The organism is Pseudomonas sp. H3_A02 (genome assembly GCF_054671965.1).
In genome coordinates, this window is the sequence record NZ_CP162807.1 from 6,494,096 (window position 1) to 6,551,211 (window position 57,116).

A 57,116-nucleotide genomic window follows, 5' to 3' on the forward strand; every position below is an offset into this window, starting at 1 on the left:
GAAGGCTATGAACTTCCGGAAGCCGGCCGTGCCGAAATCAGTGTTCGAAATGCCGACGGTATGCAGATCAGCAGCAGCGGCGGCCAGGGCTCCAACATGGCGCCAAGGGGGCCACTCCAGCAGCCTTGGCAGTATCGCTTCCAGATCAGTGCCGAGACGGCGTCCGTAGGCGAGAAACTCTCGGTAAAGGCGCAAATGTACCGAGGCGATACCGCTCTTTTCCTTGATACCGAACAGACTTTCACCTGGGACGGCGGCGATCAACACGTTGACATCCCCCTGAGCCTGGCGCCAGCATCGCTGGCTGAAACTGTTCAAGCCCCCGCGTTCGATTCCTGAGCCGCGACGTTACGCAGCGATGCTTGAACACAAACCCGCTAAATGCTCATTGACGCCCGCGTTGGCTGGCGTCAATGAGCCAGGTACTTTCCCATGAAAAAACTCGCTCTGCTTGCATCCATGGCCTTACTGGCCGCTTGCCAATCGGCAACCCCACCCTCCGCGTCCCTCGACGGCGAAGTCTTCTACCTGCAACGCATCGCCCTGCCGCCCAACGCCACCTTGAGCGTGAGCCTGCAGGACGTTTCCATGGCCGACGCCCCTGCGGTAGTGCTCGATGAGCAGAGCGGCCCGGTCAAAGGCCAGGTCCCGCTGCCGTTCCACCTCAGTTATGATCCCGCCCAGGTCAAGCCCGGCCATCGTTATGCCGTGAGCGCCCGCATCGAAGTGGACGGCCAGCTGATGTTCATCACCACTGAACAGCACGCCGTGCAACTCGATGGCAAGGATCCGCAGCCGTTGAAGATCCGCGTCAACGCCGCACGCTGATTCTGTTTTCCACTTTTTTCAAGGACGCCATCATGCTCCGCTCTACCCTCCGTTTCACCGGCCTGTGCGCGGGCCTGTTGATCTGCGCCAATGCCATGGCCCTGTCCCTGGGCGACCTGTCGCAACAAGATGCCACCGGTGGCCTCAAGGACGCCTTGACCCAAGGTGCGCAGGTGGCGGTCAAGCAACTGGGTACACCCGGCGGCTTCAGCAACAACCCGGAGGTGAAGATCGAGCTGCCAGGCAAGCTGGGCAAAGTCGCCAGCAAGATGAAGGCCTTCGGCATGGGTGAGCAGGTCGATCAGCTGGAAACCAGCATGAACCAGGCTGCTGAAGCCGCCGTGGTCCAGGCCCAGCCGATTCTGGTCAATGCCGTGAAGAACATGAGCGTGAGCGATGCCAAGGGCATCCTCAGCGGCGGCAACGACTCGGCCACTCAATACCTGAACAAGAGCAGCCGCGAGCAGATCCGCGCCAAGTTTCTGCCCATCGTCAAGCAAGCCACCGACAAGGTCGGCCTGGCCCAGAAATACAATGCCTTCGCCGGCCAGGCCGCGACGTTCGGCGTGCTGGACGCCAAGAGCGCCAACATCGAAAACTACGTGACCGAGCAGGCGCTGGACGGGTTGTTCGAGATGATCGGCAAGCAGGAAGCCACCATTCGCCAGAACCCGGCGGCTGCGGCGACCAGTTTGGCGAAGAAGGTTTTCGGTACCCTCTGATCCGGGGTTTTCAATCCAGTATCTTGATTGACTGTCACGCCCCCTTCGCGAGCAAGCCCGCTCCCACATTTAACCGCGTTCCTCCATGGAAATACGGTCGAATGTGGGAGCGGGCTTGCTCGCGAAGGCGGCGGCACATTAAACAATCAGCCTGCGGTTATCAGGTTTTCTTGACCCTGAACCACGCCGCATACAACGCCGGCAGGAACAACAGCGTCAACGCCGTAGCCACGATCAAGCCGCCCATGATCGCCACAGCCATAGGGCCAAAGAACAAGCTGCGCGACAGCGGGATCATCGCCAGCACCGCAGCCAATGCGGTGAGCACAATCGGGCGGAAGCGCCGAACCGTGGCTTCGATGATCGCCTGCCAAGGCGCCAGCCCGGCCTTGATGTCCTGTTCGATCTGGTCCACCAGGATCACCGAGTTGCGCATGATCATCCCCGACAGCGCGATGGTACCGAGCATGGCGACAAAACCGAACGGCTGACGGAATACCAGCAGGAACAGCGTGACGCCGATCAACCCCAGGGGCGCGGTGAGGAACACCATGGCCGTGCGGGAGAAACTGCGCAGTTGCAGCATCAGCAACGTCAGCACCACCACGATGAACAACGGCACGCCGGCATTCACCGATTTCTGGCCGCGGGCCGAATCCTCCACCGTACCGCCCACTTCCAGCAGGTAACCGTCCGGCAGTTCGGCACGAATCGGCTCCAGGGTCGGGAAAATCTGCTGCACCAGGGTCGCCGGCTGTTCCTTGCCGTAGATATCGGCCCGTACGGTCACGCTCGGCAGACGGTTGCGGTGCCAGATCACGCCCTCTTCGAAGCCGTACTCCAAGGTCGCGATCTGCGACAGGGCCACGCTCTTGCCGTTGTCGGTCGGCACCGCCAGGCTCGGCAGCAACGACAGCTCGGTGCGCTCATGCACCGTACCGCGCAGCAGGATTTCGATCAGTTCGTTGTCCTCCCGGTACTGGCTGACGCTGGAGCCGGTGAGAGAGCTGCGCAGGAAACTCGCCAGGTGGGTGGTGCTGACGCCCAAGGCCCGGGCGCGGTCCTGGTCGACGTTCAGGTACACCACCTTGCTCGGCTCTTCCCAGTCCAGATGCACATTGACCACGTAGGGGTTTTCGCGAACTTTCGTCGCCACTTTCCGCGCCAGGGCCCGGACTTCTTCGATGTGCTCACCCGTGACGCGGAACTGCACCGGGTAGCCGACCGGCGGGCCGTTTTCCAGGCGAGTGACCCTCGAGCGCAAGGTCGGGAATTGTTCGTTCAGGGTCGCGATCAACCAACTGCGCAAAGGCTCACGGTCTTCGATGGTCTTGGCCAGCACCACGAACTGGGCGAAGCTGGAGGCCGGCAGTTGTTGGTCCAGCGGCAGGTAGAAGCGCGGTGAACCGGTGCCGACGTAGGCCACATAGTTGTCGATGCCGGCATGGTCCTTGAGCAGCGCTTCCAGGCGCTTGACCTGCTCGGCGGTGTTGCTCAGGGAGGCGCCTTCCTGCAGTTTCAGGTCGACCATCAGCTCCAGCCGCCCCGATGCCGGGAAGAACTGCTGCGGCACGAACCGGAACAACACCACAGAGCCGACGAACAACAGCACGGTCAGCAGGATGACGGTTTTGCGCCGACGCACGCACCACTCCACCATCCGCCGGACACGCTGGTAAAACGGCGTGCCGTAAGGGTCGGTCTGGCCGTCAGTCGTGCCATGTTTGGCCGCATGAATTTTCGCCAGGTCCGGCAGGAGCTTTTCCCCCAGATACGGCACGAACACCACGGCGGCCACCCAGGAGGCGACCAGCGCCAGGGTCACGACCTGGAAAATCGAGCGGGTGTATTCGCCGGTGCCCGATTGCGCGGTGGCGATTGGCAGGAAGCCCGCCGCCGTAATCAACGTACCGGTGAGCATCGGGAATGCGGTGCTGGTCCAGGCGAAACTGGCGGCCTTGATCCGGTCATAGCCCTGCTCCATCTTGATCGCCATCATCTCCACCGCGATGATCGCGTCGTCCACCAGCAGCCCCAGGGCCAATACCAGCGCGCCGAGGGAAATCTTGTGCAGGCCGATCCCCAGGTAATACATGGCGGCGAACGTCATCGCCAGCACCAATGGGATCGCCAGGGCCACCACCATCCCGGTGCGCAACCCCAGGGAGAAAAAGCTCACCAGCAGCACGATCGTCAGCGCTTCCACCAGCACCTGGACGAACTCACCGACCCCGGTCTTCACCGCTGCCGGCTGGTCCGACACCTTGTGCAATTGCATGCCGGCCGGCAGGGTGTTCTGGATACGAGCAAAGTCGACCTCAAGGGCCTTGCCCAGAACCAGGATATCCCCGCCTTGCTTCATCGCCACGGCCAGACCGATGGCATCCTCGCCCATGAAGCGCATACGTGGCGCCGGCGGGTCGTTGAAACCACGGCGCACGTCCGCCAGGTCGCTGATACGGAACGTACGATCACCGACCCGGATCGGGAAACTGCGGATCTCTTCCACGGTCTGGAAATTCCCCGAAACCCGTAGCTGCAATCGCTCGCTGCCGGTTTCGAAGAAGCCTGCGGTGGAGACCGTGTTTTGCTCTTCAAGGGCCTGCTGGACAGCCGCCAAGGGCAGGCCAAGGGTCGCCAGCTTCACGTTTGACAGTTCGATCCAGATTTTCTCGTCCTGCAAACCGATCAGTTCGACCTTGCCCACGTCCTTGACCCGCTGCAGCTGGATCTGGATGCGATCGGCGTAGTCCTTGAGCACGGCGTAGTCGAACCCTTCGCCGGTCAGCGCGTAGATATTGCCGAAGGTGGTCCCGAATTCATCGTTGAAGAACGGGCCCTGTACATCCGGCGGCAAGGTGTGGCGGATATCGCCGATCTTCTTGCGCAGTTGGTACCACAGCTCGGGAATCTGTGCCGAATGCATGGAGTCGCGCGCCGCGAAAGTCACTTGGGATTCCCCCGGGCGGGAGAACGAAACGATCTTTTCGTAATCGCCGGTTTCCATCAGCTTCTTTTCGATACGCTCGGTGACTTGGCGCGACACTTCCTCGGCCGTCGCCCCCGGCCACACTGTGCGAATGACCATGGCCTTGAAGGTGAATGGCGGGTCTTCGCTCTGGCCAAGCTTGGTGTAGGAAAGCGCACCGACGATGGCCAGCAATAGCATCAGGAACAGTACGATCTGGCGGTTACGCAGCGCCCATTCGGAAAGATTGAAACCCATCGCGGATTACTCCTTGGCCGTCAGATTGACCATACGGTTGGAGCGATCCACCGGCCGTACCTGCTGGCCGTCGAGGAGCACATGCACGCCGGCCGCCACCACCCAGTCATCGGGGCTGAGGCCTTCGAGCACCGGCACGTTTTTTTCGCCGAAGGCGCCGACTCGCACCGGGACTTTTTTCACGGTGTTGTTGGCGTTGACCACCCAGACATAGGTGGCGCCATTTTCAGCCGTCAGGGCCGACAAGGGCACCGACAGCGGCACCGTGTCGGCAGTCTGGATAAACACCCGCGCGCTTTGGCCCAGCTCCGCCGGAACGCTGCCGGCCGTGAAGGCCACGCGAGCAGCAAAGGTACGGGACTTGGGATCGGCAGCGGGCGACAGTTCGCGGATACGCCCGCTGAAACGCTGGTCGGGCTGGCTCCACAGTTCGACCGAGACCGGCTGGCCGATCTTGAACCGGCCAAAACCTTGCTCCGGCAGGCTGATCAGTACTTCACGCTCGCCGTCGGTGGCCAGGGTGAAGACGGTTTGCCCAGCCGAAACTACCTGCCCGACTTCCACCGAACGCCGGGCCACCACGCCATCCTGGGGCGCACGCAGCACCGAATAGCTGGCCTGGTTGTTGGCGACATCGAACTCGGCCTTGATCTGCTTGAGCCGTGCGGTGCCGGAGCGATAAAGGTTTTCGGCGTTGTCGAACTGGGAGCGGCTGACCATCTGCCGCTCCATCAAGGTTTTGTAGCGATCACGTTCGGCACGAACCAGGTTCAGGTTGGCCTCGGCGGCGGCGACCTGGGCACGGGTCGCTTCCAGTTGCAGGCGCACATCTTCGGGATCGAGCTCGGCCAGCGGCTGATTGGCCTTGACCCGCTGGCCCTCTTCCACCAACCGTCGGCTCACTTTGCCGCCAATGCGAAAGGCCAGGTCGGGCTCGAAACGGGCCCGCACTTCGCCAGGGTAACTGTCCATCGCCTGGGCCGAAGGCTCGGGCTTGACCACCATGGCGGGGCGCACGGCGACGGCCGCCGGCTCGTCATGACCGCACGCAGACAATAAAAAAGCCAGGGCGACTGGCATGGCGAGGGGCAGGGCATAGCGGAACATGGCGAGTGACCTTTCGCTAATGGTGCTTGGAATAATTATACTGGCGAGTATGTTATTAATAGCAAACTCACCAGTCCAGTATTAAAGCGAAGAAATGTCGAACAATCCTTCATCCACCAGCGGCCCTGGTCGCCCTAAGGACCTGGCCAAGCGCCAGGCCATTCTGGACGCGGCGAAACGTCTGTTCCTGAGCATGGGGTATGCCAATACCAGCATGGACGCCGTCGCCACCGAGGCGGGGGTTTCGAAGCTGACGGTCTACAGCCATTTCAACGACAAGGAGACGCTGTTTTCCGCTGCCGTGATGGCCAAATGTGAAGAACAGGTACCGTCGCTATTTTACGAATGGCCCGACGGCGTTCCGATCGAGCAGGTGCTGCTGAACATTGCCCGCGGGTTCAACCAACTGATCAACAGCGATGAATCGTTGAACCTGCATCGGCTGATCATGGCCTTGGGCAGCCAAGACCCGAAGCTGTCGACGATTTTCTACGAAGCTGGTCCGCTGCGGATGCTCTCAGGTATGGAGCGGCTGCTGACCAAGGTCAACCAGAACGGCGCCCTGAGCATCGACAAACCGCGCAATGCCGCCGAGCACTTTTTCTGCCTGATCAAGGGCGCGGCGAATTTCCGGTTGTTGACTGGCTGCGGCGCGGCCCCGGAACCCGAAGCCGCCGAGGCTCATGTGCAGGAAGTGGTGGGGTTGTTCATGCGGGCTTATCGGCCTTAGGCCAGCCACAGTTTTTTCTGACTGAGGTGGGCCTGTGGGAGCAAAGCTTGCTCGCGATGGCGGCGCTGCGATCTCTCAGAACACCGCGTCATCGTTCGTCGCGAGCAAGCTTTGCTCCCACAGATCATTCTTCTCCGACAAAACACCTTTTCCCACAGATCAGGGCTTGAGCGCTTTCTTCGGGTAGATGTCGTAGCGACTGGATTTGCCATCGAGCCCATGGCTCGGCTTCGGCCCTTCGATGCACGGTGCCTTGCGCGGACGCTTGACCACCACCCGATGCGTCGCCAGGGCCAGGGCCGCGGCGAGCAGTGCCGGAGCGTCCGGGTCATCGCCCACCAGGGGCCGGAACAGACGCATCTCCTTCTTCACCAGGGCGGTTTTCTCACGATGAGGGAACATCGGGTCGAGGTAGATCACCTGGGGCGGTTCGCCTTCCCAGTTGCGCATCACCTCGATGGAGTTGCCCTTGAGCAAACGCATGCGCGCTACGATCGGCGCCACCTCGAAGTCCTCTGCCCCACGGGCCAGGCCATCTTCCAGCAAGGCGCCAATCAGCGGCTGGCGCTCGATCAGGCTCATGTCGCAGCCCAGGCTGGCCAGCACAAAGGCATCCTTGCCCAACCCGGCCGTGGCATCCAGCACCCGCGGACGCACGCCTTGGGCAACGCCGACTGCCTTGGCGATCATCTGGCCACTGCCGCCGCCGTACAAGCGCCGATGAGCCGCGCCACCTTCGACGAAGTCCACGCGCACCGGCCCTGGCGCATCCGGGCCCAACTGCTGCAATTGCAACCCCTGCTCGCCGACCTGCAAGGCAAACTCGCCCTCGTCCACTTGCAAAGGCAGGCCAAGCCGCTCGGCCCAGTGCTCGGCCTGCGGTTGGAAGGCCGGGGCCAGGGCCTCGACATGGATACGGCAGGCCGCAGGTTGCTCACTCATGGAAACATGCTCAAAAAATTAAGGATCGGCAAAAACGGCCGATAACAACGGTGAACGGCATTTTGCCAGAGCTGAGCGTCGACCGAGAAAAATGTCAGACATTCAATCCACATCGATAGGCGTTATCTCCCCTTACGGCGATTACAGCCTGCGTAACACCCAAGCGCTGAGCGGCGTCAGTCACCTGTGGCAGGATTTTTTTGCCCGGGCCCTGGCCGATCAACTGGGTGATAACGCACCGGCGCCTGGCAGCTACCAGCCAGTGCCGCTCGATGAGGCCGTTGAACCGACCCTCGGCGCCGAGCTGCTGGCGCACATCGTCAGCCAGCGCACCTGCGAAGTAACCGAAACACCGGTCAAGCCGCCTGAGCCGCTGTTCCTGCCCATCGCCGAATTCGAACTCGACCTGCTGGACAAGCCCTTCCCGCCGTTCCCAGCGGAAGAGATTGCCGCCCAGCAAAAGCAGCAGACCTTCGAGAGCAACTGGGTTCGCCCACTCGTCCTCACCGCCGGCCAACCGCTGCCGGAACCCGGCCCAGCACCGCAACCGCGCCCATTGCACCTGCCAATCGCCGAGTTCGAACTCGACCTGCTGGACAAACCGTTTCCACCGTTCCCGGAAGAGGAATTGGTGGCACAGCAGAAACAACTGGACTTCGATACCCGCTGGGCACGTCCAATCGTGCTGCAGAACCTGCGCATCGCCGCCTGATACCAAATCAACGACAGATCCACCATGGCCCCACATCCAGATGAAAATGGTTGCGGTGTGCCTCGTTGTAATCCGGACTCAAGACCACACTGAACATATCGCAGGCGCCATCCCGGGCCTGGCGCAGAAAGCGCGCATTGGCATTGTCCTTGGGCCAGTCCCTCAGGACGCTGATCGTGCGCCCATCGGCCAGGCGGAACCCGGCGATGTCCAGCGCGCTGGCGGTGGCGTGCTGACTGCGCGCACCGCTCTCACGCCCGTACATGTTGCGGCAGGCGAAACTGCCAAGGTGATCGACCCGCGTCACTTTCTGCCCGTAGACCGCCATTGCCGCCGGCTGCAAACCATGGCGCTCGAACAGCGCGAACGCCACTGCCAGGGGGCAACTGGCGAGGAAACTGCTACTCAACGCCACCTCACCGCCCTGCACCCTCAACACGTTGGTCAACGGGCACGTCGTATTGGCGCCGCTGTCGGCCTGGCGAGCGGTACGCAGCCCCGAAGTGGCGAGGGCCTGATCGCACAGCTGCGGGTCGTTGCGCAGGGCCATGAGCTTGAAGCGGGTCAGCAGGTTGGGCGCAAGATTGACGTCCAACGGCGCCCATGGATTCCATTGGGGCGGCAGCGCCACCCAGCCGCGCCACACGCCCAGTACGGCAACGCCAACGAGCACTGCCACGACCGCAAGAACTTTCAAAAACCGCACGATGTTGCCTCGGGCATCAACCCTTGAATAATTGGTTGGCCTGCTTGAACGGCATCGAGCGGCGCGTGAAGGTGAACGTGCCCTGCTCCTGGATTTCCTCGGCGGCGCGGAAGAACTCGCCATACGCGGCCAGGGCCAGCGCCGATCCGACGCTGATGCGCTTGACGCCCAACTCGCTCAACTGCGCGACGGTCAGGTCCAGCGCCCCGGACATCAGCACGTTCACCGGTTTCGGCGCCACGGCCTGCACCACGGCGAGCACTTGCTCGGCGCTGCTCAGCCCCGGGGCGTACAACACGTCGGCGCCGGCATCCGCGAAGGCCTTCAGGCGGCGAAGGGTGTCGTCCAAGTCCGGATTGCCGTGCAGGAAGTTTTCCGCCCGGGCCGTCAGCAGGAAAGGATACGGCAAGCTGCGCACGGCCTCGGCGGCAGCCTTGACCCGCGCCACGGCGTGGTCGAAGCAATAGATCGGGCTGTCTTCGCGCCCCGTGGCATCCTCGATCGAGCCCCCCACCGCACCGGCCTCCGCTGCACGGAGCAAATTGCGCGCGCAGTCCTCGGGGGCATCGGCAAAACCGTTCTCCAGATCGACCGCCACTGGCAAGTCAGTGGCCGCCACAATCGCCCGTACGTTAGCCAGGGTGTCATCCAGGCCCAGGGCGCCATCGGGTCGGCCTAAGGAAAAGGCGTGCCCGGCGCTGGTGGTCGCCAAGGCTTCAAAACCAAGGCTGGCGAGCATCTTGGCCGAACCGGCATCCCACGGGTTGGGAATGACAAAAGCCCCTTCGCGTTCGTGCAAGGCTTTGAACGCCTGGGCTCGACGGATTTGCGCTTCCATGTTGTTCGCTCCTGAGCAGAGAGGGAGTGGGCCTCAGAGCAAACCCAGTTGCTCGGCGGCGGGCTCTCTATATAGCGCAGGCAGGGCCGGCAAGCCAGGCAATCGACTCATCAAACGCTCGTGAAAGCGTTGCGCGAGCCTGGCCGCCAGCCGGTTGTCGGCGGTGTGCAGGAAGATATACGGCGTGCGCCCTTCTTCGATCCACGCGGCGACTTTCTCCACCCACGGTGTCAGGAACGGCTCGTTGGCTTCCAGCACCGGATGGCCGATGAAGCGCACTTGCGGACATTGGGTGAATGCCGCAGGCCGAGGCGGCACACGGGGCTTTTTCGATTGGGCGTGAAGCACGGCAGGATCAGGGGAGGTACAACTGAACAAGGCCCGGGGGTCGAGGCAGATGCGTTCGACGCCGCGATCGAGCAACAGCCGATTGAGGCGTCGCTCGGCGTCGCCCTTGGCAAAGAACTCATCGTGACGCACCTCCACGGCCAGGGGGCGCTGCAAGGCGTCGATGAACCCTGCCAGTTCCGCTAACCGATTCGGGGTGAAGGCCTTGGACAGTTGCAGCCAGTACGGCGCGACGCGCTCGCCCAAGGGGCTGAGCAGTTGCAGGAAGGTTTCGGTGGCCGTCAGGCGTTCACGCAAGTCGCCATTGTGGCTGATGTCACCGGGGAACTTGGCGGTGAAGCGAAAGTGTTCGGGCATGATTTCGGCCCAGCGCTGGACCGTGGCCGCAGACGGGCTGGCATAGAACGTCGTATTGCCTTCCACGGCATTGAACACTTGGGAATAGAGATTGAGAAAGTCGGTGCTTTTGGCGTCTTGAGGATAGAGGTAATCGCGCCAGGCGTTTTCGCTCCAGGACGGACAGCCCAGGTAGTAAGGCAAGACCATCAGATGTAGAGATCGAGTCCCAGCACTTCCATATCCCAATCGACGAAACCGGCGGTGCTCAGGTAGCTCGCCAGGGCCGTGGCGACACTGCGACTCATCGCGCGGTGATAAAGCATGTCTTGCTGACGGGCGGGGAGATTGCTCAGGCGTTGCGCGGAGGCTTTGGCGGCGCGGGCAGCCAGTTGCTCTTCAGACGGAAATTCCAGTTCGCCATCGATGTCATCGAAGTTTTCCGGCTCGGTGGCTTTACCCGCACGAGGCCGACGCTTGATGGGGTAGGACTGGGATGAAACGCCGTCTATACGCATAACAGAATGCTCGGTATCAATGATGGCAATTTAGCGGCACTTTTGCAGCCGCGCAAATGCGCAAGTGATAACTAGAGCACATAAAGTCGAAAAGGTTTAAAAACGGGCTGAAAAAGTGACGACTGGCAATATTGGGTGTGACTTTTTGAGATGCGAATGACTTTTGCGAGGGAGGCAAACTATGCTGAGCGACAGACTTGGAAGCTTGGGGAAATGCCTTTGTGGCGAGGGGATTTATCCCCGCTGGGCGCGCAGCGCCCCCCGACATTGTTGTGTCAGCCACTGATCTGGCGAGTGCTGCGCACTCGAGCGGGGATAAATCCCCTCGCCACAATTGTGCTCACTTGAGAATGGGGTGAGGTTTTTACCGCTCGGATTTAGGCGTTGCGACCTTGTCCCGCAGGTACACCGGCTGCGCATCGTCCGCCGGGATGGCTTCGCCGCGTTCCCAGGCGAAGCGGGCCAGGGCCAGCAGGTCTTCGGCATGAGGCAGCATTGAGGCGTCCTGGCCGATGAGGCTGACACCGATGCGCTCGCCGTAACCCCAACCGGTACCAGCGCCGAACCAGTCACCGTCGGCCCCGCTTGGCAACGCCGCGGCCTCGGGTGGCAATACCGCCTCGGCACCCACCAGGCGCATCTCGCCGTCAGTTTCGCGATAGCAGCCCCAGTACACCTCGTCCATGCGCGCATCGATGGCTGCGGCGACCTGGCGGGCGCCCTGTTCGCGCAAGGCGCGCTGGGCCAGCACCGCCAGGTTCGACACCGGCAACACCGGCCGCTCCAAGGCAAATGCCAACCCCTGCACCACGCCGATGGCGATGCGCACCCCCGTAAACGCCCCCGGCCCGCGCCCGAAGGCAATCGCGTCCACCGCCTGCAAGGTCGTCCCGGCGTCGCTGAGCAGTTGCTGGATCATCGGCAACAGTTTCTGCGCATGCAGGCGTGGGATCACCTCGTAATGGCTCGTGACCTTGCCGTCGTGCAGCAAGGCGACGGAGCAAGCTTCAGTCGCGGTGTCCAGGGCCAGCAAGGTGCTCATCGATGTGTCCGTAAATCAGGTGGGGAAAAAAGTGCGCCAGTATAAACAACTACGGCCCGCAAGCGGGCCGTAGTTGATGCAGCTGATCAGACTTTTCAGCTCAGCGCTTCAAGCACCTTGCCGGTGATCGCATCGACCGAGCCGACGCCCGGGATGTGGCTGTACGTCGGCTTGCCGTGGGCAGCGGACAGATTCTGGTAGAACGCCACCAGCGGCTTGGTCTGGGAATGGTAGACCGACAGGCGATGACGCACGGTTTCTTCGGTGTCGTCCTTGCGCTGCACCAGGTCTTCACCGGTGACATCGTCCTTGCCGGCAATTTTTGGCGGATTGTAGACGGTGTGGTAAACCCGACCGGACGGTTCGTGGACGCGACGACCAGCAATGCGCTGGACGATTTCTTCGTCATCGACGGCGATTTCGACCACGTGATCGAGCTCCACACCAGCCGTCACCAGGGCTTCAGCCTGGGGAATGGTGCGCGGGAAGCCATCGAACAGGAAGCCATTGGCGCAATCGGGTTGAGCGATGCGATCCTTGACCAGGGCGATGATCAGGTCATCCGACACCAGGCCACCGGCATCCATGATGCTCTTGGCTTGAACGCCCAGTGGCGTGCCCGCCTTGACCGCGGCACGCAGCATGTCGCCAGTGGAGATTTGCGGGATACCGAATTTTTCGGTGATGAACTTTGCCTGAGTACCTTTACCGGCCCCGGGAGCTCCCAGCAGAATGACGCGCATCGATGTGCTCCTCAATTTTTTTATGTAAAACGCTCGGATTCGCCTCGTGGGGCCAATCTTCGAAAAACTGGATCGTGACCGCCCAAACGGCCAAAGGCTGATCAAGATACACAGCAGGCCCGACCCACACAAGCCGCCGAAAGTCGGAGGAACCCGCGCCCGATGCGACCTTCGGAGGGGGTGGCGAGCGTCGCAACCGAACAACAAACTGTCGCCTGCTCGACCTGCCCCCTCCCCCAGCGGACAACGCCCGGGAACGCCGGGCGAGCCGTTTCGCTGCGTCGCCTGATGTTAGCCGGTATTGCGCAAACCGGCGGCAATCCCCGCCACAGACACCAGCAACGCCTGTTCCACGGGGCTGCCCTGGGCCACATCCTGCTGCCGCGAGCGCGCCAACAGTTCGGCCTGCAACAGGTGCAACGGGTCGAGGTAGGTGTTGCGCAGGCGAATGAATTCCAGCGTGGCTGGGCTATGTGCCAGTAGCTGCGACTGGCCGGTCAAGCCAAGGACCACCGAGCACGCCTGCGACAATAGGTCGCGTAAATGCGCACCCAAAGGCAACAGCTCAGGTTCCACCAAACGCTCGTCGTAAGAGCGCGCGATATCGGCGTCAGCCTTGGCCAGCACCATCTCCAGCATATCGATGCGGGTCCGGAAGAACGGCCATTGCTCGCGCATCTGCCCCAGCAACTCCCCTTCGCCGCGCTCCAGGGCCTTGCTCAGTGCGGTTTCCCAGCCGAGCCAGGCCGGCAGCATCAAGCGGGTCTGGGTCCAGCCGAAGATCCACGGGATGGCCCGCAGGCTTTCGATGCCCCCGGCGCGACGCTTGGCCGGACGGCTGCCCAGGGGCAGGCGCCCGAGTTCCTGCTCAGGGGTGGACTGGCGGAAGTACTCGACGAATTGCGGGTTTTCCCGCACCACGGCGCGGTAGGCACTGACGCCGTCGGCCGCCAGTTCGTCCATCAAGTCCCGCCACTGCGGCGTGGGTGGTGGCGGTGGCAGCAACGTCGCTTCAAGCACCGCGGCGAGGTAAAGATTGAGGTTCTGTTCGGCGATGTCCGGCAGGCCGAATTTGAAACGAATCATTTCGCCCTGTTCGGTGGTGCGGAAACGCCCGGCCACCGAACCCGGTGGCTGGGACAGGATCGCCGCGTGCGCCGGACCGCCACCACGGCCCACGGTGCCACCACGACCGTGGAACAGCAGCAGTTCGACTTGCTGCTCGCGGCAAATGTCCACTAACCGCTCCTGGGCCCGATACTGCGCCCAGGCCGCCGCCGTGGTGCCGGCATCCTTGGCCGAATCGGAATAGCCGATCATCACTTCCTGCGGGCCTTGCAGCCGCGAACGATAGCCCGGCAGCAGCAACAACCGCTCGATCACCGGCCCGGCGTTGTCCAGGTCGGCCAGGGTCTCGAACAGCGGCACTACCCGCATCGGCCGCAACACGCCAGCGTCCTTCAACAACAGTTGCACGGCGAGGACATCGGACGCCGCGCCGGCCATGGAGATCACGTAGGAACCCAGGGACGCCGCCGGCGCCGCCGCCACTTCCCGGCACGTCGCCAACACTTCCGCCGTGTCGGCCGAGGGCTTGAAATGGGCCGGCAGCAGCGGACGCCGGTTGTTCAGTTCCTCGAGCAGGAAGCTGATGCGCTGCTCCTCGTTCCAATCCTCATAGCGCCCCAGGCCCAGGTAATCGGTTATTTCCGTCATGGCGGCGCTATGGCGCGTCGAGTCCTGGCGCACATCGAGGCGCACCAGGAACAGGCCAAAGGTCACCGCCCGGCGCAGGCAATCGAGCAACGGCCCGTCGGCAATCACGCCCATGCCGCACTCGTGCAACGAGTGATAGCACAGCTCCAAGGGGTCCAGCAGTTCGCGGTTGTGCTGCAACACCTCGGCGCTGGGTGGCGTGGCAGCACTCAAGGAGGCGTGCGCCCAGTTGCGGGTGGCCCGCAGGCGTTCGCGCAGTTGCTTGAGCACGGCGCGATACGGTTCGGCGCTGTCGCCGGCCTGGGCACGCAAGGCCTCGCTGGCGTTTTGCATGGACAGCTCGGCCGCCAGTTGGTCGACGTCACGCAAGTACAGGTCCGCTGCCATCCACCGCGCCAGCAACAGCACCTCGCGGGTCACGGCGGCGGTGACATTCGGGTTGCCGTCACGGTCGCCGCCCATCCACGAGGCAAAGCGGATCGGCGCGGCTTCCAGGGGCAGGCGCAAGCCGGTGGCGGCATGCAGGGCCTGGTCGGCCTTGCGCAGGTAATTGGGAATGGCCTGCCACAGCGAATGCTCGATCACCGCGAAACCCCATTTGGCCTCGTCCACCGGGGTCGGCCGGGTGCGGCGGATTTCTTCGGTGTGCCAGGCTTCGGCGATCAAGCGCTGCAGGCGTTCGTGAATCTGCGCGCGCTCGGCGCTGGTCAGGTCGCGGTGATCCTGGGCCGCCAGTTGCGCGGCGATGGCGTCGTATTTCTGGATCAGCGTACGGCGGGCCACTTCCGTGGGGTGGGCGGTGAGGACCAGCTCGATCTCCAGCCGTCCCAACTGCCGGGCCAGGGCCTCGGCGCCATGGCCCTCGGCCCGCAACCGGGCGAGCAGTTCGGGCAGCACCCGTGCCTCGAAGGGCGCCGGTTGCGATTCTTCGCGGCGGTGGATCAGTTGGTACTGCTCGGCGATATTGGCGAGGTTGAGAAACTGGTTGAACGCACGCGCCACCGGCAGCAATTCGTCCTCGCTCAGTTGGTTGAGGCTGGCGCTGAGTTCGGCATCCACGGAACCGCGTCGGTCAGCCTTGGCCCCCTTGCGGATCTGCTCGATCTTGTCGAGAAACGTGTCCCCGTACTGTTCGCGGATGGTGTTGCCCAGCAGTTCGCCGAGCAGGTGGACATCCTCGCGCAAGCGGGCATCGATATCGGTCATCAGCATTTCTCCAGCAAAAAAGTCCGGACAGCTCTTGGCTTAGAGAGTGCCGATGCCCGCCGCTTATGACAAGCGACGAAGGGACTTTAAACCTTGTCCAACAAAGCTAGTCTCATGAGTAAGCCACACAACGGCTTGTCACTCACCGCGCCTGCCACGAGCAGGCTGATTGAGGTCATCATGAAAATTCGTGAGCTTGCCCAGCATTGGGAAGAAAACGCCAAGGGCCGCCTGACCCAGACCGGCTACACGGTCCATCTGGACGTGGAAGCCGCAGCCCGCCTGGCAGCGATCTGCGACATGTACCCCAAGCGCCAGCCCGAGGAGCTGCTGGGCGAGCTGATCGGGGCGGCGCTGGAAGAGCTGGAAGCCAGCTTTCCCTACATCAAGGGTTCGCAAGTCGTCGCCACCGATGAAGAAGGTGACCCGCTGTACGAAGACGTGGGCCCGACCCCGAGATTTCTCGCGTTGTCCCGTCGGCATCTGCACGAACTTTCCTCGCAGAACGACAAAGCCAAACACTGATTTCCCAACGGCGCCAATCTTTGTAGGAACTGCCGAAGGCTGTGATCTTTTGATCTTTTCGCTTGAGACTCAAGCGGTAGGGAAAAGACTGCAGCCTTCGGCAGCTCCTACACGCGTCCGCCCTGCAAAACGCGTATCTCCTGCGCCGCGATACCGCTGCGCGCCTTGAAAGTTCAGCTTTTCTGTCATTGACCGATCAGTCAGTAATTCTTTTGGCGAATGGCCATCTTCGCTGAACTTTTGAAAAACGGCTCGGGTCACACCGAGTAACCATACTGGAACGGTTGTTTAAATAAACGCGCCTTGGCGCCAACGCCAAACCAGACGTCACGGTTTCGGTCCCAGCATGGATTTGTCGTTTTTTCAGGAGTTTTCCAATGGAGTTGAAGCCTATGAATACCTGCACTGCCAAACCCTCATCCACTGGCCTGCGCGGCTTGAAGTTGGCTGCCCTGGCGCTCGGTAGCAGCTTCATTCTCGCCGGTTGCGCCGGTAATCCACCGTCGGAGCAGTACGCGGTGACCCAATCGGCGGTCAACAGCGCCGTCAGCGCCGGCGGTACCGAATTCGCTGCTGTGGAAATGAAGTCGGCCCAGGACAAGCTCAAGCAAGCCGAAATCGCCATGCATGACAAGAAGTACGACGAAGCCAAGCGACTGGCCGAACAGGCCGAGTGGGACGCCCGCGTCGCCGAGCGCAAGGCCCAGGCCGCCAAGGCTGAACAAGCACTCAAGGATTCTCAGAAAGGGGTTCAGGAACTGCGTCAGGAAGGCATGAACAAGGTCCAGTAAAGCGTTCACGCCACGACGTACTTCTCATTGATAAAAGGACGACAGACTATGATGCACAAACACTTGATGATGCCCGCCCTGCTCGCTGCCTGCGTAGCCCTGGCCGCTTGCTCCCATGACCCGAACGCGAACCTGGAACAGGCTCGCACCAACTACAACGGCCTGCAGGCCGACCCGGCGGCGACTAAAGTGGCGGCCCTGGAAACCAAAGACGCGGCGGACTTCCTGGCCAAGGCCGACAAGGCCTACATGGACAAGGAAGACGAAGCCAAGGTCGACCAGTTGGCCTACCTGACCAACCAGCGCGTCGAAGTGGCCAAGCAGACCATCGCCCTGCGCAACGCCGAAGCCGAACTGAAAAACGCCGGCGACGAACGCGCCCGTGCGCTGCTCGACGCACGCAACGCACAGATCAAGCAACTGCAGGACAGCTTGAACGCCAAGCAGACCGAACGCGGCACCCTGGTGACCTTCGGCGACGTGCTGTTTGCCACCAACAAGTCCGAGCTGCGCGCCAGCGGCATGACCAATGTGAGCAAACTGGCGCAGTTCCTCCAGGAAAACCCCGACCGCAAAGTGATCGTCGAAGGCTACACCGACAGCACCGGTTCGGATTCCTACAACCAGTCGCTGTCCGAGCGTCGCGCCGGCTCCGTGCAACTCGCGCTGGTGAAGATGGGCGTCGACCCGGCTCGTATCGTGACCCAGGGTTACGGCAAGGAATTCCCGGTGGCCGACAACACCAGCGTCTCGGGCCGTGCCATGAACCGTCGCGTGGAAGTGACCATCTCCAACGACAACCAGCCAGTAGCGCCGCGCTCGACCATGAGCGCCAACTGATCGGCTGAGTGCAACAAAAAAGCCCCGCCTGATTTCGTCAGGCGGGGCTTTTTCATCGGCTAACATATCTCCCTTGTGGGAGCGGGCTTGCTCGCGAAAGCGCCGGGTCAGCTACCTATACGGTGACTGACACACCGCCTTCGCGAGCAAGCCCGCTCCCACATTGGATCGCCAACACTCATATCATCAGCATTACGGCTGAAGCGTCTGCGGCGTCTCCTGGCCCATGCAGCGCACCGCGCGTTTCTTCTCGTTGATCAGCACACCGGTCAGGCCTTTCTGCTCGGTGTCGAACAACACCAGCACACCGTCGATGCATTGGGCGACCTGGGGGGCCGGTTCCAGGGACACCTTGTAGTCCTCCCCCGGCACGGTCTTGAGCATGGTGAATTGGTTGAGCAGCAACGCGTCCTCGGGCTTGGCGAAGTGCAGGTAGCCGTAGTACCACAGCACCCCGACGGTGCCGAGGATGCTGCAGATACCGGTGATGATCAGGGGGATAGCGTTACGTTCTTCGCTCATTGCGGGTTCTCTGGTGATTCAACGGGTGATTTCGGGTAGTTCGGGACTTCGCCCAGGCGGCGCAGGCCATCAAAATGCTGGGGGTCGTCGAGGTAGCGCAGCATCACGGTGCGCCAGGTCGGGTCGGCGAATGTCTGCACATGACCGCCGCGCGTCAATTGCAGAACCCGCGGTGGCGGCGCAGCTTGATACAGGCGGATGCCATTGGAAAGAGGCACGATGGGGTCGTCCAGGCTGTGGTAGATCAATTTCGGCACGCCATTCAATTGCGCCACGGAACTGATCGCGCTGTCACCGTCCGGCACCAGCCAGGACAATGGCACCTGGAACGGCCAGGTCAGCCACGACGTACTCAGGGCAAAACGCCCGACGTCGCGGTAGCTGGCGGGCACGCCATCGAGCACCAGGGCCTTGAGCTGCCGTTGGCGCTGGGGATGTTCGACCAGGTAATGCACCGCCAGCGCACCGCCCAGGCTCTGGCCGAGCAGCACCAGCGGTTTGCCCTGGACCTCGGGCGACTGGTCGAGCCATTGAAACGCGGCGTCGATGTCCTGATAAATCGCCGGCAGGCTCGGCTCGCCTTCAGACAGGCCATAACCCCGGTAATCGACCATCAACACCTGGTAACCCTGCTCCGGCAACCACCAGCTTCCGCCCAGGTGCCAAGCCAGGTTGCCGCCGTTGCCGTGCAAGTGCAGCACCGTGCCCTTGACCTCCACGCCGGGTTTGACCGGCAGCCACCAGCCCCGCAGCTTCAGGCCGTCAGCGGTGGTCAGGGTGACGTCGCGGTACTCCAGCTTGGCCCGCTCCGGGGTAAACGGCAGGCCGCGTTCGGGGTAGAACAGCAGTGAGCTGCAACCGCTCAGGGCCAGCAGCAGGCAGATGATGCCGAGGGTTCGCATCCGGTGAAGCCTCGCAAAAATCAGAAGTTATACACAGCCCCCTGTGGGAGCGAGCTTGCTCGCGATAGCGGCGGATCAGTCACAGCGGTATTGACTGTACTGACGCTATCGCGAGCAAGCTCGCTCCCACAAGGGGTGGGTGGTGTGATTAAAGGATATTGGAATAATCCGCTTCGATCCGATCCAGGCTCAGGTGGTTCAGGAAGTTGGAGAAACACATCCAGGCCGACAGGGCGTTCATGTCGCGGAATTGCTCGGGCAGGTACTTGGGCGGTACCACCAGGCCTTCGTCCACCAACTGGCGCAACGTGCGCATGTCCTCAAGGGTGGTCTTGCCGCAGAACAGCAGCGGCACCTGCTCCAGCTTGCCTTTGCGCACGGCCAGCTGAATGTAGTTGTAAACCATGATGAAGCCCTTGAGGTAGGACAAGTCTTTGGTGAATGGCAGGCCGGTCGGCACCGAGCCACGGAACACCCGGCTGGCGTTGCCGTAGCTTTCGGCCATTTCAAACCCCTGCTCGCGGAAGAACTCGAAGATCTGCAGGAAATCGGCGCCCTCCTCCACCATGTGAATGGCCCGGGTGCGGTTGGTCAGTTTGCGCAGGCGGCTCGGGTAGGAGGCGAAGGTGATGATTTCCATCAGGATCGCCAGGCCTTCCTGGGTCACCGTGGACGAGGGCGGCCCCTTGGACAGGAAGGTGCAGATCGGCTGGTTCAGGCCGTTGAGGGTGGTGCCGACGTGCACCAGCCCTTCGTGGACCTCCAGCGCCCGCACATCGCGGTCGTTGAACATCGCATCGGTGCGGATCTTGATGTAGTCCGCGCCCGCCGCCGCATCGGCCACGATGCCATCGGACTCGAACACCCGGATGGTTTCCTCGGCTTCGCCGAACACCCGGTTGAGGCGATGTTGCAACAGGCTGACGGCGTCCTTGGCGGTGAGAATCTTCGGCTCATCCTTCAGGTCGCCGCGACCATCGATGTTGTTCAGGTAGTCGGACAGCATCAGGCCCAAGTCCGCCAGGGTCGGGTCGCCAGCATGAAAGGCGTCGGAAGCAGCGCCGTACAACTCCTGGGAAATCAGCCCGAAATCCTCGGTGCCGCGTGCTTCGAGCATGCGCACCACCATGCGGTACTCCTTGCACATGCGGCGCATGATCTGGCCAACCGGGTTGAACTGCCCCAGTTGGCGGGTGATGTCACGCTCGATGTTCTGGAACTCCAGCTTCACCTTGCTGGAATCGAAGGACAGTGGCCGGTTGAGGTAATAGTCGCGATCCACCGCAGGCATTTCCTTGCCCTTGGCCTTGAGAAAACCCTTGCGGATGTTCTCGTCCCACTTCACCGCGTCGAGGATGCGGATCGGCGTTTGCGCCAGCACTATGCGATCGGACAAGGTGCGTATCGTCTGCTGGTAATCGTCCACCCGGAACTCCTGTGAAAAAACGTCCGCTTGTAGCAATTATTGGGATTTGGCCAGTCGCTGGTAACGCACGGCTTCCGAGAACACATCGGAATTGGCCGGGTCGTCGAGGTAGCTGAAAACCTTGTTCATGTCGCTGTCCACCAACACGCCGTCGCCCTCCTCGCTCTGGTTCGGCTGGCCGCTGAGGATCTTCTGGCCGATGGCCTGGTTGATCTGCTCCAGGTCGAGGTTGTAGACCACCAGTTCCTGTTTATCGGTCAATTCGAAACCGGCGATCAGGAAATGTCCACCATAGCGGGCCGGCACCTTGGCCGACAGGTACCAGCGGCTGCCGTGGCGGGAGACGGTCAGGGGAATGGCTTCGCGCTCATGGGGCCTGGCCCTGAAGTAGCTGATGGCCTGGTAGCGGTGCTTGCCAACCTGCGTCAGCTCCAGGTTCAACGGTTCGCCCCAGGCATTGGTGCTGGTCCAGTGGCCGAGCAGGCCCGCGGGTGCGGCCTCGCTGTCAGGCAACGGCGCCTTGAACGACACCAGGCAGCCACTGAGCAGCAGCAACGACACGGCCAATACAACGGCACGCCAGGCTTTCATTTGAACTCCCTATGGCACAGCGCCTCATCCTTACATATGGGAGCAGCTGTATGTGTGGGAGCACAGCTTGCTCGCGATGAAGACACCTCGGTCTATCAAGGGACCGCGTTATCGTTCATCGCGAGCAAGCTTTGCTCCCACATAGCCTACTCCCACAAGGGACTACACCGACGCCAGTACCAAGTGCATGTAGCGGGTCAGGATGCCGAGCATATCTTCATCGGCTACCGGCTCGGCGCCATTGAGCAAGCCCTGATATTCCATCCGTCCGATAATCGCCGTCAACACTTTGGCATCCTGTTGCGGCTCGCGGGAGCCTAATACCTGGAAAAACTGACACGTGCCGTGCAGCAAAATTTGCTGGTGGGAACGCACCAACTCCGCCAGGCGCGGGTTGAGCAGGGCTTCCTGGCGAAAGGCCTGCTCGGCCATCAGGTATTCGCGACGGCTGTCCAGTTGATGCCGCACATAGTCGGCGGTCATCCGGGCAATGTCGTCCGCCAGTTGCGAGCGCGATTGAGGGCTGCCGTCACCGTAGGCGACCATTTCCCGCAGCAGGCCTTCGTTGTTGGTCCACAGCTTGGCCATGAATGCCGCGCTGCGCTCCACGTACTGGGCGAAGGTGTCGGTGAGCAGGTCATCGATGTCCTTGAAATAGTACGTGGTGGCCGACAGCGGCACGCCCGCTTCAGCGGCCACCGCGCGGTGACGCACCGCACGCACGCCATCGCGCACGACAATGCGCATGGCCGCATCGAGAATCTCCTGGCGACGCTGCTCACTGCCCTGTCGGCTGGCCTTGCGGCCCTGGTACTGAACACTTTCAGCGACAGCCGTGGCGACGCCCGCTGCACCTTCTGAAGCCATTGCACGATTCACGACAGGTCTTCCTCGCTCTTTGAAAAAGTAACCATTTGATACGTTTGTACCAGACAGGCAATAAAAAGCCGCCCTTCCAGGCGGCTTTTTATTTGAAGCACTTACGCTTGAGGCCGCATATGCGGGAAGAGGATCACATCCCGGATCGACGGTGAGTTGGTCAACAACATCACCAGGCGATCGATGCCGATGCCCTCGCCGGCGGTCGGCGGCATGCCGTACTCCAGGGCGCGCACGAAGTCGGCATCGTAGTGCATGGCTTCGTCGTCGCCGGCGTCCTTGTCGGCCACCTGGGCCATGAAACGCTCGGCCTGGTCTTCGGCATCGTTGAGCTCGGAGTAGGCGTTGGCGATTTCACGACCACCGATGAACAGCTCGAAACGGTCGGTCACGCTTGGGTTCTCGTCGTTGCGACGGGCCAACGGCGACACTTCGAACGGGTACTGGGTGATGAAGTGCGGCTGTTCCAGCTTGTGCTCGACCAGTTCTTCGAAAATCATCACTTGCAGCTTGCCCAGGCCTTCGAAGCCGAGCACCTTGGCGCCGGCTTTCTTGGCGATGGCGCGGGCCTTGTCGATGTCGTTCAGGTCATCGGCCGTCAGTTCAGGGTTGTACTTGAGGATCGAGTCGAACACCGACAGGCGCACGAACGGCTCGCCGAAGTGGAACACCTTGTCACCGTACGGCACGTCGGTGCTGCCCAGGACCAACTGCGCCAGCTCGCGGAACAGTTCCTCGGTCAGGTCCATGTTGTCTTCGTAGTCGGCGTAGGCCTGGTAGAACTCGAGCATGGTGAACTCGGGGTTGTGCCGGGTCGAAACGCCTTCGTTACGGAAGTTGCGGTTGATCTCGAAGACTTTCTCGAACCCGCCGACTACCAGCCGCTTGAGGTACAGCTCCGGCGCGATGCGCAGGAACATTTCCATGTCCAGGGCATTGTGGTGGGTTTCGAATGGCTTGGCCGCCGCACCGCCAGGGATGGTCTGCAGCATCGGCGTCTCGACTTCCAGGAAGTCACGCTTCATCAGGAAGCTGCGGATGTGGGCGATGACTTGCGAGCGCACGCGGAACGTCTGGCGCACGTCTTCGTTGACGATCAGGTCGACGTAGCGCTGGCGATAGCGCTGCTCGGTGTCGGTCAGGCCGTGGTGCTTGTCCGGCAGCGGGCGCAGGGACTTGGTCAGCAGGCGCACGCTGGTCATTTCGACGTACAGGTCGCCCTTGCCGGAACGGGCCAGGGTGCCTTCGGCGGCAATGATGTCGCCCAGGTCCCAGGTCTTGACGGCAGCCAGGGTTTCTTCCGGCAGGGTCTTGCGGTTGACGTAGACCTGGATACGCCCGGTCATGTCCTGGATCACCATGAACGAACCACGATTGAGCATGATACGACCGGCCACCTTGACTGGAATCGCGGCCTCGGCCAGCTCTTCCTTGGTCTTGTCCGCATACTGCTTCTGCAAGACGTCGCAGTAGGCGTCGCGGCGGAAGTCGTTGGGGAAGGCCTGGCCCTTGGCGCGCTCGGCAGCAAGCTTTTCCTTGCGCAGGGCGATCAGGGAGTTTTCTTCCTGTTGCAGGGCTTGCGGGTCGAGTTCTAGGTCGCTCATGTCTTTAAGGATTCCATCACAGGTTCGTTGCCCCCGGCCCGGGCCGGAGTTTGCGGGCGAGACGCGCTTGTTGGTGAAAGCGTGCCCGCCCGCCGCATGGGTGTCGCGTTACAGCCCTTGTTTGAGGCTGGCGATCAGGTATTCATCGATATCGCCGTCGAGCACCTTGTCGCAATCGCTGCGTTCGATGCTGGTACGCAGGTCCTTGATCCGCGAAGCGTCGAGCACGTACGAACGGATCTGATGACCCCAGCCGATATCCGACTTGGTGTCTTCCAGCGCCTGGGACGCCGCGTTGCGCTTCTGCACTTCCTGCTCGTACAGGCGAGCCCGGAGCATCTTCATCGCGGTGTCTTTGTTGGCGTGTTGGGAGCGCTCGTTCTGGCAACTGACCACGGTGTTGGTCGGTACGTGGGTAATCCGTACGGCCGAGTCGGTGGTGTTGACGTGCTGGCCACCGGCCCCGGAGGAACGGTAGGTGTCGATGCGCAGGTCCGCCGGGTTGATCTCGATCTCGATGTTGTCGTCGATTTCCGGCGAAACGAATACAGCCGAGAACGAGGTGTGGCGGCGGTTGCCGGAGTCGAACGGGCTCTTGCGCACCAGACGGTGCACGCCGATCTCGGTCCGCAGCCAACCAAAGGCATATTCGCCCTTGATGTGCACGGTGGCGCCCTTGATCCCGGCGACTTCACCGGCCGACAGCTCCATGATGGTGGCGTCGAAACCGCGCTTGTCAGCCCAGCGCAGGTACATGCGCAGCAGGATGTTGGCCCAGTCCTGGGCCTCGGTGCCGCCGGAGCCGGCCTGGATGTCCAGGTAGGCGTTGTTCATGTCCATCTCGCCGCTGAACATGCGACGGAATTCCAGCTTCGCAAGGTTCTCGTCGAGGCGTGTCAGCTCGGCGACGACATCGCCGACCGCGCCTTCATCGTTCTCTTCGACAGCCATGTCCAGCAGGTCGCGGCAATCGGCCAGGCCACTGGACAACTCGTCCAGGGTCTCGACGATCTGCGCCAGCGCAGAACGCTCGCGGCCCAGTTCCTGGGCGTACGAAGGGTTGTTCCAGACATTCGGATCTTCAAGCTCGCGATTGACTTCGGTCAGGCGCTCATGCTTTTGATCGTAGTCAAAGATACCCCCGAATAGTTTCGGAGCGCTCGGACAGGTCCTTGATGGTGTTAAGGATCGGGTTGATTTCCATGGCGGGCAGCACTCGTTGGCGAACTTTTGAAAGCCGGCGAGTATAACGTAATCAAGCGCCAGCGGCAGCCCGCCTGGCGGCTTTAGGGGCAATGAGTACACCGCCCCCTGTGGCGAGGGGATTTATCCCCGCTGGGCTGCGAAGCAGCCCTAAAATCCGACAACTCAGTGTGACAGGCAAATTGAGTTGACTGTATTTGGGGCTGCTGCGCAGCCCAGCGGGGATAAATCCCCTCGCCACAATAAACCCCTCAGCCACAAAGGCGTCCCAGTCAACATTCAGGGTGGATCTATTCAACCCCCACCCGATTACGCCCATTGTGCTTGGCCAGGTACAGCCCCTTGTCCGCCGCCGAAATCAGCTGCCGACAATCGCCACCTTGCTGCGGCGTGACGGTCGAGACGCCGATGCTGACGGTCAGGTTCTCGCCGCCGTCAGGGGTGGTGTGGGGGATTTTCAGGGCGACGACGCTCTGGCGCAGCTTCTCGGCCATCAAGCGGGCGCCGCCAGGCGAGGTGCCGGGCAGCACCAGGGCGAACTCCTCGCCACCGTAGCGGGCCGGCAAGTCGGACGGACGGCTGCATGCCTCGCGGATTGCCGTGGCGACCTTACGCAGGGCTTCGTCACCCTCCAGGTGACCGAAGTTGTCGTTGTAGGCCTTGAAGTAGTCCACGTCGATCATCAGCAGCGACAGTTGGCTCTGGTCACGCATCGCCCTGCGCCATTCCAGTTCCAGGTACTCATCGAAATGCCGACGATTGGACAGTCCGGTCAGGCCATCGGAGTTCATCAACCGCTGCAGCACCAGGTTGGTATCGAGCAGTTGCTGCTGGCTGACCCGCAATGCGCGATAGGCCGCGTCGCGCTGCAACAGCATCATGTAGGAACGCGAGTGATAGCGGATGCGCGCCACCAGTTCGATGTTGTCCGGCAACTTGACCAGGTAGTCGTTGGCCCCGGCGGCGAACGCCGCGCTCTTGACCAGCGGGTCCTCCTTGGTGGACAGGACAATGATCGGGATATCGCGGGTGGCCGGATGATTACGGTACTCGCGCACCAGGCTCAGGCCGTCGAGACCGGGCATCACCAGGTCCTGGAGAATGACTGTCGGCTTGATGCGAACGGCCTGGGCGATGGCCTGGTGGGGATCGGAGCAGAAATGGAAGTCGATGTTTTCTTCATTCGACAGCCCGCGCCGCACCGCTTCGCCGATCATCGCCTGATCGTCGACGAGCAAGACCATGGCGGCGTTCTCATCGCGCTTGAAATCGTCGAGCTGCAGATCACTCATGGTGGCTTACCTGGGTACGGCCTGGGGCAAGGTTCGCGGGGTTGTTCATGGGGTCACAATCTCCAACAGCCGTGGCGCGATGGCGTCCAGGGCAAGAATATGGACGGCGGCGTCGATGGCGGCCGCCGCTTTGGGCATCCCGTACACCGCGCTGCTGCGCTGGTCCTGGGCGATGGTCACATAGCCCTGCTGGCGCATGAGTTTAAGCCCTTGCGCACCGTCGCGGCCCATGCCAGTGAGCAATACGCCCACCGCGTCACCGCTCCAGTACTGGGCGACACTTTCAAAAAACACGTCGATGGAAGGCCGGTAGATCTCGTTCACCGGCTCGGCGGTGTAGGCCAGGGTGCCGTTCTTCAACAAACGCAGGTGATGGTTGGTCCCGGCCAGCAACACCGTGCCACTTTGCGGCGTCTCACCGTGCCGGGCCAGGCGCACCGTGTGGCCCGACACACTGCCCAGCCACTCGGCCATGCCCGCGGCAAACACCTCGTCCACATGCTGGACCAGCACGATGGCCGGGGCAAAGTCCCGCGGCAGGGCCTTGAGCAGCACCTCCAGCGCCGCTGGCCCGCCCGCCGATGACCCGATGGCCACCAGGCTCTTGCGCGACACCGTCGCACGCTGCGCCGCTGGCGCGGGGCGCTCATGCTTGTTGCGCTCGCCGATCAGCCAGCCGATGTTGGTGATCTTGCGCAGCAGCGGTGCCGCCGCGTCCGCCGGATTTCCAACCCCAAGGGTCGGGGTATCGACCACATCCAGCGCGCCATGGCCCATGGCCTCGAACACCCGGTGGACGTTCTGCTGGCTGTCCCCGGTGACAATCACGATCGCGCAGGGGCTGTCGGCCATGATCCGCCGAGTGGCCTCCACGCCATCCATGATCGGCATGAGCAGGTCCATCAGGATCAGGTCCGGGGTGTATTCGGCGCAACGCTGCACTGCCTCGGCCCCGTTGGCGGCCACCCAGACCAGTTGATGCGCCGGCTCGAACGCCAGGGCGCGGCGCAGGGCCTCGACCGCCAGGGGCATGTCGTTGACGATGGCGATCTTCAAGCGCGTGCCCCTCCGATCAATTCAACCACGGCGTCGAGCAAGGCGTCGTCATGGAAACTTGCCTTGGCCAAATAATAGTCGGCGCCGGCGTCGAGGCCACGGCGGCGATCTTCCTCGCGGTCCTTGTAGGACACCACCATCACCGGCAGCGACTGCAAGCGGTTGTCGCGCCGCAACAGCGACACCAGCTCGATACCGTCCATGCGCGGCATGTCGATATCGGTGATCAGCAAGTCGAAATCCTCTGAGCGCAATGCATTCCAGCCATCCATGCCATCCACCGCCACTGCCACGTCATAGCCGCGACCCCGCAGCAACTTGCGTTGCAGCTCGCGCACGGTCAGGGAATCGTCCACCACCAGGATCCGCTTGCGCGGGGCCTGGGCCTGGTTCTGCCGGGCGATGCGCTCCAGGCGCCCGGTATCGAGCAGCTTGTCCACCGAACGCAGCAGGTCTTCGACATCGACAATAAGCACCACCGAGCCATCGTCGAGCAGGGCCCCGGCGGAAATGTCCTGGACCTTGCCCAGGCGCTCGTCGAGGGGCAGGACCACCAGGGTTCGCTCGCCGATGAACCGCTCCACCGCCACGCCGTAGATCGTCTCGCGCTCGCGGATCACTACGACCTTGAGGGTCTGGCTGCCGTTCTGCGCCGACGGGCGATTGAGCAACTGGCTGGCGGCGACCAAGCCGATATGTCGGCCTTCGTGCCAGAAATGCTGACGCCCCTCGACCTGGACGATGTCTTCCGGCGCCAGGTCGCACATGCGTTCGATGTGGGCCAGGGGAAAGGCGTACGCCTCACCGCCGACTTCCACCACCAGGCTGCGCACCACCGACAGCGTCAGCGGCACCTCGAGATGGAAACGACTGCCCTCGCCCGCCGTCTGCTCCAGCACCACCGCACCGCGCAACTGCCGGACCATGTGCTGGACGGCGTCCAGGCCGACACCGCGTCCGGACACTTCGGTGACTTTGTCGCGCAGGCTGAAACCGGGCAGGAACAGGAACGTCAGCAGCTCTTCTTCGCTGAGGCTGGCAGCGGTTGGCTCAGGGGAAAGGCCGCGCTCGACGATGCTGCGACGCACCCGTTCCAGATCCACCCCGGCGCCGTCGTCCGCCAACTCCAAGACCAGCAGGCCGGCCTGATGGGAGGCGCGCAGGCGGATCAGGCCTTCGGCAGGCTTGCCGGCCAGTATTCGTTGTTCCGGGGTTTCGATGCCGTGGTCCACGGCGTTGCGCAGCAAATGGGTCAGTGGCGCTTCGAGCTTTTCCAGCACATCGCGGTCGACCTGGGTTTTTTCGCCTTCAATCTCCAGGCGCACCTGTTTGCCCAGGCTGCGGCCCAGGTCACGGACCATACGCACCTGGCCCGAAAGCACATCGGCGAACGGCCGCATGCGACAGGCCAGCGCCGTGTCGTACAGCACCTGCGCCCGTTGACTGGCCTGCCAGGCGAACTCATCCAGCTCGGCGGTTTTCTGGGCCAGCAACTGCTGGGTCTCGGCGAGCAAGCGGCGGGCATCACCAAGGGCTTCCTGGGCCTGCAGGCTCAGGGCGTGATCCTTGAGGAGCACGTTCAGTTCTTCCAGGGCGCGCAAGCCAGTGCCTTGCTGGCGCTTGAGCCGTTGCATCGTCGCCAGCCAGGGCTTGAGGCGCTGGGTCTCCACCAAGGACTTGCTCGACAGGTCGAGCAAGCTGTTGAGGCGTTCGGCCGTGACCCGCAAGACCCGCTCGCCGCCTTCGGTGGCCCGTTTACGTTTAGGGGCCGGCTCCGGCGTCGCGAACGGTTGCGCTTCCGGCAGCTCGACGCGTACCGGCTCGACTGGCGTCTCGATAGACGGTGACGCCACTGCCGGAGCCTGTGGCGCGTTGGGATCCAGCAATCGCCCCATCAACGCCACGTAAGCGTCGATGTCCGGGGCGCCGACGCTGTTGCCCGGCGTGGCGATGCGCGTCAGCAGGTCAGTGCCCTGCAGCAAGGCGTCGATGTGTTCGGCGCCGAGCACCAGGCGCCGCTCCTGGGCGCTGACCAGGCAATCCTCCATGACATGGGCCACACTGACGCCGGCACCCACCCCGACGATGCGCGCCGCGCCCTTGAGGGAATGTGCCGCGCGCATGCACGACTCGAGGTAATCGGCCTGGGTCGGATCGCGCTCCAGGGCCAACAAGCCGGTGCTCAGCACCTGGACCTGGGCTTCGGCTTCCAGGCTGAACAGTTCCAGCAGCGAGGCGTCGCGCATCTGATCAGGAGTCATGACAGGCTCCGGGCCACGGCGGACAGCAGCTGTTCTTCATCCAGCCAGCGCAGGCTGCGGCCTTTGTAGGGCAACACGCCACGGGTGTACTTGCCCGCCGATGGCGAAGCGCTCGCCAGGATGCGCTCATCGATGGCGTGGATGCCATCCACCTCATCCACCGGCACCACCACCGGCCCGCCCTTGGCCGCGACAATCAACAGGCGCGGCATGACCCGCGTACCGGCAACCGCCGCCGCGCCGGGTTCCAGGTCCAACAGTTCCACCAGCGACAGGCAGGCCACCAGTGCCCCGCGCACATTCGCCACGCCCAGCAAGGCCCGCGAGCGTTGGTGGGGCAATGAGTGGATCGGCTGCAACGGTGCCACTTCCACCAGGCTGCGCGTGGTCAAGCCCAGCCATTCCTCGCCGAGGCGGAACATCAGCAGCGAGCGCGTGACCACATCGTCGTCCACCGGGGCCAGGGACAAGTCCCGTTGCTCCTGCGGCAAGGTGTAACGATCGAGCAGCCGGGTAGCGGCCGCCGAATACACCGAACAATTGCGGCAGTGGATATGCTCGGCCAACAGTGGACAGGATTTATCGCCATGCACGCCGATGCGGTTCCAGCAATCATCGATTGCCTGGGCATCGTCATGGGTGAGGTTGTAAGAAGCCGAACCGCTCATCGTTTTTGCTCACTGTCTGCCGTGCGCCCGCTGCGGGCGGCGCGTTCCTGCAATCGACGGGCTCCGGCCGCGTCTCCCTGGGAAGCCAGCAGCGCCGCCAGATGCACCAGGGCCTCGGCGTGTTGCGGTTCAAGATAAAGCGCCTTGCGATAAAAACCCTGGGCTTCAAGCGCGCTGCCGGCCATGTCGCTGAGCAGGCCCAGCCAATAGAACACCTGGGCGTTCGGCGCGTGGCTGCGCACATACTCTTCGCACGCTCCCCGGGCCTCGGCGCTTTTGCCAGCGTTGGCCAGGGCGGCGATATTGGCCAGCAAGGTCGCGGCATCGCTGCTCTTGGGTGGGGCAATCGGCGTGACGTTCGCGGCAAACGGTCGCGGCCGAATCACCGGCGGGACGACCCGGGGCGGCTGGCGAACCGGCAGCGGTGGCGGGATCAAGGCCGGCAACGGTTGAGGCTCTGGAGCCCCCTGACGACTGAAGGCGAACGATTGGGCAATCCCGATCGAGCGCATGCCCAGTCGCCCCAGCAAGCTGCCCTCGGCGGGGCCGATAAACAGCACGCCGTCCTGATGGGTCAGGCGCTTGAGCACCTCGAACACCTGCTGCTGGGTCGGCTGGTCGAAATAGATCAGCAGGTTGCGACAAAACACAAAGTCATAGGGTGCCTCGTTCACCAGCAAGGTCGGATCCAGCAGGTTGCCCACTTGCAAGCGCACCTGTTCGCGCACCCGTTCGCTGAGGCGGAAACCCTCGTCTGCGAGGTCGAAATGCCGTTCGCGAAAACCCAGGTCGGCGCCACGGAAGGAGTTTTTGCCGTAACGGGCGTCCTTGGCCCGTGCCACCGACAACGGGCTGACGTCCAGGCCGTCCACCTTGAACTGATGGGGGGCCAAGCCCGCATCGAGCAAGGCCATGGCAATGGAATAGGGTTCTTCGCCGGTGGAGCACGGCAAGCTGAGGATACGCAGCGCACGCAGGTGCTTGATCTCGGCCAGGCGCTTGACGGCCAGCCTGGCGAGGGTCGCAAAGGATTCGGGATAGCGGTAGAACCAGGTCTCCGGAACGATCACCGCTTCAATCAGCGCCTGCTGCTCCGGGGCCGAATGCTGCAGGGCCTGCCAATACTCATCGGCGGTTCGCCCGGGCACGGCACTGATGCGCTGGCGCACGGCCCGCTCAATAATCGCGGTGCCAACGGAGGTCACATCGAGGCCGATGCGTTCCTTGAGAAAATCGAAAAACCGCTGGTCGTTGTTCATCGCGTTGCCTCGAGGTCGTCGAGGTCCAGCGGCGAGGCAGGAAACAGCAGCGCCCGAACGGATTCGTCGAGCAGGTCATTGACCCGCACCCATTGCAGCAACCCCTGGGCATCTTCGCGTACGGGGCCGAGGTATGGCGCCTGTCGATTGTCCAGGCCATAGGGTTTGAAATCGGCCGGATCACAGCGCACGGTGTCGGTCGCCTGTTCCAGGATCAATCCCAGCACTTGCCCGGCTTGTTGTCCGTCGCTTTGATAACGCACCAGCACCAATCGTGTACTGGTCCGGGCCTCGGCGCTCTGGCCGAACGTCAGGGCGCACAGGTCGATCACCGGCACCACCGTGCCACGCCAGGCAAACACTCCCGCCACCCAGGACGGCGCCCGGGCGATCGGTTTAAGGGGCAGGCGCGGCAGCACTTCCACCACATCGATGGCTTGGAGGGCGTACCGTTCGTTGCCGATGCAGAACACCAGGAACAACGACTGGCGGGCCGTCGGTGCGGCGCCACGCCGGGTTTCGAGTTCACCCATCAGACTTTGAAACGCGAGACGCCGCTGCGCAGCCCCACGGCGACCTGGCTCAGTTCGTCGATGGCGGAACTGGCCTGGCGCAGGGACTCCACGGTCTGGCTGCTGGCATCGCCCAATTGCACCAAGGCGTGGTTGATCTGCTCCGCGCCGGTGGCCTGGGCCTGCATGCCTTCGTTGACCATCAACACCCGCGGCGCCAGGGCCTGGACCTGATGGATGATCTGCGACAGTTGCTCGCCGACCTGCTGCACTTCGGCCATGCCCCGGCGCACTTCTTCGGAGAACTTGTCCATGCCCATCACACCGGCCGACACCGCGGACTGGATCTCGCGCACCATCTGCTCGATGTCATAGGTCGCCACGGCGGTCTGGTCGGCCAGGCGCCGCACTTCCGTGGCCACCACGGCGAAACCGCGCCCGTACTCACCGGCCTTCTCGGCCTCGATGGCCGCGTTGAGGGACAACAGGTTGGTCTGGTCGGCCACTTTGACGATGGTCACCACCACCTGGTTGATGTTGCCCGCCTTCTCGTTGAGGATCGCCAGCTTGGCGTTCACCAGGTCAGCGGCGCCCATCACCGAGTGCATGGTTTCCTCCATGCGCGCCAAGCCTTGCTGGCCAGAGCCGGCGGCCACCGAGGCTTGGTCAGCGGCGGTGGAGACTTCGGTCATGGTGCGCACCAGGTCCCGGGAGGTGGCGGCGATTTCCCGGGACGTCGCACCAATCTCGGTGGTGGTGGCGGCGGTTTCGGTGGCCGTGGCCTGTTGCTGGCGCGAGGTGGCGGCGATCTCGGTGACCGAGGTGGTGACCTGCACGGATGAGCGCTGGGCCTGGGACACCAGCGAGGTCAGTTCGGCCATCATGTCGTTGAAGCCGGTTTCCACGGCACCGAATTCGTCCTTGCGCGCCAGGTTCAGGCGCCCGCTCAGGTCACCGCTGCGCATGATCTCGAGAATCTCAACGATACGGTTCATCGGCCCCATGATCGCCCGCATCAACAACAGGCCACACAACACGGCGACGATCAGCGCGACCAGGAACGACAGGCCCATGGCGACCTTGGCCGCGGTCACCGCATCGCCAATGGTCAGGGTGGCGTTTTCCGCCAGCTCGCGATTGCGCTCGATGATCTGGTTCAAGTGCCCACGGCCTTCGAGCCAAGCCGTCGTCAGCTCTGTGTTCAGTGCCAGTCGCGCCCCTTCGTAATCCTTGCGTTGATACAGGTCCAGGACCTTCGCCAGGGCTTTGTTGAAGTCCTGGTGGTTGACCTCGAACTCGTCGAAAGAGACCTGGTCGGCCGGGTCCTGGATCAGTTTCTGATAGCTCTGTATTTCTTCGCGCAGGTGCTGCTCGAAGCCTTGGTAGCGGGCCTTGTCCTCGGCGGTGATTTCCCGGTTTCCAGAGAGACCGACGATTTGCTGGGTCAGGACATAGCTGTCGACCCAGCCACCGCGGATCATCGAACTGAAATACACCCCTGGCACCGCATCGGTCCGGACCTTTTCTCCACTGTCCTGGATCTTCAACAACCGTGAATACGAGACAATCACCATCAGCAGCATAATGGCGATGATCACCGCAAAACTCGCCAGGATGCGTTGGCGCAATGTCCAATTCTTCACAGTAAAACCTCGGGCACTTGAAAATGCTGGGAAGTATAGCCGAGGGTGGCGTGGCGCCTGTATGGCGGCGAGGGAGGATTTTGACCAATCCAAGGCCCGCCACTACTGAAGAATGGAATGCGTCCCTGTGGGAGCGAGCTTGCTCGCGATTGCGGTGTATCAGTCAAACATGCTGTGCCTGACCGGCCCCATCGCGAGCAAGCTCGCTCCCACAAGGAAATGCGTTGGATACAGAATGATCAAACACCACAAAACCACTGTGGGAGCGGGCTTGCTCGCGATTACGGTGTATCAGTCCAAAATGCTGTGACTGACTGGACGCAATCGCGAGCAAGCTCGCTCCCACAGGGAATAGCGTTGGACACAAGACTACCAAACACCACAAAACCACTGTGGGAGCGGGCTTGCTCGCGAAAGCGGTGCATCAGTCGACATTTCCATTGACTGACACACCGCCTTCGCGAGCAAGCCCGCTCCCACAGGGGATAGCGCTGGGGACTTCTATACAGTCGCCTGACGCACCTGTTTTTCCAGTTCCACCTTCAACCCTGGCTCCAGCTTGAGTTGGCGCGCCAGTTCGTCGAGGTAGGACTTCTCCATGAAGTTTTCCTCGTCCACCAGCATCACGCTGGCGATGTACATTTCCGCGGCGATTTCCGGGGTGCTGGCGGCGCGGGCGACGTCGGTGGGGTCCAGGGGTTTGTTCAGTTCGGCGTGCAGCCAGTGTTGCAGCTCCTGGTCGTTGTCGAGCTTGGTGAACTCACCTTCGATCAACTGTCGTTCGCGCTCGTCCACGTGGCCGTCGGCCTTGGCCGCCGCCACCAGCGCCTTGAGGATCGCCTGGCTATGCTGTTCGACCTGCGCCGGGGGCACGCGATCGAGGGTCTGCGGTTCGGTTTTCGGCGCATTGCCCTGCTGGGCCTGCCAGTTTCCATAGGCTTTGTAAGCGATCACGCCCAAGGCAGCCAGGCCACCATAGGCCAGGGCCTTGCCGCCGAAGTTGCGGGCTTTCTTGTTGCCCAGCAACAGGCCCATGGCCCCGGCGGCCAGTGCCCCACCACCCGCGCCGGAAAGCATCCCGCCCAGGTTGCCGGAGCCGCCGAGCAACCCACCCAGGCCGCCGGACGACTTGCCCTGTGAACCGCCAGCCTTGTTCTGCAACATTTCCTGGCCGGACTTGAGAAGCTGATCGAGCAATCCACGGGTGTTCATTTGTTGCCTCCACATTGTCGGGTCAACGTAAGGCCCCCAGCCTAGATCGAAAGTGCCCGACGCCGTTGGCGAGATTGCTTCCAGATGTTGCCTGTCCCATTCAAAGAAGCACTCACCTGCCCTTCTAAAAAAACGATATACACTCCAACACATCGATAAAAACAGCCCACCGGTATGCCCCATGATGACCCTGCGTCAGATCCGTCATTTCATCGCCGTGGCCGAAACCGGCTCCATCTCCGCCGCCGCGCAAACGGCGTTCATTTCCCAATCCACGCTGACCCTGGCCATCCAGCAACTGGAACAGGACATCGGCGTCAGCCTGTTCAACCGCCACGCCAAGGGCATGACCCTGACCCATCAGGGGCATCAGTTCCTGCGCCAGGCCCACCTGATCCTGGCCACCGTCGACAATGCCAAGCGCAGCCTGCAACAAAGTACCGACCAGGTCGCCGGCCAAGTCACCATCGGCGTCACCAGCCTGGTCGCCGGCTATTACCTGGCAGACCTGCTGACCCGTTTCCAGCGCGCCTACCCCAACGTGGAGATCCGCGTGATGGAGGACGAGCGGCCGTACATCGAGCATTTGCTGGTCAGCGGCGAAATCGATGTCGGGGTGCTGATCCTGTCCAACCTGGAAGACCGCCACGCCTTGCAGACCGAAGTCCTGACGCACTCGCCACACCGGTTGTGGTTGCCGGCACAGCATCCCTTGCTGGAGCACGACAGCATCCACCTGGCCGATGTGGCCCGCGAGCCGCTGATCCAGCTGAACGTCGATGAAATGGACCGCAACGCCCAGCGCCTATGGCGCAGCGCAGGCCTGCAACCGAAGGTCACCCTGCGCACTGCCTCGACCGAAGCGGTGCGCAGCCTGGTGGCGGCGGGATTGGGCGTGTCGATCCAGCCGGACATGACGTACCGCCCCTGGTCGCTGGAAGGCGACATCATCGAAGCCCGACCGATTGCCGACCTCAACCAGACCCTCGACGTCGGCCTGGCCTGGCGCCGGGGCACGGCGCGGCCGGCGTCGGTCGACCCGTTCCTGGCCGTCGCCCGGGAACAGCCCCATGGCGGGCGCAAGCCATCTATTTAATCGAACGCAGCCTTGAGTATTTCGAATTTGTCGGCCTAGAGGCTGAGCACTAATCTGACTACGCCCCCCCTCTCCTGTGGGAGCCGAGCTTGCTCGCGATAGCGGCGGGTCAGACAAAATTGATTCAACTGACAGACCGCTATCGCGAGCAAGCTCGGCTCCCACAGGTTCTGTTCTGTGGTTCAACAGGCATCTATAAAAAGAGAAATCAGACATGGCTGGCACGCAAACCCCGTTATGCACCGCGTTGCTGATCGACGGGGAACTCATCCCCGGTGAAGGCCTTGTCGAGCCGATCCTCAATCCGGCCACCGGTGAAGTGTTGGCTCACATCGCCGAGGCCAGCACCGAACAGGTGGAAGCCGCGATCCTCGCCGCCCATCGCGCCTTTGACAGTTGGTCGCACACCACGCCGCAGCAGCGCTCGAACCTGTTGCTGGACATCGCCAACGCCATCGAAAAAAACGCCGATGAACTGGCCCGCCTCGAATCCCTGAACTGCGGCAAGCCGCTGCACCTGGCGCGCCAGGATGACCTGAGCGCCACGGTGGATGTCTTTCGTTTCTTCGCCGGCGCGGTGCGCTGCCAGACCGGCCAGCTCAGTGGCGAATACCTGCCCGGCTACACCAGTATGGTGCGCCGCGACCCGATCGGCGTGGTGGCGTCCATCGCGCCGTGGAACTACCCGATCATGATGGCCGCCTGGAAAATCGCCCCCGCCCTGGCCGCCGGCAATACGCTGGTGTTCAAGCCCTCGGAACACACGCCGCTGTCGATCCTGGCCCTGGCGCCGATCCTGGCCCAGTTGCTGCCACGGGGCGTGATCAACATCCTTTGCGGGGGCGGCGAAGGAGTGGGCAGCCACCTGGTCAGCCACCCGAAAGTGCGCATGGTCTCGCTGACCGGCGATATCGTCACCGGGCAGAAGATCCTCCAGGCGGCGGCGAAAACCCTCAAGCGCACGCACCTGGAGCTGGGTGGCAAGGCGCCGGTGATCGTCTGCAACGACGCCGACATCCAGGCCGTGGTCGAAGGCGTGCGCACCTACGGTTACTACAACGCCGGGCAGGATTGCACCGCAGCGTGCCGGATCTACGCCCAGGAGGGGATTCACGACCGCCTGGTGGCCGAGCTCGGCGCGGCGGTCAGCAGCCTGCGCTTTGCCGGCAAGCGCGATGCCGACAATGAGATCGGCCCGCTGATCAGCATCCGCCAGCGCGACCGCGTGGCCAGTTTTGTCGAGCGCGCCCTCGGCCAGCCGCATATCGAACGCATCACCGGCGCGGCGGTGCATTCCGGCGCCGGTTTCTACTACCAACCCACGCTGCTGGCCGGCTGCAAGCAAAGCGACGAAATCGTCCAGCGCGAGGTGTTCGGCCCGGTCGTCACCGTGACCCGTTTCGACGAACTCAGCCAGGCGGTGGACTGGGCCAACGATTCCGAATACGGCCTGGCCTCCTCGGTGTGGACCCAGAACCTGGACAAGGCCATGCAGGTGGCAGCGCGGCTGCAATACGGCTGCACCTGGATCAACAGCCATTTCATGCTGGTCAGCGAAATGCCCCACGGCGGCCTGAAACGTTCGGGTTATGGGAAAGACCTGTCCAGCGATTCGCTCCAGGACTACAGCGTGGTGCGCCACATCATGGCCCGCCACGGCCAGCATCTGTAGCTAACAGCACTACTCTAATAACAGGCCAGCCATGGCGCTTCACCCGGTTCGAACACTGCCCCGACCATAATTAAAGCAAGAGGGATTTCCATGTACGCGCACAAGACCGTATTGCTCAGTGCACTCACCACGGCGCTTTTGACCAGCGCCAGCCTCCAGGCCGCCGAACCGCTCAAGGCCGTCGGCGCTGGCGAGGGCCAACTGGATATCGTCGCCTGGCCGGGTTATATCGAACGCGGCGAAAGCGACAAGGCCTACGACTGGGTCACGGGTTTCGAAAAGGAAACCGGCTGCAAGGTCAATGTGAAAACCGCCGCCACGTCCGACGAAATGGTCAGCCTGATGACCAAGGGGGGCTACGACCTGGTCACCGCCTCCGGCGACGCCTCGTTGCGGCTGATTGCCGGCAAGCGTGTACAGCCGATCAACACCGCGCTGATCGCCAACTGGAAGAACCTCGACCCGCGTCTCAAGGATGCGCCATGGTACGTGGTCAACCAGCAAACCTACGGCACCCCGTATCAGTGGGGCCCGAACGTCCTGATGTACAACACCGAGGTGTTCAAGCAGGCGCCTGCCAGTTGGAGCGTGCTGTTCAACGCCCAGGACCTGCCCGACGGCAAGCCGAACAAGGGGCGCGTGCAAGCCTACGATGGCCCGATCTACATCGCCGACGCGGCGTTGTACCTCAAGACCGCCAAGCCTGAGCTGGGCATCAAGGACCCGTACCAACTCGACGAAGCCCAGTACAAGGCCGTGCTGGAATTGCTGCGGGCCCAGCAGCCGTTGATCCACCGCTACTGGCACGACACCACCGTGCAGATGAGCGATTTCAAGAACGAAGGCGTGGTGGCGTCCGGCGCCTGGCCGTATCAGGTCAACGGCTTGATGAACGAGAAACAACCGATCGCCTCGACCATTCCGAAAGAAGGCGCCACCGGCTGGGCCGACACCACGATGCTGCACGCCGAGGCCAAGCATCCCAACTGTGCGTACAAATGGATGGACTGGTCGCTGCAGCCCAAAGTCCAGGGTGACGTGGCCGCCTGGTTCGGCTCCCTGCCTGCGGTGCCGGCAGCGTGCAAAGGCAGCGAGCTGCTGGGCGCCGAAGGCTGCAAGACCAACGGTTTCGATCAGTTCGACAAGATCGCCTTCTGGAAAACCCCACAGGCCGAGGGCGGCAAGTTTGTGCCGTACAGCCGCTGGACCCAGGATTACATTGCGATCATGGGCGGGCGGTAAGTCCAATCAGTCGGTGTAGTTCACTGTGTGGGAGCAAGGCTTGCCCGCGATGAAGATGATGCGGTCTGCCGGTGAACCGAGGCGCCTGTATCGCGAGCAAGCTTTGCTCCCACAGCTTTGCTCCCACCAGCACTGCTCCCACAGGTTTGGTACACGGCAACCCAGCAACGATCCAACAGCAGTCGCGCTTTTTTTGGAGCCCCGCACCATGACGCTTGCAGTCCAGTTCACCCAGGTATCCCGTCAGTTCGGCGATGTGAAGGCCGTTGACCGGGTCTCCATTGATATCCAGGACGGCGAGTTCTTTTCCATGCTGGGCCCATCCGGCTCGGGCAAGACCACCTGCCTGCGGCTGATCGCCGGGTTCGAGCAACCCAGTGCCGGCTCGATCCGTATCCACGGCGAAGAAGCCACCGGACTCGCTCCGTACCAGCGGGACGTCAATACGGTTTTCCAGGATTACGCCCTCTTCCCCCACATGAACGTGCGCGACAACGTGGCCTACGGCTTGAAAGTCAAAGGCGTCGCCAAGGCCGAGCGCATCCAGCGCGCCAACGAAGCCCTGGAGATGGTCGCCCTGGACGGCTATGGCGAACGCAAGCCGGTGCAGCTCTCCGGCGGCCAGCGCCAACGCGTGGCCCTGGCCCGTGCGTTGGTCAATCGTCCGCGGGTGTTGTTGCTCGATGAACCCTTGGGCGCCTTGGACCTGAAGCTGCGCGAACAAATGCAGGGCGAGTTGAAGAAGCTGCAACGCCAACTGGGCATCACCTTCATTTTCGTCACCCACGACCAGACCGAAGCGCTGTCGATGTCCGACCGCGTGGCGGTGTTCAACAAGGGGCGCATCGAACAAGTCGATACCCCACGCAACCTGTACATGAAACCGGCGACCACCTTCGTCGCCGAATTCGTCGGCACCTCCAACGTGATTCGTGGCGAGCTGGCCCGGGAACTGAGCGGTTATCCACAGCCGTTTTCGATTCGCCCGGAACACGTGCGTTTCGCCGAAGGCCCGTTGGCCAGCCATGAAATCGAAGTCCACGGCCTGCTGCACGACATCCAGTACCAGGGCAGCGCCACACGCTACGAGTTGAAACTTGCCAACGGCCAGACCCTGAACCTCAGCCAGGCCAACACCCAATGGCTCGACAACACAGCCCAGCACCAGACCGGCCAGCACCTCAGCGTCCGCTGGGCCCGTGAGGCGATGGTCACGCTGCACGACACCGCCAGTGGCGAGGTGTGAGATGAACACCCTGGCCATCACCCAAGCGCCTGCGCCCGGTTCGCCGCTGCGGCGGTTTGCCAACCTGCTGTACCGACGGCCCAACCTGTACCTGTCGCTGTTGCTGGTGCCGCCGCTGCTCTGGTTCGGCGCGATCTACCTCGGCTCGCTGCTGACCCTGCTGTGGCAAGGTTTCTACACCTTCGACGACTTCACCATGGCGGTCACGCCGGACCTGACCCTGGCGAACTTCACCGCGCTGTTCCAGCCCTCGAACTTCGACATCATTTTGCGCACCCTGAGCATGGCCATTGCGGTGTCCATCGCCAGCGCCATCGTCGCGTTCCCGATCGCCTATTACATGGCGCGCTACACCCGTGGCAAGACCAAGGCGTTCTTCTACATCGCAGTGATGCTGCCGATGTGGGCCAGCTATATCGTCAAGGCCTATGCCTGGACGCTGCTGCTGGCCAAGGGCGGCGTGGCTCAGTGGTTCGTCCAGCACCTGGGCCTGGGGCCGGTGTTGCAATTCGTGCTAGGGATCCCGGGGGTGGGTGGCAGCACCTTGTCCACTTCGCACCTGGGACGCTTCCTGGTGTTTGTCTACATCTGGCTGCCGTTCATGATCCTGCCGATCCAGGCCTCCCTGGAGCGTCTGCCGCCGTCGCTGCTGCAAGCCTCTGCGGACCTGGGCGCCAGGCCACGCCAGACGTTCACGCAGGTGATCCTGCCGCTGTCGATCCCAGGCATCGCCGCCGGCTCGATCTTTACCTTCTCGCTGACCCTGGGAGACTTCATCGTGCCGCAACTGGTGGGCCCGCCGGGCTACTTCGTTGGCAGCATGGTCTACGCCCAGCAAGGCGCCATCGGCAACATGCCCATGGCCGCGGCGTTCACGCTGGTGCCCATCGTGCTGATCGCGATCTATCTATCCATCGTCAAGCGACTGGGGGCCTTCGATGCACTCTGACTCTCAAGACCGGGCCTCGTGGGGCCTGCGCATCGCGGCGTGGGGCGGATTGGTGTTCCTGCATTTTCCGATCCTGATCATCTTCCTCTATGCTTTCAACACCGAGGACGCCGCGTTCAGCTTCCCGCCCAAGGGCCTGACCCTGAAGTGGTTCAGCGTCGCCTTCTCGCGCCCGGATGTGCTGGAGGCGATCAAGCTGTCGTTGCAGATCGCGGCCATCGCCACGCTGATCGCCATGGTGCTCGGCACCCTGGCCTCGGCGGCGCTGTACCGGCGCGACTTCTTCGGCAAACAGGGCATTTCGCTGATGTTGATCCTGCCGATTGCCTTGCCAGGGATCATCACCGGCATTGCGCTGCTGGCGACCTTCAAGACCCTGGGCATCGAACCGGGGATGTTCACCATCGTCGTCGGCCACGCCACCTTCTGCGTGGTGATCGTCTACAACAACGTCATCGCCCGCCTGCGCCGTACCTCCCACAGCCTGATCGAAGCCTCGATGGACCTGGGCGCCGACGGCTGGCAGACCTTTCGCTACATCATCCTGCCCAATCTGGGGTCGGCACTGCTGGCCGGTGGGATGCTCGCGTTTGCGCTGTCGTTCGACGAGATCATCGTCACCACCTTCACCGCCGGCCACGAACGCACGCTGCCGCTGTGGCTGCTCAACCAGCTCAGCCGCCCGCGCGACGTGCCGGTGACCAACGTGGTGGCGATGCTGGTGATGATGGTCACGATGTTGCCGATATTGGGCGCGTATTACCTGACCCGGGGCGGTGAAAGCGTGGCGGGGAGCGGCGGGAAATAATCAACGGTGATCGCTCACTGCGGGAGCCGCAATCCTGTAGGAGCGAGCTTGCTCGCGAAGGCGTCGTGTCAGTCGCTGCAAAGACTGAATGATCCACCGCTATCGCGAGCAAGCTCGCTCCCACAGGGGACTTGGGAAACCTTCAAGAGGACTTGGACATGCAAACCAAACTGCTGATCAACGGCCACCTGGTAAACGGCGAAGGCCCTGGCCAGGCTGTGTTCAACCCATCGCTGGGCCGGGTACTGGTGGAAATCAACGAAGCCAGCGAAGCCCAGGTCGATGCCGCCGTGCGCGCCGCCGACGCAGCCTTCGAGGCCTGGTCGCAAGTGCCACCCAAGGACCGCTCCCTGCTGCTGCTCAAACTGGCCGATGCCATCGAAGCACACGGCGAGGAACTGGCGAAGCTGGAGTCGGACAACTGCGGCAAACCCTTGAGCGCTGCGCTGAACGACGAGATCCCGGCGATTGCCGACGTGTTCCGCTTCTTTGCCGGTGCCAGCCGTTGCATGAGCGGTTCGGCGGGCGGCGAATACCTGCCGGGCCACACCTCGATGATCCGTCGCGACCCGGTGGGCGTCATCGCCTCCATCGCGCCGTGGAACTACCCGCTGATGATGGTCGCCTGGAAAATCGCCCCGGCCCTGGCCGCCGGCAATACCGTGGTGCTCAAGCCTTCGGAGCAAACCCCGCTGACGGCGCTGCGCCTGGCGGAACTGGCGGCGGAGATTTTCCCGGCCGGCGTGCTCAACGTGATCTTCGGCCGAGGGCCAACCGTCGGCAACCCGCTGGTCACTCACCCGAAAGTGCGCATGGTGTCGCTGACGGGCTCCATCGCCACCGGCTCGAACATCATTTCCAGCACCTCCGACAGCGTCAAGCGTATGCACATGGAGCTGGGCGGCAAGGCCCCGGTGATCATTTTCGACGACGCCGACATTGACGCGGCCGTGGAAGGCATCCGCACCTTCGGGTTCTACAACGCCGGCCAGGACTGCACCGCTGCCTGCCGCATCTATGCCCAGCAAGGCATCTATGACCAGTTCGTCGAGAAGCTCGGTGCCGCGGTGGGCAGCATCAAGTACGGCCTGCAGGGTGCATCCGACACCGAGATGGGCCCGCTGATCACCGCCCAGCACCGCGACCGCGTGGCCGCTTTCGTCGAGCGGGCCATCGCCCAGCCGCATATCCGCCTGGTCACCGGTGGCAAGGCCGTGGACGGCAACGGGTTCTTCTTCGAACCCACGGTGCTGGCCGACGCCCAGCAGGATGACGAAATCGTCCGCCGGGAAGTCTTCGGGCCGGTGGTGTCCGTCACCCCGTTCCTCGACGAAGCGCAAGTGCTGGCCTGGGCCAACGATTCGGACTACGGCCTGGCCTCATCGGTATGGACCGCCGACATCGGCCGCGCCCATCGCCTGTCGGCACGCCTGCAATACGGTTGCACCTGGGTGAACACCCACTTCATGCTCGTCAGCGAAATGCCCCATGGCGGTCAGAAACGTTCCGGCTATGGCAAGGACATGTCCATGTACGGGCTGGAGGATTACACGGTGGTGCGGCATGTGATGTTCAAGCATTGACGACAAGACAACGTTGGCAACACATGCTCGCGCCTGCCCTGCGTTCGCCCTGCTAAGGTTTTCGTCGATCGGTGCACGCCTGCCGGTTGACGGAAATCCTGGCAGCACCTAGGGTGTCTACAACGTATACACCTTGGAGATCAGCCATGGCCTCGCCCGTTTTGTCCTTTCGTGTGGAAGAAGGTCTGGCTCAACAGCTGGACTCGCTGGCTGCCGCCACCGACCGCGACCGCCAGTATCACCTCAAGCGTGCACTGGTCCGATATGTGGAAGCCGAATCCTGGCATCTGCAAGCCATCAGCGAAGGCATAGTCGATGCCGACGCTGGAAATCTGACCGATCTGGACGCCGTGAAGGCTAAGTGGGCAAAGCGTGCCGAGCATCGTACTGACCGACAAAGCACAGAGTGACCTCGACTCGATTCACGAACATTACCAAAGCGCTATCGGCGCGGAAGGCGCCGATGATGCCATCCGCGCTATCCTGGAGACACTGCGCCAACTGCAACGCTTTCCCGGTTCGGGCCGTCCCTCGCTCGTTCCCGATATTCGAGAGCTGGTGCTGACACGCTACCCATTCGTTGCCCCCTACCGGCTCAAGCATGGGCAACTGCAGGTCCTGCGGATACTGCACCAGCGCACCGAACGTCCCCAGGACTGGTCGGCAGAGTGATGTTGGCCGGTGCTCCCGCCCCGGCCGCTCACCTGCGCCACGCTTCAAAACCGCGAAACACTGCGCATCGCATCCACCAGGTAGCGCATGGCGATGCGGTCGTTTTCCGACAACTCCCGATAGCGCTCGACCAGTCTCAATTCTTCCAGGCTGAGCCGGCGTGGCCTGCGCGGGTTGGTCAGGCCTGGAAAGATCCCCAGCATTTCGGTAATGCCCTGTATTTTTGTCATGAGTTGTCCTTCTTTACGTCGAGGTTGACCTGATAGCGCCGTCTGAACCCGGGTTGGATCGTCTATCACGCTAAAGAATAGGGAGGATTCAAAGCGTGAAAAGGGAGTTTTAGAGTAATTAGTCAAAAAAAGTTGGAATCGACATAAAAAAAGAAATAACTGTAAGAAAATTTGACCAAGCCCCGCTTTCCTCGCTCTCAAAGCCTGTATTTCCCCTATGATTTTGCGCCTCGGTGAACCGATCCAGCTCACAGGCATCTGTTCTAACGTTCGTCGCGTTTGGCCAAAGGCATGTCCGAACTCCTTTATCAGTCTTTGTTGCCAGGGTCGGCTCGGGACTGTTTTGAGAAAGGTTGTATTTATGCACCGCAGGAATCTGCTCAAGGCCTCCATGGCCTTCGCCGCCTACACCGGGCTGTCGGCCTCCGGGCTCATGGCCGCACGCGCCTGGGCCGCCGATCAGACTGCCGACGGCGAAGCCCGTCCCTTCGATTTCAACGGTTTGAAGGATCAGGCCAAACGGCTGGCCGAGAGCCGCTACGTCGACACCAAGCAAGTCCTGCCACCCACCCTGGCGCAAATGTCGCCGCTGCAGTTCAACGCCATCCAGTACGACGTCAACCACTCGCTGTGGAATGATCTGGACGGGCAACTGGATGCACAGTTCTTCCACGTCGGCATGGGTTTCAAGCAGCCGGTGCGCATGTACAGCGTCGACCCGAAGACGCGCATGGCCCGTGAAGTGCACTTCCGTCCGGAACTGTTCAACTATGAGAAAACCACGGTCAACACCTCGCAACTGACGGGTGACCTGGGCTTCGCCGGCTTTCGTGTCTTCAAGGCGCCGGAGCTGGATCGACACGACATCGTTTCGTTCCTGGGGGCCAGCTATTTCCGCGCCGTGGATGCCAGCGGCCAGTACGGTCTGTCGGCCCGCGGCCTGGCCATCGACACCTATGCCAAGAAGCGTGAGGAGTTCCCGGACTTCACCAAGTTCTGGTTCGAAACCCCGGACAAGAACAGCACCCGCTTCGTGGTCTACGCCCTGCTCGACTCCCCCAGCGCCACCGGTGCCTATCGGTTCGACATCGATTGCCAGCCGACCCGGGTGGTGATGGAGATCGACGCGCACGTCAATGCCCGTACCGCCATCGAGCAACTGGGCATCGCCCCCATGACCAGCATGTTCAGCTGCGGCACCGTCGAACGGCGCATGTGCGACACCATTCACCCGCAAATCCACGATTCCGACCGGCTGGCCATGTGGCGCGGTAACGGCGAGTGGGTCTGCCGGCCGTTGAACAACCCCGCCACCCTGCAGTTCAACGCCTTCGCCGACAATAATCCGAAAGGTTTCGGCCTGGTGCAGACCGATCACGACTTTGCCAGTTACCAGGACACCGTGGACTGGTACAGCAAGCGTCCAAGCCTGTGGGTCGAACCGACGACGGCCTGGGGCGAAGGCTCGGTGGACCTGCTGGAGATTCCGACCACTGGCGAGACCCTGGACAACATTGTCGCGTTCTGGACGCCGAAAAAACCGGTGGCCGCCGGCGACTCGCTGAACTACGGCTACAAGCTCTACTGGAGCGCGCTGCCGCCGGTCAGCACCGACCTGGCCCACGTCGACGCCACCCGTTCAGGCATGGGCGGCTTCATCGAAGGCTGGGCACCGGGCGAGCATTACCCGACCGTCTGGGCACGTCGTTTCGCCGTGGACTTCAGCGGCGGCGGCCTCGACCAACTGCCACCGGGCACCGGCATCGAACCGGTGGTGACCTGCTCCCACGGCGAGGTGAAGGACTTCAACGTGTTGGTACTGGATGCAATCAAGGGCTATCGCATCACGTTCGACTGGTACCCGACCGACGATCGGGTGGACCCAGTGCAGATGCGCCTGTTCATTCGCACCAAGGACCGCACCTTGAGCGAGACCTGGTTGTATCAGTACTTCCCGCCGGCGCCGGATAAGCGTAAGTACCCCTGATATTGATCCGGCACTTGGGCTGGCCCCATCGCGAGCAAGCTCGCTCCCACAGTGGATTTGTGTCGTTCACACATACCCCGTGGGAGCGAGCTTGCTCGCGATGAGGCCGCTACAGCCACCGAATAATCCAGCCCGATAAACAAAAGCCCCGGCCAATAACGACCGGGGCTTTTTGTTTTATCGGGCCCTCAGTCCCGCAAATCCGACTCATGAATCGGCTGGTCCCGATGGGTGGCCCGCTGGTACTGCGCCGGCCACGTGGCCTTGCGGCCGCCCAGGTCATCATCGGCATGCAAGGCCCAGTACGGATCGCGCAACAATTCGCGGGCCAGGAAAATGATGTCGGCCTGGCAGGTGCGCAGGATGTGTTCGGCCTGGGCCGGTTCGGTGATCATGCCGACGGTACCGGTGGCGATTTCCGACTCCTTGCGCACCCGTTCGGCAAAGCGTGTCTGGTAACCCGGGCCGGTGGGGATTTCCGCATTGGCGGCCGTGCCGCCCGATGACACGTCGATCAGGTCCACCCCCAGCGCCCTGAAGCGCCGCGCCAGCTCCACGGTTTCATCCGGGTTCCAACCGTCCTCGACCCAATCGGTGGCGGAGACGCGAACGAACACCGGCAGCTCTTCAGGCCATACGGCCCGGACCGCTTCGGTGACTTGCAGCACCAGCCGGATGCGGTTCTCGAACGAGCCGCCGTATTGATCGCGCCGCTGGTTGCTCAAGGGCGACAAGAATTGATGCAGCAGATAACCATGGGCCGCGTGGACCTCGACCACCTTGAAGCCGGCCGTGAGGGCGCGCTTGGCCGCATCCACGAAGGCCTGGATCAAATCGGCGATCTGCCCCTCGTCCAACTGCACCGGCTGGGTGTGTTGCGGGTCGAAGGCAATCGGCGACGGGCCGACCGGCACCCAGCCGCCGTCGGCCGGTTTGACGCTGCCATGCTTGCCCAGCCAGGGCCGCCAGGTGCTGGCCTTGCGCCCGGCATGGGCCAGTTGGATGCCCGGCACGGCCCCTTGGGCGGTGATGAAGCGGGTGATGCGTTGCAAGGGTTCGATCTGTTCGTCGTTCCACAGCCCCAGGTCCTGGGCGGTGATGCGGCCGTCGGCGGTCACGGCGGTGGCTTCGGTGAACACCAGGCCGGCACCGCCCACGGCGCGGCTGCCCAAGTGCACCAGGTGCCAATCGTTGGCCAGGCCATCGGTGCTCGAATACTGGCACATCGGCGATACCGCGATGCGATTGGGCAGGGTCAATTGGCGAAGGGTATAGGGTTCCAGCAGCAGACTCATGGGGCACCTCTCGAATCAGTGGGCAGGCTCCAGGGTTCTGTTTGAACAGTCGACGAGTGACAAAAGGTGCAACACCCGCCCCCGCGGGCAAAAAATTCGACAAGACGTCACAAGGGCTATCAAGCAGTGCTTAGAGCCTAGTCGACAACCCGGAAGGATGGAGGGTTCAGAACTTAAAAACCGACGGTGTGATGAGAGGGCTTGCTCCTGCTTGGGTCGGTCACTGTGTGGCGAGGGGATTTATCCCCGCTGGGCTGCGCAGCAGCCCCTAAATATTCCTGCACCGCATTTCCTCAGCCAAACGGCGCTGGCCGGTTCCACGACTGCTTCGCAGCCGAGCGGGGATAAATCCCCTCGCCACAAGTGCTATCACCTGATAGATAACACTTGTGTCTACCGCGGCTCGATATGGGCAATCATCAACTGCACCGTTTCCTGGCCGCGGAACTCGTTGAGGTCGAGCTTGTAGGCCAGCTCCACCCAGCGCACGGTAGGGTTGGGCCAGATCTCGCGGTCGATGCCAAAGGCGATACCATCGAGCTTCACCGAGCCGCACTCGCTCTTGAGGATGACCTTCAGGTGCCGTTCGCCCACCACGCGTTGTTCGACCAACTGGAACACGCCATGGAACATCGGCTCCGGGAAATGCTGGCCCCAGGGACCGGCATGGCGCAGCGCCCGGGCCAGCTCCAGGTGGAATTCCTCCACCGCCAAGGTGCCGTCCGACAACAGTCGGCCGGTCAGGTCTTCTTCGCGCAATTGCCGACGCACTTCCGCGTCGAACGCTTCGGCGAACAACGGAAAATTCGCCTCCGGCAGCGTCAGCCCCGCCGCCATGGCGTGACCGCCGTACTTGCTGATCAGGGTCGGATGCTGCGCCGCCACCACGCTCAGCGCATCGCGAATGTGAAAGCCCGGTACCGAACGACCCGAGCCCTTGAGCAAGCCGTCCCCGGCATCGGCAAAGGCGATGGTCGGGCGGAAATAACGCTCTTTCATCCGCGAGGCAAGAATGCCGATCACCCCTTGGTGCCACTGGGGATCGAACAGGCACAAACCGAATGGCATCGACTCCACCGGCAGGTCCTTGAGCTGGGCCAGGGCTTCACGCTGCATGCCCTGCTCGATGGACTTGCGGTCCTGGTTCATGCCGTCCAGTTGCGCCGCCATCTCCCGCGCCAGGGCCGGGTCGTCGGTGAGCAGGCATTCGATGCCCAGGCTCATGTCGTCCAGGCGACCGGCCGCATTCAGACGCGGCCCGAGGATAAATCCGAGGTCGGTGGAGGTAATCCGTGCAGCGTCGCGCTTGGCCACTTCCAGGATCGCCTTGATGCCGGGCCGGGCGCGTCCGGCGCGAATCCGTTCCAGGCCCTGGTGCACCAGGATCCGGTTATTCGCGTCCAGGGGCACCACGTCGGCCACGCTGCCCAGGGCCACCAGGTCGAGCAATTCACCGATGTTCGGCTGGGGTGTGCTCGCGTACCAGCCCAGGCTGCGCAGACGCGCCCGCAGGGCCATCAGCACATAGAAAATCACCCCGACACCGGCCAGGGCCTTGCTCGGGAATTCGCAGCCCGGCTGGTTCGGATTGACGATGGCATCGGCCGCCGGCAATTCGAGGCCAGGCAAGTGGTGGTCGGTGACCAGCACCTGGAGCCCCGCCGCTTTCGCCGCCGCCACGCCTTCCACGCTGGAGATGCCGTTATCCACGGTGATCAGCAACTGCGGTTCGCGGGTCAAGGCAACTTCGACGATTTCCGGGGTCAGTCCGTAGCCATATTCGAAGCGATTGGGCACCAGGTAATCGACATGGGCCGCACCGAGCAGGCGCAAGCCCAGCATGCCCACGGTGCTGGCGGTCGCGCCATCGGCATCGAAGTCCCCCACGATCAGGATGCGCTGGCGCTGCTCCAACGCCGTCACCAGCAGATCCACCGCGGCGTCGATCCCCTTGAGCTGCTGAAAGGGAATCAAGCGCGCCAGGCTCTTGTCCAGCTCAGCCTCGGACTGCACGCCGCGTGCTGCGTACAGGCGGGTCAACAGGGGCGGCAGGTCACCGAGGAATGGCAGGGTGTCGGGCAGTTGGCGGGGTTCTATGCGCATGGGGTGACGAAATTTTCTCTGGAAATCATGAAGGTTGTGGCAAGGAACGCTTGGGTGGGAGCGAGCTTGCTCGCGAATGCGGCGGCACATTCAACATCAATGCAGACTGATCTGCCGTCTTCGCGAGCAAGCTCGCTCCCACAATGAGTTCACTCAATACCGGGTCAATGGCTCAACCACGCTCGCCCAGCAACCATTGCAGCTGGACTTCATGCTGGCCACGGTCGTCGGTCACGAAAATCGTGCCCTCGCTGATCATCACATCCCACTTGATCACCCGGGGCATGTCCTTGGCCAGGGTTTCGAGTACTTCCTGGGGCACGGCGGCGATGTTGACGTTCTTCAGGTTCTTGACCGCCGGGATCACCTTGCCTTCCCACACCCGCAGGCTGCCATAGGCCAGCAGGCTGGTGCGCTCGGTCCGGCGCGAGCACCAGGTCAGGCGATCAGCATCCGGCTGGCCGACTTCGATCCAGTGCAGCACACGGTCATCCAGGCTCTTTTCCCACAGCGCAGGCTCATCGACGTCTGACAGACCACGACCAAACGCCAGCAGCTCGTTGTACCAGAACGCGTACGCCAGCAGGCGCACGGTCATGCGCTCTTCGGTTTCCGAAGGGTGGCGGGCGATGGTCTGCTTCACATTCTCGTACACATTGCGGTCGAGGTCGGTGAGGTTCAGTTCAAACTTGTAGGTCGTGGACGGCTGGGCCATGAACGGGCTTCTTGATACGAGGAAAGGCGGCAAGTCTAACCGATGACGCGGGCAATCCACGAATTGCCGACCATCAACCTGCGGCGACCGGCCTTGGCCTATGGTAAAACGCTCTATTCGTTCTGCCTTTGTCCTACAGGATCCGTCATGTCGCTTACTGCCAAACCCCTTGCCGGCGTCAAAGTCATCGAACTTGGCACCTTGATCGCCGGGCCCTTCGCCTCGCGCATCTGCGGCGAATTCGGTGCCGAAGTCATCAAGGTCGAATCGCCCGATGGCGGTGATCCGCTGCGCAAGTGGCGCAAGCTGTACGAAGGCACCTCGCTGTGGTGGTTCGTCCAGGCACGCAACAAGAAGTCCCTGACCTTGAATCTCAAGCACCCTGAAGGCCTGGCGATCCTGAAAAAACTGCTCGACGAAGCCGACATCCTGATCGAGAACTTTCGCCCCGGCGTATTGGAAAAGCTCGGCCTGGGCTGGGATGTGCTGCATGCACTGAACCCGAAACTGGTGATGGTGCGGCTTTCGGGCTTCGGCCAGACCGGGCCGATGAAAGACCAACCGGGGTTTGGCGCGGTGGGCGAATCCATGGGCGGCCTGCGCTACATCACCGGCTTCGAAGACCGCCCGCCAGTGCGCACCGGGATCTCCATCGGCGACTCCATCGCCGCCCTCTGGGGGGTGATTGGCGGATTGATGGCCCTGCGTCACCGCGAGATCAACGGCGGCACTGGACAAGTGGTGGACGTGGCCTTGTACGAGGCGATTTTCGCCATGATGGAAAGCATGGTGCCGGAGTTCGATGTGTTCGGGTTCATCCGCGAGCGTACCGGCAATATCATGCCCGGCATCACCCCCTCGTCCATCCACACCAGCGCCGATGGCAAGCATGTGCAGATTGGCGCCAACGGCGATGCGATTTTCAAGCGCTTCATGCAGATCATCGGCCGTGACGACCTGGCCAATGACCCGCAACTGGCCAGCAATGATGGCCGTGACAGCCGGCGCGATGAGCTCTACGGCGTGATCGATCGCTGGGTCAACGCGCTGCCGCTCGATAGCGTTATCGACCAACTGAACCAGGCCGGCGTGCCGGCCAGTCGGATCTTCAGCGCCGAAGATATGTTCAGCGACCCGCAGTTCCTCGCCCGAGAGATGTTCCTGCAGGCCAAGCTGCCGGACGGCAAGTCGTTCAAGATGCCGGGGATCGTACCGAAACTTTCCGACACCCCAGGCACCTGCGAATGGGTCGGCCCGGCGCTGGGTGAACACAACGCCCAAGTGCTCGGCGAGCTGGGCTACGATGCACAGCAGATCGCCAGACTGCGCAGCGACGGCGCCATTTGACGCACCGCAGGGGGAGTCACTGAAAATCAAACTGTGGGAGCGAGCTTGCTCGCGATAGCGTCGGTTCAGCCGGCTTGATGTTGACTGGCACACCGCAATCGCGAGCAAGCTCGCTCCCACAATTGGATCGGGGTACATTCGCAAGAGATAGGCCGGCTACTAGGCCGCCTTCGCGAGCGAGCTCGCTCCCACAGGGGAAACGCGGTCCCCATCAAGAGCCAGGTCGGCTGTTAGGCCGCCTCGGGGTGGACGTTGATCTCGGGCGCCCCGTTAACCACGATGGCCGAACGCAGGCATTGTGGAGTGGGCATCCCGGCATGGATGCCGGGATAGCCGCGCTGGGCCATGGATGGCCCTTCGCGGCGGGCCCACGGAGCAATGCCTGCGTTCGGGCATGCCGAGCCTAAGCGAGGCACCGAGTGGTGGGGCAAAAGCGCTTTGGTTACTTTCGCGCTTTTCGAAAGTGACCCGCCGTCAGGGCGGAACCCTAAGTGGCCGTTACCGCAGCAATGGATATGTACTCAATGACCAACATCCAGGCCAGCTGCAAGTCCGCCATCGCGAGCAAGCTCGCTCCCACAAAGATTTCAGCGCCTGACAGAACACACCAAAAGCTTAAACGCTGGGCAAAAAGAAACCCCGAGAAGTGGGGAGACGACTCGGGGTTAAACGTAACCAATCAAGGTTAGTACAACAAGCGACAAGCACCGGAGCACAATGCTCGCTCTTGCTGGTAAAGGCTCTGACTCATCAGGACGTAGGAAGGTTCCCACAAAAGCCCAGTCAATTCGCCGCGACCATGACCTTGTCGCGCGCCAGATTGCGCAACGCCGCAATCACACAGGGCTCCAGGCGCCCCTCGGCAATCAGCACATCGCGATGCAGGCCATCGACAACGTCGGTCAACTGACGCTTGTCAGTCAATTGGGCCTGGTTGAATACTCGCTCGACCATGATGACCCCGCTGGCATTCTTCAACGTCACCCGGCATTCGCCCTTGGCGCCGGTGGGAGTCAGCGAGACCTGATACGGGCTCAAGGCTTCATTCAGCAATAGGCTGATACTTTCCATTCGCTCACCCTTCAATAGTCCGAAACAACTGCATGTTCACAGTAAATGACCGTGGGCCGCAGCAGAAAGTTCGTCAGCGCACCGAACCGGCATGCCCCAACCTGTTCAACCGAGCATGCGCGTCCAATATGACAGGCAAACAACAGCGTTCCCCGTGAGCTGTTAAGGGATGACGGCCGGCTCAGCCAGGCCCCTGTCGCAACGACGCCACCGCCGTCCGACATCGGTCCAGCCCCCCAGAATGCCACGCAGCTGTCCATCAGCCCCATAGAACGGCACCGTCCAATGATAGATTTCCCGCAACCCGCCGCTGAACATCAATTGCCGGTCGACGAATCGAGACTGGCCGGTGCGCAACTGCTCCATCACTTCCCCATGCAGCAGCTCGGCGGTGGCCGGCGGGAATGACGCCGAGTCGGTAAGCCGCGTGCCCCGCAGTTTTTCGAAGCGGGTTGCGAACTGGTCTTCATAACTTTTGTTGCACATGATCAGGCGCCCTTCCAGGTCACAGATGAAAATCGGGTCGGGAATGGCATCCACCAAGGCCCGCTGGAGCATCAACTGGTCCTTGAGGACCGCTTCGGCCTTGAGGCGTTGGTCGATCTGTGTCTGCAGACGGCGGTTCCACAACAGGGACAAGAGGCCAAAGACCACGACCACGGTCACACACCAGTAGCCCCAGCCGGACATCCGCTCCCAGATCGATGGCGTCTGGACGGGGGTCGTACCGGCCATCCATTTCGACCGCAGCGCACGCATGTCCTCGGCCGGGAAGGCTTCCAGGGCTTTATTCAAGATACTCAGCAACGCGGTCAAGTCCTGGCGCACCGCCAGGTAGTCCGGTTCCCACTTGCCCTCAAGACCGCTGCCTACCTGCAACTGCCCGGCTGGATAGAGGTGCACCCCGGTTTCATTTTCGATGGTGGCGTAGGCCTCCCGGCTTTCTACCAGCGCCCGCGCCTCACCATAGGTCTTGGTCGTGCGCAATTTGATCGCCGGGTACTCGCGCCTGATTTCCGCTTCCAAGGCATGCCGTGCTGGCAATGCCAAAACCTTCCCTTCGAGCTGCTCCAGCGAATGGAGGGGCGATTCCCCGTCACGGCCGACGAACACCCAGCCGAAACCACCGAATGCATGGCTGAAACTGAGGAAATCCCGACGTTCTTCATTCATCGCCAGCAGGGTCGTCATGTCTGCCTCACCATTCTCCAGCATCGTCAGCAACTCGCCGGGGGAGAACGACTCCCGATGCACGAACTCAAGGCCAGTCATGTGCGCGATGCGCTGGAGAACGTCGTGGTTCAACCCGCTCCACTGCCCCAGCTCATTCTTGAACAGGTACAGCGGAAACTGGATCGTGGCCACGATGACCCGGGGGTTCTCCTTGATCCACTTCAATTCCTGCGCGTCCAACACCAACCGTTCGCCAGGGTTGGGCGGTGGCGTTTCGAAAGTCGTCAACGGCGCCGCGTTGCCTCCCTGCGTCCAGTACATCAGGGCCAGGCCCATTACCCAGCCCAGGGCTGGTTTGCCTTTGATAAAAAACGACATCTGCATTTCCTTCGAGATGACTCGCCCATCCCTCCAAGGGCGAAAACCCGGCCAGTTTGGCATGCAGAAACAAGAAAGCCCGTCAGGAGACGGGCTTCAAAATGTGACAGGTTTACCCGGTCAGAGTGGCTTGCCGCGATTGCCATGCTGGCTGACAAAGGCCTGCACGGCTTTCAAGTCGTTGGGCAACACGGTGCAACGCTCATCTCGCTCAAACAAATCAGAAAGATGCGCAGGCAATTCGAGCGCTTTTCCTACACCTGCTTTCTCCACCGCTTCCGGGAACTTGACCGGGTGCGCCGTGCCCAGGATCACCATCGGAATGTCCAGGCTGCGACGGCATTCACGGGCCGCCCTGACGCCGATAGCCGTGTGCGGATCGAGCAGTTCGCCGCTCTGCGCGAACACCTCGGCGATGGTTTCGCAGGTCTGCTCATCGTCCACGGCCAGGGAGTCGAACAGCTTGCGCGCTTCGGTCCAGCGCTCAGGCTCGACGCTGAAACCGCCACCCTGGCGGAAGCTGTCCATCAGCCCGGCAATCGCCGCACCGTTGCGACCGTGCAGGTCGAACAGCAGGCGCTCGAAGTTCGACGACACCATGATGTCCATTGAAGGCGATAGCGTGGCGTGCAAGGTTTCCTTGACGTACTGGTTGCCGCTCATGAAGCGGTGCAGGATGTCGTTGCGGTTGGTGGCGACGATCAATTGGTTGATCGGCAGCCCCATGTTGCGCGCCAGGTAACCGGCAAAGATATCGCCGAAGTTGCCGGTCGGCACCGAGAACGACACGGAACGGGCCGGACCGCCCAATTGCAGGGCCGCGTGGAAGTAATAGACGATCTGGGCCATGATCCGCGCCCAGTTGATCGAGTTCACCGCCACCAGCCGCGTGCCCTTGAGGAAGCTCTGGTCGGCGAAGCTGGCCTTGACCATTTCCTGGCAGTCATCGAAGTTGCCTTCGATGGCGATGTTGTGGATGTTGTCGCCGAAAATCGTCGTCATCTGCCGACGTTGCACTTCCGAGACCCGGTTGTGCGGGTGCAGGATGAAAATGTCGACGTTCTCGCAGTGCTTGCAGCCTTCGATAGCCGCCGAACCGGTGTCGCCAGAAGTGGCACCGACGATCACCACGCGCTCGCCACGCTTTTGCAGCACGTAGTCCAGCAGGCGACCGAGCAGTTGCAGGGCGAAGTCCTTGAACGCCAGGGTCGGGCCGTGGAACAGCTCCATGACCCATTCGTTACCGTTGAGCTGACGCAACGGTGCGATGGCATTGTGGGAAAAGACGCCATAGGTCTCTTCCAGGATCTTTTTGAAATCGGCGTCCGGGATGCTGCCGGTGACGAACGGGCGCATGACCCGGAACGCCAGCTCGTGATACGGCAGGCCGGCCCAGGAAGCGATTTCTTCCTGGGTGAAGCGCGGCAGGTTTTCCGGCACATAGAGGCCGCCATCCGTGGCCAGGCCGGCCAGGAGGACATCTTCGAAATTCAGGGCCGGTGCCTGGCCGCGGGTGCTGATATAGCGCATTTTTTGGCAAACCTTCGGTTTGAGCTTCAAGGTCAAGCGGCAAGCGACAAGTCAAAGCGGCTCGGCTTCTATTTGCGGCTTGCAGCTTATAACTTGCCGCTAAATTAATTCAAATGTTCGACGCGGATACGGACCACCGGCCCAACGACACCCTGGAGCGCTTCCAGCGCCGCAATCGCATCGTTGATGTTCTGCTCGACCACACGGTGGGTCAGCAGGATCATCGGCACCAGGCCGTCGTGTTCCTCGACTTCCTTCTGCATGATCGACTCGATGTTTATACCGCGCTCCGAGAGGATGCTCGCCACTTGAGCCAGCACGCCCGGATGGTCCTTGGCCTGGATGCGCAGGTAGTAGGAGCTTTCGCATGCCTCGATCGGAAGAATCGGGTGCGCCGACAGCGAGTCCGGCTGGAAGGCCAGGTGCGGCACGCGGTTTTCCGGGTCCGAGGTCATGGCGCGAACCACGTCCACCAGGTCGGCCACCACCGAGGAAGCGGTCGGTTCCATGCCGGCGCCCGCGCCGTAGAACAACGTCGAGCCGGAGGCGTCGCCGTTGACCATCACTGCGTTCATCACGCCGTTGACGTTGGCGATCAGGCGGTCGGCCGGGATCAGCGTCGGATGCACACGCAGCTCGATGCCGCTAGCGGTGCTGCGCGCCACGCCCAGGTGCTTGATGCGGTAGCCCAAGGCTTCGGCGTAGTTCACGTCAGCGGTGGTCAGCTTGGTGATGCCTTCGGTGTAGGCCTTGTCGAACTGCAACGGAATGCCGAACGCAATGGATGCCAGGATCGTCAGCTTGTGCGCTGCGTCGATGCCTTCCACGTCGAACGTCGGATCAGCCTCGGCGTAACCCAGGGCCTGGGCTTCGGCGAGCACGTCTTCGAAGGTGCGACCCTTCTCGCGCATCTCGGTGAGGATGAAGTTGCCGGTGCCGTTGATGATCCCCGCGACCCAGTTGATGCGGTTGGCCGACAGGCCTTCGCGGATCGCCTTGATCACCGGGATACCACCAGCCACGGCGGCTTCGAACGCCACGATCACGCCCTTCTCGCGGGCCTTGGCGAAAATCTCATTACCGTGAACAGCGATAAGCGCCTTGTTCGCGGTG

52 protein-coding genes (2 of these 52 running past the window's edge) are annotated in these 57,116 nt (G+C 62.4%); 19 read left to right on the top strand and 33 right to left on the bottom strand.

The genetic code is table 11. From position 1 onward, the window contains the following. The 3 genes from AB4N80_RS28640 to AB4N80_RS28650 form a co-directional block, all read left to right on the top strand. Positions 1–339, top strand: partial view of a hypothetical protein gene (locus AB4N80_RS28640; protein ID WP_122568724.1) — the 3' portion only. The gene continues 33 nt to the left of window position 1, outside the view; 339 of the gene's 372 nt are visible here — the last part of the coding sequence; its start codon lies beyond the left edge, outside the window; its stop codon occupies positions 337–339. A gap of 93 nt (positions 340–432) precedes the next feature. Then, entirely contained in the window at positions 433–828 is a 396-nt protein-coding gene (locus AB4N80_RS28645; RefSeq protein ID WP_122568725.1) for a YbaY family lipoprotein, read from the top strand. 32 nt (positions 829–860) lie between these two features. Continuing rightward, a complete protein-coding gene (locus tag AB4N80_RS28650) occupies positions 861–1,550 on the top strand; it encodes a DUF4197 domain-containing protein (protein WP_122568726.1) in 690 nt (229 codons plus the stop codon). Between the two features lie 160 nt (positions 1,551–1,710). Here AB4N80_RS28650 and AB4N80_RS28655 read toward each other — a convergent pair whose 3' ends face one another. Then, a complete protein-coding gene (locus tag AB4N80_RS28655) occupies positions 1,711–4,776 on the bottom strand; it encodes an efflux RND transporter permease subunit (protein ID WP_305482800.1) in 3,066 nt (1,021 codons plus the stop codon). Positions 4,777–4,782: 6 nt separating this feature from the next. Further along, a complete protein-coding gene (locus AB4N80_RS28660) occupies positions 4,783–5,883 on the bottom strand; it encodes an efflux RND transporter periplasmic adaptor subunit (RefSeq protein WP_354338101.1) in 1,101 nt (366 codons plus the stop codon). Between the two features lie 94 nt (positions 5,884–5,977). On the opposite strand from AB4N80_RS28660, the gene AB4N80_RS28665 reads away from it, so the two are divergent. Continuing rightward, complete coding sequence (locus AB4N80_RS28665; RefSeq protein ID WP_122568729.1) at positions 5,978–6,613, top strand: TetR/AcrR family transcriptional regulator; 636 nt, start codon at positions 5,978–5,980, stop codon at positions 6,611–6,613. A 159-nt stretch (positions 6,614–6,772) separates the two neighbouring features. Here AB4N80_RS28665 and AB4N80_RS28670 read toward each other — a convergent pair whose 3' ends face one another. After that, positions 6,773–7,555 (bottom strand): class I SAM-dependent methyltransferase, encoded by a 783-nt coding sequence (locus AB4N80_RS28670; protein WP_122568730.1) that lies wholly within the window; start codon positions 7,553–7,555, stop codon positions 6,773–6,775. Between the two features lie 91 nt (positions 7,556–7,646). On the opposite strand from AB4N80_RS28670, the gene AB4N80_RS28675 reads away from it, so the two are divergent. Beyond that, on the top strand, positions 7,647–8,267 hold the full coding sequence (locus AB4N80_RS28675; protein ID WP_305469897.1) for an energy transducer TonB: 621 nt from the start codon (positions 7,647–7,649) through the stop codon (positions 8,265–8,267). A 7-nt stretch (positions 8,268–8,274) separates the two neighbouring features. On the opposite strand, the gene AB4N80_RS28680 is transcribed toward AB4N80_RS28675, so the two are convergent. From AB4N80_RS28680 to ppc, 7 genes are all read right to left on the bottom strand, one after another. Then, positions 8,275–8,973, bottom strand: a complete 699-nt coding sequence (locus tag AB4N80_RS28680) for an extensin-like domain-containing protein (RefSeq protein ID WP_305491771.1) — start codon at positions 8,971–8,973, stop codon at positions 8,275–8,277. A 16-nt stretch (positions 8,974–8,989) separates the two neighbouring features. Continuing rightward, on the bottom strand, positions 8,990–9,811 hold the full coding sequence (locus AB4N80_RS28685; RefSeq protein ID WP_305469895.1) for an isocitrate lyase/PEP mutase family protein: 822 nt from the start codon (positions 9,809–9,811) through the stop codon (positions 8,990–8,992). Positions 9,812–9,844: 33 nt separating this feature from the next. After that, a complete protein-coding gene (locus AB4N80_RS28690; protein ID WP_305469894.1) occupies positions 9,845–10,705 on the bottom strand; it encodes a DUF72 domain-containing protein in 861 nt (286 codons plus the stop codon). After that, complete coding sequence (locus AB4N80_RS28695; protein WP_122568735.1) at positions 10,705–11,013, bottom strand: hypothetical protein; 309 nt, start codon at positions 11,011–11,013, stop codon at positions 10,705–10,707. Before AB4N80_RS28695 ends, AB4N80_RS28690 begins: the two co-directional genes overlap by 1 nt. A 364-nt stretch (positions 11,014–11,377) precedes the next feature. Next, a complete protein-coding gene (tsaB, locus tag AB4N80_RS28700; RefSeq protein WP_122568737.1) occupies positions 11,378–12,055 on the bottom strand; it encodes a tRNA (adenosine(37)-N6)-threonylcarbamoyltransferase complex dimerization subunit type 1 TsaB in 678 nt (225 codons plus the stop codon). A gap of 95 nt (positions 12,056–12,150) precedes the next feature. Continuing rightward, the gene (adk, locus tag AB4N80_RS28705) at positions 12,151–12,798 is read right to left on the bottom strand and encodes an adenylate kinase (RefSeq protein WP_122568738.1); all 648 of its coding nucleotides are present in this window, start codon (positions 12,796–12,798) and stop codon (positions 12,151–12,153) included. 291 nt (positions 12,799–13,089) lie between these two features. Further along, positions 13,090–15,720 (bottom strand): phosphoenolpyruvate carboxylase, encoded by a 2,631-nt coding sequence (gene ppc / locus AB4N80_RS28710; RefSeq protein WP_305469892.1) that lies wholly within the window; start codon positions 15,718–15,720, stop codon positions 13,090–13,092. Between the two features lie 180 nt (positions 15,721–15,900). On the opposite strand from ppc, the gene AB4N80_RS28715 reads away from it, so the two are divergent. The 3 genes from AB4N80_RS28715 to AB4N80_RS28725 all read left to right on the top strand — a co-directional run bounded on the left by AB4N80_RS28715 (position 15,901) and on the right by AB4N80_RS28725 (position 17,876). Continuing rightward, complete coding sequence (locus AB4N80_RS28715) at positions 15,901–16,245, top strand: pilin assembly protein (RefSeq protein WP_460080056.1); 345 nt, start codon at positions 15,901–15,903, stop codon at positions 16,243–16,245. Positions 16,246–16,622: 377 nt separating this feature from the next. Continuing rightward, positions 16,623–17,036, top strand: coding sequence for a DUF4398 domain-containing protein (locus AB4N80_RS28720; protein ID WP_122568741.1), 414 nt, complete (start codon positions 16,623–16,625; stop codon positions 17,034–17,036). A 51-nt stretch (positions 17,037–17,087) separates the two neighbouring features. Further along, positions 17,088–17,876 (top strand): OmpA family protein, encoded by a 789-nt coding sequence (locus tag AB4N80_RS28725; protein WP_122568900.1) that lies wholly within the window; start codon positions 17,088–17,090, stop codon positions 17,874–17,876. A 192-nt stretch (positions 17,877–18,068) separates the two neighbouring features. On the opposite strand, the gene AB4N80_RS28730 is transcribed toward AB4N80_RS28725, so the two are convergent. The 15 genes from AB4N80_RS28730 to AB4N80_RS28800 all read right to left on the bottom strand — a co-directional run bounded on the left by AB4N80_RS28730 (position 18,069) and on the right by AB4N80_RS28800 (position 34,906). Beyond that, positions 18,069–18,398, bottom strand: a complete 330-nt coding sequence (locus AB4N80_RS28730; protein WP_122568742.1) for a hypothetical protein — start codon at positions 18,396–18,398, stop codon at positions 18,069–18,071. Then, positions 18,395–19,300, bottom strand: coding sequence for an alpha/beta hydrolase (locus AB4N80_RS28735; protein ID WP_122568743.1), 906 nt, complete (start codon positions 19,298–19,300; stop codon positions 18,395–18,397). The genes AB4N80_RS28730 and AB4N80_RS28735 overlap by 4 nt, the downstream gene beginning before the upstream one ends. 148 nt (positions 19,301–19,448) lie before the next feature. Continuing rightward, positions 19,449–20,726, bottom strand: a complete 1,278-nt coding sequence (locus AB4N80_RS28740; RefSeq protein ID WP_122568744.1) for a flavohemoglobin expression-modulating QEGLA motif protein — start codon at positions 20,724–20,726, stop codon at positions 19,449–19,451. A gap of 36 nt (positions 20,727–20,762) precedes the next feature. Beyond that, positions 20,763–21,317 (bottom strand): hypothetical protein, encoded by a 555-nt coding sequence (locus AB4N80_RS28745; protein ID WP_122568745.1) that lies wholly within the window; start codon positions 21,315–21,317, stop codon positions 20,763–20,765. Between the two features lie 162 nt (positions 21,318–21,479). After that, complete coding sequence (locus tag AB4N80_RS28750) at positions 21,480–22,196, bottom strand: TetR/AcrR family transcriptional regulator (protein WP_122568746.1); 717 nt, start codon at positions 22,194–22,196, stop codon at positions 21,480–21,482. 101 nt (positions 22,197–22,297) lie between these two features. Next, on the bottom strand, positions 22,298–23,800 hold the full coding sequence (lysS, locus tag AB4N80_RS28755; protein ID WP_122568747.1) for a lysine--tRNA ligase: 1,503 nt from the start codon (positions 23,798–23,800) through the stop codon (positions 22,298–22,300). Between the two features lie 108 nt (positions 23,801–23,908). Further along, a protein-coding gene (gene prfB, locus AB4N80_RS28760) for a peptide chain release factor 2 (RefSeq protein ID WP_095963568.1) occupies positions 23,909–25,004 on the bottom strand; the annotation gives its coding sequence in 2 pieces (ribosomal slippage) (positions 23,909–24,931 and positions 24,933–25,004; 1,095 coding nt in all). Positions 25,005–25,293: 289 nt separating this feature from the next. Then, positions 25,294–26,295, bottom strand: coding sequence for a response regulator (locus AB4N80_RS28765; protein WP_122568748.1), 1,002 nt, complete (start codon positions 26,293–26,295; stop codon positions 25,294–25,296). Positions 26,296–26,340: 45 nt separating this feature from the next. After that, positions 26,341–27,351 carry a chemotaxis response regulator protein-glutamate methylesterase gene (gene cheB / locus AB4N80_RS28770; RefSeq protein WP_122568749.1) on the bottom strand — a complete coding sequence of 337 codons (1,011 nt, stop codon included), beginning with the start codon at positions 27,349–27,351 and terminating at the stop codon, positions 26,341–26,343. Continuing rightward, on the bottom strand, positions 27,348–29,612 hold the full coding sequence (locus AB4N80_RS28775) for a hybrid sensor histidine kinase/response regulator (protein WP_305482788.1): 2,265 nt from the start codon (positions 29,610–29,612) through the stop codon (positions 27,348–27,350). The genes cheB and AB4N80_RS28775 overlap by 4 nt, the downstream gene beginning before the upstream one ends. Beyond that, positions 29,609–30,280, bottom strand: coding sequence for a chemotaxis protein CheW (locus AB4N80_RS28780; protein ID WP_122568751.1), 672 nt, complete (start codon positions 30,278–30,280; stop codon positions 29,609–29,611). Before AB4N80_RS28780 ends, AB4N80_RS28775 begins: the two co-directional genes overlap by 4 nt. After that, positions 30,277–31,539: a CheR family methyltransferase gene (locus tag AB4N80_RS28785; RefSeq protein ID WP_305469882.1), complete on the bottom strand. Its 1,263-nt coding sequence runs from the start codon at positions 31,537–31,539 to the stop codon at positions 30,277–30,279. Before AB4N80_RS28785 ends, AB4N80_RS28780 begins: the two co-directional genes overlap by 4 nt. Further along, positions 31,536–32,072, bottom strand: coding sequence for a chemotaxis protein CheW (locus tag AB4N80_RS28790; protein WP_122568753.1), 537 nt, complete (start codon positions 32,070–32,072; stop codon positions 31,536–31,538). The genes AB4N80_RS28785 and AB4N80_RS28790 overlap by 4 nt, the downstream gene beginning before the upstream one ends. Continuing rightward, positions 32,072–33,694 carry a methyl-accepting chemotaxis protein gene (locus tag AB4N80_RS28795; protein ID WP_122568754.1) on the bottom strand — a complete coding sequence of 541 codons (1,623 nt, stop codon included), beginning with the start codon at positions 33,692–33,694 and terminating at the stop codon, positions 32,072–32,074. The genes AB4N80_RS28790 and AB4N80_RS28795 overlap by 1 nt, the downstream gene beginning before the upstream one ends. 501 nt (positions 33,695–34,195) lie before the next feature. After that, the gene (locus AB4N80_RS28800; protein WP_122568756.1) at positions 34,196–34,906 is read right to left on the bottom strand and encodes a tellurite resistance TerB family protein; all 711 of its coding nucleotides are present in this window, start codon (positions 34,904–34,906) and stop codon (positions 34,196–34,198) included. A 181-nt stretch (positions 34,907–35,087) separates the two neighbouring features. Here AB4N80_RS28800 and AB4N80_RS28805 point away from each other — a divergent pair, with 181 nt between their 5' ends. From AB4N80_RS28805 to AB4N80_RS28845, 9 genes are all read left to right on the top strand, one after another. Next, a complete protein-coding gene (locus AB4N80_RS28805; protein WP_122568757.1) occupies positions 35,088–36,002 on the top strand; it encodes a LysR family transcriptional regulator in 915 nt (304 codons plus the stop codon). A gap of 214 nt (positions 36,003–36,216) precedes the next feature. Beyond that, positions 36,217–37,674, top strand: a complete 1,458-nt coding sequence (locus AB4N80_RS28810; protein WP_460080075.1) for a gamma-aminobutyraldehyde dehydrogenase — start codon at positions 36,217–36,219, stop codon at positions 37,672–37,674. A gap of 90 nt (positions 37,675–37,764) precedes the next feature. After that, complete coding sequence (gene ydcS, locus AB4N80_RS28815) at positions 37,765–38,916, top strand: putative ABC transporter substrate-binding protein YdcS (protein WP_122568759.1); 1,152 nt, start codon at positions 37,765–37,767, stop codon at positions 38,914–38,916. Between the two features lie 208 nt (positions 38,917–39,124). After that, positions 39,125–40,162 (top strand): ABC transporter ATP-binding protein, encoded by a 1,038-nt coding sequence (locus AB4N80_RS28820; protein WP_122568760.1) that lies wholly within the window; start codon positions 39,125–39,127, stop codon positions 40,160–40,162. A 1-nt stretch (position 40,163) separates the two neighbouring features. Further along, positions 40,164–41,111: an ABC transporter permease gene (locus AB4N80_RS28825; RefSeq protein WP_122568761.1), complete on the top strand. Its 948-nt coding sequence runs from the start codon at positions 40,164–40,166 to the stop codon at positions 41,109–41,111. Beyond that, positions 41,101–41,919: an ABC transporter permease gene (locus AB4N80_RS28830; RefSeq protein ID WP_053118722.1), complete on the top strand. Its 819-nt coding sequence runs from the start codon at positions 41,101–41,103 to the stop codon at positions 41,917–41,919. The genes AB4N80_RS28825 and AB4N80_RS28830 overlap by 11 nt, the downstream gene beginning before the upstream one ends. A 158-nt stretch (positions 41,920–42,077) precedes the next feature. Continuing rightward, on the top strand, positions 42,078–43,502 hold the full coding sequence (locus AB4N80_RS28835) for a gamma-aminobutyraldehyde dehydrogenase (protein WP_305482780.1): 1,425 nt from the start codon (positions 42,078–42,080) through the stop codon (positions 43,500–43,502). Positions 43,503–43,648: 146 nt separating this feature from the next. Then, positions 43,649–43,912: a CopG family ribbon-helix-helix protein gene (locus AB4N80_RS28840; protein WP_305469874.1), complete on the top strand. Its 264-nt coding sequence runs from the start codon at positions 43,649–43,651 to the stop codon at positions 43,910–43,912. Then, the gene (locus AB4N80_RS28845; protein WP_305469872.1) at positions 43,875–44,174 is read left to right on the top strand and encodes a type II toxin-antitoxin system RelE/ParE family toxin; all 300 of its coding nucleotides are present in this window, start codon (positions 43,875–43,877) and stop codon (positions 44,172–44,174) included. The genes AB4N80_RS28840 and AB4N80_RS28845 overlap by 38 nt, the downstream gene beginning before the upstream one ends. Before the next feature lie 44 nt (positions 44,175–44,218). On the opposite strand, the gene AB4N80_RS28850 is transcribed toward AB4N80_RS28845, so the two are convergent. Beyond that, complete coding sequence (locus AB4N80_RS28850) at positions 44,219–44,404, bottom strand: hypothetical protein (protein ID WP_092143945.1); 186 nt, start codon at positions 44,402–44,404, stop codon at positions 44,219–44,221. Between the two features lie 361 nt (positions 44,405–44,765). Between AB4N80_RS28850 and AB4N80_RS28855 the strand changes: the two genes are divergently transcribed. Further along, complete coding sequence (locus tag AB4N80_RS28855; RefSeq protein ID WP_122568765.1) at positions 44,766–46,391, top strand: glucan biosynthesis protein D; 1,626 nt, start codon at positions 44,766–44,768, stop codon at positions 46,389–46,391. Between the two features lie 188 nt (positions 46,392–46,579). Here AB4N80_RS28855 and AB4N80_RS28860 read toward each other — a convergent pair whose 3' ends face one another. The 3 genes from AB4N80_RS28860 to AB4N80_RS28870 all read right to left on the bottom strand — a co-directional run bounded on the left by AB4N80_RS28860 (position 46,580) and on the right by AB4N80_RS28870 (position 50,504). Next, positions 46,580–47,686, bottom strand: coding sequence for an NADH:flavin oxidoreductase/NADH oxidase (locus AB4N80_RS28860; RefSeq protein WP_122568767.1), 1,107 nt, complete (start codon positions 47,684–47,686; stop codon positions 46,580–46,582). 393 nt (positions 47,687–48,079) lie between these two features. Further along, entirely contained in the window at positions 48,080–49,789 is a 1,710-nt protein-coding gene (gene recJ, locus AB4N80_RS28865; protein ID WP_122568768.1) for a single-stranded-DNA-specific exonuclease RecJ, read from the bottom strand. 172 nt (positions 49,790–49,961) lie between these two features. After that, positions 49,962–50,504, bottom strand: a complete 543-nt coding sequence (locus AB4N80_RS28870; protein WP_122568769.1) for a YaeQ family protein — start codon at positions 50,502–50,504, stop codon at positions 49,962–49,964. Positions 50,505–50,651: 147 nt separating this feature from the next. Here AB4N80_RS28870 and AB4N80_RS28875 point away from each other — a divergent pair, with 147 nt between their 5' ends. Beyond that, positions 50,652–51,851, top strand: coding sequence for a CaiB/BaiF CoA transferase family protein (locus AB4N80_RS28875; RefSeq protein ID WP_460080089.1), 1,200 nt, complete (start codon positions 50,652–50,654; stop codon positions 51,849–51,851). A gap of 783 nt (positions 51,852–52,634) precedes the next feature. Here AB4N80_RS28875 and AB4N80_RS28880 read toward each other — a convergent pair. The 4 genes from AB4N80_RS28880 to AB4N80_RS28895 all read right to left on the bottom strand — a co-directional run. Next, on the bottom strand, positions 52,635–52,922 hold the full coding sequence (locus AB4N80_RS28880) for a DUF3509 domain-containing protein (RefSeq protein WP_122568772.1): 288 nt from the start codon (positions 52,920–52,922) through the stop codon (positions 52,635–52,637). A gap of 162 nt (positions 52,923–53,084) precedes the next feature. After that, positions 53,085–54,473, bottom strand: a complete 1,389-nt coding sequence (locus AB4N80_RS28885; RefSeq protein WP_122568773.1) for a transporter substrate-binding domain-containing protein — start codon at positions 54,471–54,473, stop codon at positions 53,085–53,087. Between the two features lie 120 nt (positions 54,474–54,593). Then, on the bottom strand, positions 54,594–56,003 hold the full coding sequence (thrC, locus tag AB4N80_RS28890; protein WP_063322824.1) for a threonine synthase: 1,410 nt from the start codon (positions 56,001–56,003) through the stop codon (positions 54,594–54,596). Between the two features lie 104 nt (positions 56,004–56,107). After that, on the bottom strand, positions 56,108–57,116 hold the 3' portion of the coding sequence (locus AB4N80_RS28895) for a homoserine dehydrogenase (protein ID WP_122568774.1). The gene runs 296 nt beyond the window's last position; 1,009 of the gene's 1,305 nt are visible here — the last part of the coding sequence; its start codon lies off the right edge, out of view; the stop codon is at positions 56,108–56,110.

Bases quoted from the DNA above. Each gene is read 5' to 3' on its own strand.
- lysS (WP_122568747.1), bottom strand. From the start codon at position 23,800: ATGAGCGACCTAGAACTCGACCCGCAAGCCCTGCAACAGGAAGAAAAC.
- AB4N80_RS28830 (WP_053118722.1), top strand. From the start codon at position 41,101: ATGCACTCTGACTCTCAAGACCGGGCCTCGTGGGGCCTGCGCATCGCG.
- AB4N80_RS28875 (WP_460080089.1), top strand. From the start codon at position 50,652: ATGTCGCTTACTGCCAAACCCCTTGCCGGCGTCAAAGTCATCGAACTT.
- tsaB (WP_122568737.1), bottom strand. From the start codon at position 12,055: ATGAGCACCTTGCTGGCCCTGGACACCGCGACTGAAGCTTGCTCCGTC.
- AB4N80_RS28730 (WP_122568742.1), bottom strand. From the start codon at position 18,398: ATGAGCGAAGAACGTAACGCTATCCCCCTGATCATCACCGGTATCTGC.
- AB4N80_RS28685 (WP_305469895.1), bottom strand. From the start codon at position 9,811: ATGGAAGCGCAAATCCGTCGAGCCCAGGCGTTCAAAGCCTTGCACGAA.
- AB4N80_RS28675 (WP_305469897.1), top strand. From the start codon at position 7,647: ATGTCAGACATTCAATCCACATCGATAGGCGTTATCTCCCCTTACGGC.
- AB4N80_RS28785 (WP_305469882.1), bottom strand. From the start codon at position 31,539: ATGAACAACGACCAGCGGTTTTTCGATTTTCTCAAGGAACGCATCGGC.
- AB4N80_RS28725 (WP_122568900.1), top strand. From the start codon at position 17,088: ATGCACAAACACTTGATGATGCCCGCCCTGCTCGCTGCCTGCGTAGCC.
- thrC (WP_063322824.1), bottom strand. From the start codon at position 56,003: ATGCGCTATATCAGCACCCGCGGCCAGGCACCGGCCCTGAATTTCGAA.
- AB4N80_RS28670 (WP_122568730.1), bottom strand. From the start codon at position 7,555: ATGAGTGAGCAACCTGCGGCCTGCCGTATCCATGTCGAGGCCCTGGCC.
- AB4N80_RS28790 (WP_122568753.1), bottom strand. From the start codon at position 32,072: ATGGGTGAACTCGAAACCCGGCGTGGCGCCGCACCGACGGCCCGCCAG.
- AB4N80_RS28780 (WP_122568751.1), bottom strand. From the start codon at position 30,280: ATGAGCGGTTCGGCTTCTTACAACCTCACCCATGACGATGCCCAGGCA.
- recJ (WP_122568768.1), bottom strand. From the start codon at position 49,789: ATGCGCATAGAACCCCGCCAACTGCCCGACACCCTGCCATTCCTCGGT.
- AB4N80_RS28840 (WP_305469874.1), top strand. From the start codon at position 43,649: ATGGCCTCGCCCGTTTTGTCCTTTCGTGTGGAAGAAGGTCTGGCTCAA.
- AB4N80_RS28665 (WP_122568729.1), top strand. From the start codon at position 5,978: ATGTCGAACAATCCTTCATCCACCAGCGGCCCTGGTCGCCCTAAGGAC.
- AB4N80_RS28715 (WP_460080056.1), top strand. From the start codon at position 15,901: ATGAAAATTCGTGAGCTTGCCCAGCATTGGGAAGAAAACGCCAAGGGC.
- AB4N80_RS28820 (WP_122568760.1), top strand. From the start codon at position 39,125: ATGACGCTTGCAGTCCAGTTCACCCAGGTATCCCGTCAGTTCGGCGAT.
- AB4N80_RS28745 (WP_122568745.1), bottom strand. From the start codon at position 21,317: ATGAAAGCCTGGCGTGCCGTTGTATTGGCCGTGTCGTTGCTGCTGCTC.
- AB4N80_RS28720 (WP_122568741.1), top strand. From the start codon at position 16,623: ATGGAGTTGAAGCCTATGAATACCTGCACTGCCAAACCCTCATCCACT.
- ppc (WP_305469892.1), bottom strand. From the start codon at position 15,720: ATGACCGATATCGATGCCCGCTTGCGCGAGGATGTCCACCTGCTCGGC.
- AB4N80_RS28880 (WP_122568772.1), bottom strand. From the start codon at position 52,922: ATGGAAAGTATCAGCCTATTGCTGAATGAAGCCTTGAGCCCGTATCAG.
- AB4N80_RS28690 (WP_305469894.1), bottom strand. From the start codon at position 10,705: ATGGTCTTGCCTTACTACCTGGGCTGTCCGTCCTGGAGCGAAAACGCC.
- AB4N80_RS28660 (WP_354338101.1), bottom strand. From the start codon at position 5,883: ATGTTCCGCTATGCCCTGCCCCTCGCCATGCCAGTCGCCCTGGCTTTT.
- ydcS (WP_122568759.1), top strand. From the start codon at position 37,765: ATGTACGCGCACAAGACCGTATTGCTCAGTGCACTCACCACGGCGCTT.
- AB4N80_RS28775 (WP_305482788.1), bottom strand. From the start codon at position 29,612: ATGACTCCTGATCAGATGCGCGACGCCTCGCTGCTGGAACTGTTCAGC.
- AB4N80_RS28655 (WP_305482800.1), bottom strand. From the start codon at position 4,776: ATGGGTTTCAATCTTTCCGAATGGGCGCTGCGTAACCGCCAGATCGTA.
- AB4N80_RS28810 (WP_460080075.1), top strand. From the start codon at position 36,217: ATGGCTGGCACGCAAACCCCGTTATGCACCGCGTTGCTGATCGACGGG.
- AB4N80_RS28885 (WP_122568773.1), bottom strand. From the start codon at position 54,473: ATGTCGTTTTTTATCAAAGGCAAACCAGCCCTGGGCTGGGTAATGGGC.
- adk (WP_122568738.1), bottom strand. From the start codon at position 12,798: ATGCGCGTCATTCTGCTGGGAGCTCCCGGGGCCGGTAAAGGTACTCAG.
- AB4N80_RS28805 (WP_122568757.1), top strand. From the start codon at position 35,088: ATGATGACCCTGCGTCAGATCCGTCATTTCATCGCCGTGGCCGAAACC.
- AB4N80_RS28695 (WP_122568735.1), bottom strand. From the start codon at position 11,013: ATGCGTATAGACGGCGTTTCATCCCAGTCCTACCCCATCAAGCGTCGG.
- AB4N80_RS28645 (WP_122568725.1), top strand. From the start codon at position 433: ATGAAAAAACTCGCTCTGCTTGCATCCATGGCCTTACTGGCCGCTTGC.
- AB4N80_RS28860 (WP_122568767.1), bottom strand. From the start codon at position 47,686: ATGAGTCTGCTGCTGGAACCCTATACCCTTCGCCAATTGACCCTGCCC.
- AB4N80_RS28825 (WP_122568761.1), top strand. From the start codon at position 40,164: ATGAACACCCTGGCCATCACCCAAGCGCCTGCGCCCGGTTCGCCGCTG.
- AB4N80_RS28735 (WP_122568743.1), bottom strand. From the start codon at position 19,300: ATGCGAACCCTCGGCATCATCTGCCTGCTGCTGGCCCTGAGCGGTTGC.
- AB4N80_RS28850 (WP_092143945.1), bottom strand. From the start codon at position 44,404: ATGACAAAAATACAGGGCATTACCGAAATGCTGGGGATCTTTCCAGGC.
- AB4N80_RS28870 (WP_122568769.1), bottom strand. From the start codon at position 50,504: ATGGCCCAGCCGTCCACGACCTACAAGTTTGAACTGAACCTCACCGAC.
- AB4N80_RS28835 (WP_305482780.1), top strand. From the start codon at position 42,078: ATGCAAACCAAACTGCTGATCAACGGCCACCTGGTAAACGGCGAAGGC.
- AB4N80_RS28800 (WP_122568756.1), bottom strand. From the start codon at position 34,906: ATGAACACCCGTGGATTGCTCGATCAGCTTCTCAAGTCCGGCCAGGAA.
- AB4N80_RS28650 (WP_122568726.1), top strand. From the start codon at position 861: ATGCTCCGCTCTACCCTCCGTTTCACCGGCCTGTGCGCGGGCCTGTTG.
- AB4N80_RS28855 (WP_122568765.1), top strand. From the start codon at position 44,766: ATGCACCGCAGGAATCTGCTCAAGGCCTCCATGGCCTTCGCCGCCTAC.
- AB4N80_RS28765 (WP_122568748.1), bottom strand. From the start codon at position 26,295: ATGAGTGATCTGCAGCTCGACGATTTCAAGCGCGATGAGAACGCCGCC.